This is a genomic window from Veillonella montpellierensis (genome assembly GCF_947090115.1).
Taxonomy (GTDB): Bacteria; Bacillota; Negativicutes; order Veillonellales; family Veillonellaceae; genus Veillonella; species Veillonella montpellierensis.
Window position 1 is genome coordinate 173,014 of sequence record NZ_CAMUMS010000001.1, and the last position, 57,671, is coordinate 230,684.

At 34.4% G+C, this 57,671-nt stretch carries 51 protein-coding genes, 1 tRNA gene, 1 pseudogene and 1 riboswitch (2 of these 54 only partly in view); of the genes and pseudogenes, 52 read left to right on the top strand and 1 reads right to left on the bottom strand.

Annotated elements, in window-relative coordinates:
• The 41 genes and pseudogenes from P6940_RS00820 to P6940_RS01025 all read left to right on the top strand — a co-directional run.
• Nucleotides 1-1,453, top strand: the 3' portion of a protein-coding gene (locus P6940_RS00820) for a DUF4127 family protein (RefSeq protein WP_277292903.1). Its footprint begins 242 nt before the window's first position; the window shows 1,453 of its 1,695 coding nt (coding positions 243-1,695); the start codon falls outside the window, past its left edge; it ends in the stop codon at nucleotides 1,451-1,453.
• A 33-nt stretch (nucleotides 1,454-1,486) separates the two neighbouring features.
• On the top strand, nucleotides 1,487-2,593 hold the full coding sequence (locus tag P6940_RS00825) for an acyltransferase (RefSeq protein ID WP_277292904.1): 1,107 nt from the start codon (nucleotides 1,487-1,489) through the stop codon (nucleotides 2,591-2,593).
• 85 nt (nucleotides 2,594-2,678) lie between these two features.
• Complete coding sequence (gene dat, locus P6940_RS00830) at nucleotides 2,679-3,536, top strand: D-amino-acid transaminase (protein WP_038151443.1); 858 nt, start codon at nucleotides 2,679-2,681, stop codon at nucleotides 3,534-3,536.
• A gap of 4 nt (nucleotides 3,537-3,540) precedes the next feature.
• Nucleotides 3,541-4,041, top strand: coding sequence for a hypothetical protein (locus tag P6940_RS00835; protein ID WP_277292905.1), 501 nt, complete (start codon nucleotides 3,541-3,543; stop codon nucleotides 4,039-4,041).
• Between the two features lie 256 nt (nucleotides 4,042-4,297).
• Nucleotides 4,298-4,396, top strand: a riboswitch (SAM riboswitch).
• Between the two features lie 52 nt (nucleotides 4,397-4,448).
• A complete protein-coding gene (locus P6940_RS00840) occupies nucleotides 4,449-5,495 on the top strand; it encodes a methionine ABC transporter ATP-binding protein (protein WP_277292906.1) in 1,047 nt (348 codons plus the stop codon).
• Nucleotides 5,476-6,129, top strand: coding sequence for a methionine ABC transporter permease (locus tag P6940_RS00845; protein ID WP_028257205.1), 654 nt, complete (start codon nucleotides 5,476-5,478; stop codon nucleotides 6,127-6,129). Before P6940_RS00840 ends, P6940_RS00845 begins: the two co-directional genes overlap by 20 nt.
• Nucleotides 6,130-6,303: 174 nt before the next feature.
• On the top strand, nucleotides 6,304-7,122 hold the full coding sequence (locus P6940_RS00850) for a MetQ/NlpA family ABC transporter substrate-binding protein (protein ID WP_277292907.1): 819 nt from the start codon (nucleotides 6,304-6,306) through the stop codon (nucleotides 7,120-7,122).
• A 293-nt stretch (nucleotides 7,123-7,415) separates the two neighbouring features.
• Complete coding sequence (locus P6940_RS00855) at nucleotides 7,416-7,721, top strand: YerC/YecD family TrpR-related protein (RefSeq protein ID WP_277292908.1); 306 nt, start codon at nucleotides 7,416-7,418, stop codon at nucleotides 7,719-7,721.
• A gap of 135 nt (nucleotides 7,722-7,856) precedes the next feature.
• A complete protein-coding gene (locus tag P6940_RS00860; protein ID WP_277292909.1) occupies nucleotides 7,857-8,642 on the top strand; it encodes a TSUP family transporter in 786 nt (261 codons plus the stop codon).
• Between the two features lie 175 nt (nucleotides 8,643-8,817).
• Nucleotides 8,818-9,585: an SDR family NAD(P)-dependent oxidoreductase gene (locus P6940_RS00865; RefSeq protein ID WP_277288365.1), complete on the top strand. Its 768-nt coding sequence runs from the start codon at nucleotides 8,818-8,820 to the stop codon at nucleotides 9,583-9,585.
• A gap of 217 nt (nucleotides 9,586-9,802) precedes the next feature.
• Nucleotides 9,803-10,648 carry a hypothetical protein gene (locus tag P6940_RS00870; protein WP_277292910.1) on the top strand — a complete coding sequence of 282 codons (846 nt, stop codon included), beginning with the start codon at nucleotides 9,803-9,805 and terminating at the stop codon, nucleotides 10,646-10,648.
• A 134-nt stretch (nucleotides 10,649-10,782) separates the two neighbouring features.
• On the top strand, nucleotides 10,783-11,130 hold the full coding sequence (locus tag P6940_RS00875) for a YkvA family protein (protein WP_028257200.1): 348 nt from the start codon (nucleotides 10,783-10,785) through the stop codon (nucleotides 11,128-11,130).
• A 323-nt stretch (nucleotides 11,131-11,453) separates the two neighbouring features.
• A complete protein-coding gene (locus P6940_RS00880; protein WP_277292911.1) occupies nucleotides 11,454-11,873 on the top strand; it encodes an acyl-CoA thioesterase in 420 nt (139 codons plus the stop codon).
• A 2-nt stretch (nucleotides 11,874-11,875) separates the two neighbouring features.
• Nucleotides 11,876-12,685: a glutamate racemase gene (gene murI / locus P6940_RS00885; RefSeq protein ID WP_277292912.1), complete on the top strand. Its 810-nt coding sequence runs from the start codon at nucleotides 11,876-11,878 to the stop codon at nucleotides 12,683-12,685.
• A 14-nt stretch (nucleotides 12,686-12,699) separates the two neighbouring features.
• Nucleotides 12,700-13,239, top strand: coding sequence for a hypothetical protein (locus P6940_RS00890; RefSeq protein WP_028257197.1), 540 nt, complete (start codon nucleotides 12,700-12,702; stop codon nucleotides 13,237-13,239).
• Nucleotides 13,240-13,254: 15 nt separating this feature from the next.
• Nucleotides 13,255-13,911, top strand: a complete 657-nt coding sequence (locus P6940_RS00895) for a coenzyme F420-0:L-glutamate ligase (protein ID WP_028257196.1) — start codon at nucleotides 13,255-13,257, stop codon at nucleotides 13,909-13,911.
• A gap of 193 nt (nucleotides 13,912-14,104) precedes the next feature.
• Nucleotides 14,105-15,733 (top strand): hydantoinase/oxoprolinase family protein, encoded by a 1,629-nt coding sequence (locus P6940_RS00900; RefSeq protein ID WP_277292913.1) that lies wholly within the window; start codon nucleotides 14,105-14,107, stop codon nucleotides 15,731-15,733.
• A pseudogene (locus P6940_RS00910) lies at nucleotides 15,726-17,048 on the top strand (histone deacetylase family protein). Before P6940_RS00900 ends, P6940_RS00910 begins: the two are co-directional and overlap by 8 nt.
• Nucleotides 17,049-17,285: 237 nt before the next feature.
• Entirely contained in the window at nucleotides 17,286-18,041 is a 756-nt protein-coding gene (gene rph, locus P6940_RS00915) for a ribonuclease PH (protein ID WP_338116620.1), read from the top strand.
• Nucleotides 18,019-18,609 carry an XTP/dITP diphosphatase gene (locus P6940_RS00920; RefSeq protein ID WP_277292917.1) on the top strand — a complete coding sequence of 197 codons (591 nt, stop codon included), beginning with the start codon at nucleotides 18,019-18,021 and terminating at the stop codon, nucleotides 18,607-18,609. Before rph ends, P6940_RS00920 begins: the two co-directional genes overlap by 23 nt.
• Before the next feature lies 1 nt (nucleotide 18,610).
• A complete protein-coding gene (locus P6940_RS00925; protein WP_277292918.1) occupies nucleotides 18,611-19,105 on the top strand; it encodes a metallophosphoesterase family protein in 495 nt (164 codons plus the stop codon).
• 106 nt (nucleotides 19,106-19,211) lie between these two features.
• Entirely contained in the window at nucleotides 19,212-19,988 is a 777-nt protein-coding gene (speD, locus tag P6940_RS00930; RefSeq protein ID WP_028257190.1) for an adenosylmethionine decarboxylase, read from the top strand.
• 195 nt (nucleotides 19,989-20,183) lie between these two features.
• A complete protein-coding gene (locus P6940_RS00935; RefSeq protein WP_038151413.1) occupies nucleotides 20,184-21,359 on the top strand; it encodes an NAD(P)-dependent malic enzyme in 1,176 nt (391 codons plus the stop codon).
• A gap of 183 nt (nucleotides 21,360-21,542) precedes the next feature.
• A complete protein-coding gene (thiT, locus tag P6940_RS00940; RefSeq protein WP_051211977.1) occupies nucleotides 21,543-22,094 on the top strand; it encodes an energy-coupled thiamine transporter ThiT in 552 nt (183 codons plus the stop codon).
• A 48-nt stretch (nucleotides 22,095-22,142) separates the two neighbouring features.
• Nucleotides 22,143-23,492 carry a molybdopterin-guanine dinucleotide biosynthesis protein MobB gene (locus tag P6940_RS00945; RefSeq protein WP_197049763.1) on the top strand — a complete coding sequence of 450 codons (1,350 nt, stop codon included), beginning with the start codon at nucleotides 22,143-22,145 and terminating at the stop codon, nucleotides 23,490-23,492.
• A 31-nt stretch (nucleotides 23,493-23,523) separates the two neighbouring features.
• On the top strand, nucleotides 23,524-24,765 hold the full coding sequence (locus P6940_RS00950) for a molybdopterin molybdotransferase MoeA (RefSeq protein ID WP_028257187.1): 1,242 nt from the start codon (nucleotides 23,524-23,526) through the stop codon (nucleotides 24,763-24,765).
• 135 nt (nucleotides 24,766-24,900) lie between these two features.
• Nucleotides 24,901-26,175, top strand: a complete 1,275-nt coding sequence (locus P6940_RS00955) for a dicarboxylate/amino acid:cation symporter (RefSeq protein WP_038151412.1) — start codon at nucleotides 24,901-24,903, stop codon at nucleotides 26,173-26,175.
• 277 nt (nucleotides 26,176-26,452) lie between these two features.
• Complete coding sequence (locus tag P6940_RS00960; RefSeq protein ID WP_038151410.1) at nucleotides 26,453-27,478, top strand: AraC family transcriptional regulator; 1,026 nt, start codon at nucleotides 26,453-26,455, stop codon at nucleotides 27,476-27,478.
• Between the two features lie 420 nt (nucleotides 27,479-27,898).
• Complete coding sequence (gene ttdA / locus P6940_RS00965; RefSeq protein WP_038151408.1) at nucleotides 27,899-28,798, top strand: L(+)-tartrate dehydratase subunit alpha; 900 nt, start codon at nucleotides 27,899-27,901, stop codon at nucleotides 28,796-28,798.
• Nucleotides 28,798-29,409 carry a L(+)-tartrate dehydratase subunit beta gene (gene ttdB / locus P6940_RS00970; RefSeq protein ID WP_028257183.1) on the top strand — a complete coding sequence of 204 codons (612 nt, stop codon included), beginning with the start codon at nucleotides 28,798-28,800 and terminating at the stop codon, nucleotides 29,407-29,409. Before ttdA ends, ttdB begins: the two co-directional genes overlap by 1 nt.
• Before the next feature lie 248 nt (nucleotides 29,410-29,657).
• On the top strand, nucleotides 29,658-30,929 hold the full coding sequence (locus P6940_RS00975) for an SLC13 family permease (RefSeq protein WP_028257182.1): 1,272 nt from the start codon (nucleotides 29,658-29,660) through the stop codon (nucleotides 30,927-30,929).
• A gap of 472 nt (nucleotides 30,930-31,401) precedes the next feature.
• A complete protein-coding gene (locus P6940_RS00980) occupies nucleotides 31,402-33,072 on the top strand; it encodes a formate--tetrahydrofolate ligase (protein ID WP_277292919.1) in 1,671 nt (556 codons plus the stop codon).
• A gap of 16 nt (nucleotides 33,073-33,088) precedes the next feature.
• On the top strand, nucleotides 33,089-33,709 hold the full coding sequence (locus P6940_RS00985; protein WP_028257180.1) for a cyclodeaminase/cyclohydrolase family protein: 621 nt from the start codon (nucleotides 33,089-33,091) through the stop codon (nucleotides 33,707-33,709).
• A 91-nt stretch (nucleotides 33,710-33,800) separates the two neighbouring features.
• Complete coding sequence (locus tag P6940_RS00990) at nucleotides 33,801-35,408, top strand: AfsR/SARP family transcriptional regulator (protein ID WP_028257179.1); 1,608 nt, start codon at nucleotides 33,801-33,803, stop codon at nucleotides 35,406-35,408.
• Between the two features lie 596 nt (nucleotides 35,409-36,004).
• Nucleotides 36,005-37,321: a nucleobase:cation symporter-2 family protein gene (locus tag P6940_RS00995; RefSeq protein WP_028257178.1), complete on the top strand. Its 1,317-nt coding sequence runs from the start codon at nucleotides 36,005-36,007 to the stop codon at nucleotides 37,319-37,321.
• Nucleotides 37,322-38,007: 686 nt separating this feature from the next.
• Nucleotides 38,008-38,451: an MOSC domain-containing protein gene (locus tag P6940_RS01000; protein WP_038151398.1), complete on the top strand. Its 444-nt coding sequence runs from the start codon at nucleotides 38,008-38,010 to the stop codon at nucleotides 38,449-38,451.
• 14 nt (nucleotides 38,452-38,465) lie between these two features.
• Nucleotides 38,466-39,434 (top strand): GTP 3',8-cyclase MoaA, encoded by a 969-nt coding sequence (gene moaA / locus P6940_RS01005; protein ID WP_277292920.1) that lies wholly within the window; start codon nucleotides 38,466-38,468, stop codon nucleotides 39,432-39,434.
• A gap of 49 nt (nucleotides 39,435-39,483) precedes the next feature.
• On the top strand, nucleotides 39,484-40,059 hold the full coding sequence (locus P6940_RS01010) for an SHOCT domain-containing protein (RefSeq protein ID WP_277288626.1): 576 nt from the start codon (nucleotides 39,484-39,486) through the stop codon (nucleotides 40,057-40,059).
• 138 nt (nucleotides 40,060-40,197) lie between these two features.
• Nucleotides 40,198-40,273 (top strand) — tRNA-Lys (locus tag P6940_RS01015).
• Between the two features lie 438 nt (nucleotides 40,274-40,711).
• Entirely contained in the window at nucleotides 40,712-41,902 is a 1,191-nt protein-coding gene (locus P6940_RS01020; protein ID WP_277292921.1) for a hypothetical protein, read from the top strand.
• Entirely contained in the window at nucleotides 41,809-42,498 is a 690-nt protein-coding gene (locus P6940_RS01025; RefSeq protein WP_277292922.1) for a hypothetical protein, read from the top strand. Before P6940_RS01020 ends, P6940_RS01025 begins: the two co-directional genes overlap by 94 nt.
• Here the strand turns inward: P6940_RS01025 and P6940_RS01030 are convergent.
• On the bottom strand, nucleotides 42,475-43,593 hold the full coding sequence (locus P6940_RS01030; RefSeq protein ID WP_277292923.1) for an IS1249 family transposase: 1,119 nt from the start codon (nucleotides 43,591-43,593) through the stop codon (nucleotides 42,475-42,477). The genes P6940_RS01025 and P6940_RS01030 overlap by 24 nt on opposite strands.
• A 356-nt stretch (nucleotides 43,594-43,949) precedes the next feature.
• Between P6940_RS01030 and P6940_RS01035 the strand changes: the two genes are divergently transcribed.
• The 11 genes from P6940_RS01035 to P6940_RS01085 form a co-directional block, all read left to right on the top strand.
• Nucleotides 43,950-46,388 carry a hypothetical protein gene (locus P6940_RS01035; protein ID WP_277292924.1) on the top strand — a complete coding sequence of 813 codons (2,439 nt, stop codon included), beginning with the start codon at nucleotides 43,950-43,952 and terminating at the stop codon, nucleotides 46,386-46,388.
• Between the two features lie 197 nt (nucleotides 46,389-46,585).
• Nucleotides 46,586-48,085 carry a threonine synthase gene (gene thrC / locus P6940_RS01040; RefSeq protein WP_277292925.1) on the top strand — a complete coding sequence of 500 codons (1,500 nt, stop codon included), beginning with the start codon at nucleotides 46,586-46,588 and terminating at the stop codon, nucleotides 48,083-48,085.
• Between the two features lie 141 nt (nucleotides 48,086-48,226).
• Nucleotides 48,227-49,138 carry a DMT family transporter gene (locus P6940_RS01045; protein ID WP_028257173.1) on the top strand — a complete coding sequence of 304 codons (912 nt, stop codon included), beginning with the start codon at nucleotides 48,227-48,229 and terminating at the stop codon, nucleotides 49,136-49,138.
• Between the two features lie 73 nt (nucleotides 49,139-49,211).
• The gene (gene mscL, locus P6940_RS01050) at nucleotides 49,212-49,670 is read left to right on the top strand and encodes a large conductance mechanosensitive channel protein MscL (RefSeq protein ID WP_038153355.1); all 459 of its coding nucleotides are present in this window, start codon (nucleotides 49,212-49,214) and stop codon (nucleotides 49,668-49,670) included.
• 32 nt (nucleotides 49,671-49,702) lie between these two features.
• Nucleotides 49,703-50,782 (top strand): hypothetical protein, encoded by a 1,080-nt coding sequence (locus tag P6940_RS01055; protein ID WP_277292926.1) that lies wholly within the window; start codon nucleotides 49,703-49,705, stop codon nucleotides 50,780-50,782.
• Between the two features lie 698 nt (nucleotides 50,783-51,480).
• Nucleotides 51,481-52,413, top strand: a complete 933-nt coding sequence (locus P6940_RS01060; RefSeq protein ID WP_052076851.1) for an NAD(P)-dependent oxidoreductase — start codon at nucleotides 51,481-51,483, stop codon at nucleotides 52,411-52,413.
• Nucleotides 52,414-52,751: 338 nt separating this feature from the next.
• Nucleotides 52,752-54,449: a glutamine--tRNA ligase/YqeY domain fusion protein gene (locus P6940_RS01065; RefSeq protein ID WP_277292927.1), complete on the top strand. Its 1,698-nt coding sequence runs from the start codon at nucleotides 52,752-52,754 to the stop codon at nucleotides 54,447-54,449.
• A 9-nt stretch (nucleotides 54,450-54,458) separates the two neighbouring features.
• Nucleotides 54,459-55,076, top strand: a complete 618-nt coding sequence (locus P6940_RS01070; RefSeq protein ID WP_277292928.1) for a hypothetical protein — start codon at nucleotides 54,459-54,461, stop codon at nucleotides 55,074-55,076.
• Nucleotides 55,077-55,448: 372 nt separating this feature from the next.
• Entirely contained in the window at nucleotides 55,449-56,012 is a 564-nt protein-coding gene (locus P6940_RS01075; RefSeq protein ID WP_081936421.1) for a DUF3793 family protein, read from the top strand.
• 10 nt (nucleotides 56,013-56,022) lie between these two features.
• Nucleotides 56,023-56,442 (top strand): flavodoxin, encoded by a 420-nt coding sequence (locus tag P6940_RS01080; RefSeq protein WP_028257167.1) that lies wholly within the window; start codon nucleotides 56,023-56,025, stop codon nucleotides 56,440-56,442.
• 544 nt (nucleotides 56,443-56,986) lie between these two features.
• Nucleotides 56,987-57,671, top strand: partial view of a RuBisCO large subunit C-terminal-like domain-containing protein gene (locus P6940_RS01085; protein WP_277292931.1) — the 5' portion only. Its footprint extends 452 nt past the window's final position; 685 of the gene's 1,137 nt are visible here — the first part of the coding sequence; its start codon is at nucleotides 56,987-56,989; its stop codon lies off the right edge, out of view.

The window sequence follows — 57,671 nt, forward strand, 5'->3', positions numbered from 1 at the left end:
GAATGCTCATCGTGCAGATGTTATGGTATTGAGTACGGACACGTTGATTTATGGAGGATTAGTAGATTCACGGAAGCATAACTTACCTTTATTTACATTAACAAACCGAGTTAATAGAATTGAATCTTTAAAAAAGGAATATCCGAAAATACCTTTTTATGGTTTTGGAACGGTAATGCGATCGCCACGAGCTAGTGGAGGTGGAGTTGAACCAGCTTATTATGGTGATTATGGACCTGCAATTTTTAGGATTGCTGCACTACAAGATAAAATGGATGATAGCCGATTAAGTGATGATGAAATGGCAGAACTTATGAATTTGCAAACCTATGTGCCTATAGAGTATTTGCAGGATTGGTTTAATCGTCGTGCAGAGAATATGAAAGTCAATAAATTACTTATTGATTTAACGCGCAACCATACATTTACCTATTTTGCACTAGGTCATGATGATACAAGTTCATTATCACAATCAGCATTAGAAGGTAGATATTTAGCGGCATACAGTAAGAATATTTCAAGTAGTGAATATGGTAGCTTTCCAGGAGCAGATCAACTTGGATTATTACTCATAGCAAGGGCCAGAGTTGATAAACTACAATTACATCCAACATTTGAAGTTACCTATCCATTGGGTGGCGCTGGAGATACAATACCACACTACGAAGATCAGAGTGTAGCTAAAACTATTGCAGAACACATAACTGCTGTTGGTGGTACGATGATTACTACTGGTAAACCAGATGTATTATTAGCAGTTAATACGCCACTAACTAAAAGTACTGGTGAGTCAGAGGCATTTGAAAATTTCCCTATGATCTCTAAAAGCACGAATTCCTTTTTAGATCACATCGAAACAGCTATTCATAATGGAGTTCAGACGAATGTTATTGATATTGCATATTCTAATGGTTCTGATAATACGCTAGTGTTTGGGTTGTATCAGCGAGATTTATTATATCGAGTAGGATCTTATAATGGATGGAATACGGCTAGTAATTCGATAGGATATGCTGTTGCTCAAAGTATTTTGGCAACAGCTATGCCCGTTCACAATCATAATAAAATGTTGACACAACAGTATTTAGATAATTGGGCATATCAAGCTAATATCCGTAAGGATGTGTATCGTATGCAAGATACAATTCGTTTGGATAATGTGCGATATACAGGTGAGTTGAATAGTAAATTAGAAGATTATATGAATGAACGGATTCAAGATTTTGCTGAAAAATATTTATCCCTCGATCCACGTACAGTATCTGCTAGATTCCCGTGGGGACGATTGTTTGAAACAGAAATTTCTGTATATGATGAACCAATAGCACCTTTACAAAGAGATATACGAAAGCAATCTGAAGCCGCAGTGGCTACTAATGGTGCATCAAGCGTTGATGAAAATGGATTAGGACATGTTACATCCACAATAGAAACAGAAGCAAGCACTAACTAATACTATTTTATACATTGGTAGGAGGTGGGTATATTGCGTAAACCGTTTTTACCAGAGATTACCTATATGAGAGGCTTGTGTATGTTAGGCGTTATCGCTATCCATGTAGGTTCTATGGCATTAACAAATCCTCTAGCAAATGTACAATTGATTGGTTTGTTAGAAATTTTATCGCGCTTTTCTGTACCAGCATTCTTCTTTTTGTCTGCCTTTGGGCTATTTTATCATACATCAATTTATGATTCATTTTCGTATAAAGAATTTTTAAAGCGTAGAATACAAGTCGTCTTATGGCCCTATATAATTTGGTCCTTATTATATATGATTCATACAGCAATTACGTTACAGGACTTTTCAATCTTTCATCCTATTGTATTGATAAAATCACTAATTTTTGGCACCGGGTATTATCATTTATATTTTATGGTTATTTTATTATGGTTTTATCTTTTAATGCCTCTTTGGCGGTGGCTTGTACGATTGATCGAGCCACATCCAGTACTATGGCTTACTGTATTGTTACTTATCCAAATTGGTATTGATTATTGGTCATCTTATGTAGCAGGCAGAGTATTATCTTTTGCCAATCCATATATTCAATATGCATTTGATATGCGGTTAAATTATTGTGTAATTTTTTATGTATGGATATTCTTATTAGGTGCTATGATGGCAGAACGATATGAACAAATTATGGAGATTCTTTGGCGATATCGAATACTCCTAGCCATAGGATTTATTGTATCAGTCACATGTATGCTGGGAGCCTATTATTATGTGATGTACGTATGGAAGTACACACTTTTAGAAAGCGTATATACGGTTCATCAATTAAGCCCTATGGGGGTAGTATATACTGGCGTAGGGACAATCTTCTTTTTATTTTTATTTTATGCATCTCCTATGAACGATGGGTCGCGAATATTTTGGGAGCAAATTGGTAAATGCTCTTATGGTATTTACTTAGTTCACCCATTTATGTTATTGATACTGTCCAATATGATGGTATACCTACAATTACAATACACTGTAATACATGTTTTAGCCATTTATATGTGTGCTGTTAGTATGTCATATATCACAACATTAGCATTACAAGTGCTACCAAACCCTGTGAGAAAATATGTATTAGGAAATTAATGTCAACATATGCTGTTATACACCATAGTTTTGAATTATGTTGTGGTATAATGAAAGTATAAAATTTCATGAAAGAGGTGTAGTAATGAAAGAGTTAACTTATTTTAATGGCGAATTTATTGAGCCAGGTGCGAAAGTTGTTAGTGTAGATGATAGAGGATATTGCTTTGGCGATGGTGTTTATGAAGTTTGTCGTGTTGTAAATGGTAGATGTTTTGCTCTATCATACCATCAAGACCGGTTATATCGTTCTATGAGAGAAATGGATATTCCCGTTAGAATGACACCTGATGATTTAACAGAATTACATGAAATAATGATTGAACAAAGCGATATTACGGAAGGATATATTTATCTGCAAATTACTCGTGGTGTTGCACCTCGTCATCATGCCTATGACAGATCCAAGCTAGAACCACAGATGTTGATGTATATTCGACCACTCGATTTAGATACTATTGCCGCATATGGCAAAGGCGTGAAAGCAATTACATTGCCAGATGAACGATGGCTACATTGTTCAATTAAGTCCTTGAATTTAGTGCCTAATATTTTAGCACAAACGAAGGCAGAAAAAAAATCGGCCTATTCGGCTATTCTGTTCCGTGATAATATTTGTACAGAAGGTGCTTGTTCTAATGTATTCGCTGTAAAAGATGGTATTTTATACACATATCCAGCGAATGATCTTATTTTAAAAGGAATTACGCGACAAATGATTGCCACACGTGTTGCACCTAGTTGTGGGGTGACTCTAATCGAGAAAGAATGCGATCGTGAATTTATAGAACAAGCTGATGAACTATTCTTTACGGATACAATTGGTGGCGTTATTCCTATTGTCAAGCTTGATCGTATGCAAGTAGGGGATGGAAAACCAGGTCCTGTTACTATGCGTTTACGTGAAAGTTTAGAAAAAGTTATGTTGGAAGGATTGCCATAAGACTATGAAAATTCGTGATTTAACAGGAACGTCATTACTACTGGCAATAACTCTTTTAAGTCAAAGCTTACGATTGTGGGTGCCGTTACCAATGATGACGAGTATGTTTATTATTGGTTCATTAGTGGGGACGTGTATGATACTTGCTACATGGAAGTATGGCTTGTGGGCAGGCATTGCGATTGCTGTAGTAGCACCTGTAGTAGCATTTTTACAAGGTATGCTAAAGTTAATCCCTTTACTACCTGTAGTAGCCCTGGGTAGCGTATTATTTTGTGTGACTGTTTACTATATGAGATATATGCCAGTCTTAGTTACTGCTATCGTAGCAGCATTAGTAAAGATGATTGTTTTGTATTTAGGCACATGCTTAATACTTTCTTTATTTCACATTCCTGATGCGATGCGGCCACTTATCTTATTCCCTATGAGTTGGCCTCAGATGGTGACAGGTATGATTGCAGTTGTATTAGCCACATGTATAGAGCGGCGTCTTCATATATAAATATAGATATGTATAATGCCATAGCTATATAACTCTTCCTATTATAGGCTTGGAGTAGTATATGACTATGGCATTTAATTATGTATAAGCTCGCTACTGGTCTCCCTATATCAATTCCTAGATATGAGAGATAGATAACGATATAGGTATAGACTATATCTAACCATACAAACTAACAATGGCATGAATGCTGAATTAAATTGACATGTCGCTTATAAGAATGCTATTATTTACACATTGATAGAATTATATAAAGATATCATCAAGAGCTGACAGAGGGACTGGCCCTATGAAGTCGCGGCAACCATCTAGCATAGAACGGTGCCAATTCCACGGAATATCCGAGAGATGAAGATTAATTACTCTTCATTTGAAGAGTTTTTTTAGTTATGAAGGAGGGTGTAGATATGATTGAATTGCAACATATTAGTAAAATCTATGATGGTGCAGTTAGAGTAGAAGCACTTAAAGATATTAACCTTTCTGTTAAAGAAGGTGAAATTTATGGCGTTATTGGACAATCAGGTGCAGGAAAATCTACATTGATTCGCTGCATCAATATGTTGGAAACACCAACATCAGGATCAGTTATTGTTGATGGCGTAGATTTAACAAAATTAAGTGAAAAGGATCTACGTGAACAGCGGAAACATATTGGGATGATTTTTCAACATTTTAACTTATTATCGTCGTGTACAGTGTATGATAATGTAGCGTTCCCTTTAGAATTACAAGGGCTTAGTAAAAGTGAAATCCGTGAAAGAATTCTTCCGATTCTTGATATTGTTAAATTGAGTGATCGGTTGGATAATTATCCATCCCAATTGTCTGGCGGACAAAAACAACGTGTAGGTATTGCAAGAGCATTGGCTAGTGGACCTAAAGTGTTACTGTGTGACGAAGCAACATCTGCGCTTGATCCGCAAACAACACAATCAATTTTGAAATTATTAAAAGATATTAATGAGAAATTAAAACTTACTATTGTATTAATTACGCATGAAATGCAAGTAATTCGTGAAATATGTGATAGAGTAGCAGTCATTGAAGGGGGCACCATTTTAGAAGAAGGTTCTAGTATTGATGTATTCACTAATCCTCAAGAGCGCACTACACAAGAATTTATTGGTTCTGCGGTAAATGATAATTTACCACCAGAAGCATTAGCTCATTTAGATCTACACGATACATGGCAGGATGGGACAGCACCATTAGTAAAATTAAAGTTTACAGGAGATCAAGTGGATGAACCGTTAGTGGCATCATTGGTGAGAAAATTTGACTTGGATGTAAGTATTTTATTTGGTGGCGTTGATTATATTCAAGATAAAAGTTTTGGACGCTTGATTTTAATCCTAAATGGAGATCCTAATGATGCTAAACGTGCATTAGCATATATTGATGAGTTACCAATAGGAAGCGAGGTGTTGGGATATGTCAGAGCAAATAATTAAGTTGATGATACAAGGCTTAGGAGAAACCTTGCAGATGACTATTATCTCTACTGTTATTGCCATGTTAATAGGCATACCTTTGGGTGTTATACTAGTCATTACTTCAAAAAATCATATTTGTGAAAATATAGGTATTAATAAAATATTGGGCATTATCATTAATGCAACTCGTTCCATTCCATTTATTATTTTAATGGTAGCTATTATTCCTTTTACACGTTTAGTGGCCGGTACATCAATTGGGACAACTGCAGCTTGTGTTCCATTAACATTAGCAGCAATTCCTTTTTTAGCTAGATTAGTTGAAACATCTATTAAAGATATTCAGTTCGGCGTCATTGAAGCGGCGCAATCTATGGGAGCATCTCCACTTCAAATTGTATGGAAAGTGTTATTGCCAGAAGCATTGCCGACTATTATTGATAATATTACTGTATTAATTGTTAATTTAATCAGTTATTCTGCTATGGCTGGTGCTATTGGCGGCGGTGGATTAGGTGATATTGCTATACGATATGGATATCAACGTTTCCAAGGGGATGTTATGCTAGCAACCATTATCATTTTAGTTATCTTAGTTCAAGTTATTCAAATGATTGGCGATGGTCTTTCGAAAAAAATGAATAAAAAATAAATAGAATTCAGCTGAATGGGGACGGCTTACTATTATGAGTGATATTACTTATGATACTAATAGATAGCAAGATATATGTACGTTTTATCGTTGTCGTATGAAGTATCAATGAATGAAGAAAGTTATATCATAATTTATATATAATTGAGAATATATAGAAAGAGAGTATGAGATATGAGAAAATTAACAGTTATTTTTATGATAATTCTAGCATTTGCAGTTGTGCTAGGTGGTTGTAGTAGTGATCGTACTAGCACTTCATCTACAGAAGTTAAAAAAGAAATTACTGTAGGTGTTACTGCTGGACCACATGCACAAATTATGGATTTTGTCGCTAAAGAAGCGGAGAAACAGGGCTTAAAAGTAAGTGTTGTTGAATTCAATGATTACATTCAACCTAATTTGGCCTTAGAAAACAAGGAAATCGATATTAACTCCTATCAACATGAACCATTTTTAAATAATATGGTAAATGATAAAGGGTTACATTTAGTTAATGTAGGAAAAACAATTTTATTACCAATGGGATTATATTCTCATACATATAAAAATTTATCAGACCTTAGATCTGGTGCTACAGTAGCTATTCCGAATGATCCTACTAATGGTGGTCGGGCTTTATTATTATTGCAACAAGCTGGTTTAATTGCCCTAAAAGATGGTGGTTCTCCAACTTCATCAGTAGTGGATATTGTAGAAAATCCTAAAAATTTAAAAATTCAAGAATTAGAAGCAGCACAAATTCCTCGTTCTTTAGATGATGTAGATGTGGCAGCAGTTAATACTAACTATGCATTAAATGCAGGATTAAATCCATTAAAAGATGCAGTGTTGGTAGAAAGTAAAGATTCACCATATACTAACATATTTGCTGTTCGTGAAGAAAATAAAGATGATGCAACAGTAAAAAAATTAATTTCTATTTATCAGTCAGAACTAGTTAAACAATTTGTAGCAGAAACATTTAAAGGGTCGATTATTACTGGCTTTTAATAGAAGAAGATAGTATTAAATCAAAGATATTACTGGTTAACTTTTTTTAGACGAATTGATAGTACTATATAGCAACTATTACTAGACATAGGTTTAGTAATAGTTGTTTTTTATTAAAAGAAACGATAATTTGATTTTCGCATATATTAATCATATACTATGTTAATGATAGTCGTGTAGTGAAACTAGAAAATTAATGATAAGATGAAGTTATTATAATAGTGTATGAGAAAGTATTTATTATTTTCTAGACCTGTACTATAATGAATTTAGTTTGGTAAAGGAGAATCGTCATGAGTATAAATGAAAAATTAAAAAATTCTATGAATGACCAATTATTTAAAGCAATCCTGAGTCTTACTACGTTAGAAGAATGCTATGCTTTTTTTGAAGATATTTGTACTGTGAATGAATTAAAATCTTTGTCACAACGGTTGCATGTGGCGCATATGCTACAAGCTGGTGAAAGTTATGATGAAATTGTAGAACAGACAGGTGCTAGTACTGCTACAATTAGTCGTGTAAAAAGATCTTTACTATATGGGGCAGATGGATATCAATTGGTATTAGATAGAATAGAGGAGAAAAGCATACGTTGAAATTGCCAACTATGTGACAAGTAGAAGCGACTCAATCGAATCAATGAAAATATAATATTAGCCCTCTTTCTAGTGTAAGATATGTAATTGAGTTAGTAGTTGATAAAGTAAAAATTAAGTATGAAGGAATGATTGATGGAATTATTAGGAATGATAGATATACCATATATGACAGTCTTACTGTTATTTGGAGTGGGCATTTTTGCAGGCTTTGTAGACTCCATAGTTGGCGGAGGTGGACTGATTTCTGTGCCAGCTATGTTATTGACCGGAGTTTCTCCCAGTGTCGCTTTAGGTAGTAATAAATTAGGTAGTATTTTTGGAGCTGCTTCAGCCTCTATAGCATTTTTAAGGAATAAGATGGTAGACTATCATTTAATTAAACGATTATTACCATTTACTTTTATAGGCTCTATGATAGGCACACTATTAGTGATCTCCATTCCTCCATTATATGTAAAGCCTATTCTTATTATTTTATTGGTAGCAGTTATGATGTTTGTCATAACTAATAAGCACTGGGGTACTACTAGTACGTATCACGAGGCAAACGGTTTAATTCTATATCTTTGTATGGCAATTGCTTTTCTAATAGGTATGTATGATGGATTTATAGGCCCCGGTACAGGTACATTCTTAATTATGGGATTCATTTGTATAGGATTTGATTTTTTACATGCAGCAGGTAATGCTAAAGTATTAAATTTTTTTAGTAATTTAGCATCATTGGTAGTTTTTATTTCCTTAGGATATGTAAATTTCTTATTCGGATTATCTGTCGCACTAGGTCAAATCATTGGTGCTACATTAGGAGCACGATTGGCCATTGCAAAAGGCTCTTCATTGGTGAGAGCCGTATTTATTTTAACAACTACTTGTATGTTAGTTAAATTAATATATGATTATTTTGTTAATTTATAGTCCTAAGAATATATAGTATAGTAGTTTTTATCGATCAGTACGACGATAGAACAATGAGATATATGATTGCTGCTTTCAGTATAGTGATTTATTCATTATATTGTAGATTTTAATAGTTTTGTAAAAATAAGTAATAGACTAGACTATAGAGTAGCGAATATAAAGAGGTGAATCTATGGCTCAAACAAGTGATAATCAAGTTGTATTGATTAGTGGAGGTACCCAAGGAATTGGTTTTGCGACAGCAGAACTGTTATTAAAAGCTGGTTGGTGCGTTGTTATTAACGGACGTAATGAAAAAGAAGGACAAAAATCATTAGTTAAATTACGACGATATTCTTCGAAGGTAAAGTTTGTGCAAGGCGATGTAAGCAATATAGCGGATTGCCAGAAAATTGTACAAGAGACTGTAGATTATTTCGGTGGTATTGGTGCATTAGTGACAGCAGCAGGCGTTTATGATGAAATGTTGTTGGATGATGTAACAGAAAGTTCATTTGATAGTATGTTCGGTACGAATGTAAAAGGAACCATATTCTTATGTCAAGCCGTATTACCATATATTCGTAGTGCCAAGGGGAGTATTGTTACCATCTCTAGTGATGCGGGTCTACAAGGCAATGTAGCCTGTTCTATTTATGGAGCTTCAAAAGGGGCCATTGTAAGCTTTACTAAATCCTTATCGTTAGAATTAGCACCACATGGAGTAAGAGTTAACTGTGTTTGCCCAGGTGATGTAGATACGCAATTAGTTGCTAAACAACTTGCTAATAGCAATCAGAATATTGATGTCGCAAGAGAAGAAATGGCTATGCATTATCCCTTGGGTAGAATTGGTAAACCCCATGAAATTGGGGAAGTTATTGCATTTTTATTAAGTGATAAGGCTTCTTTTGTGACTGGTGCAGCATGGACAATAGATGGCGGATTAACTAGTTGGTAATCGAGTTGTCTATTGAATATAAAACTTATAGAGTATATTCTTAAATTTTCATTATCACTTAGGAGTAATTGTGATAAAATAGAAATATAATAATTTGTATATAGACATTAATATGTAAGAGGAATTTAGAGGTATCATGTCGAATTATTAAAGAGGAGAAGTCTTCTGACAGCACAACATATGATTTTTTAAGTCAAAATTAAAGGAGAGCGTGTCGATGGAAGAAAATAAAAATGTAACACTCACAACATTTATGGAAAGTGGTAGTGAAGATAAAGAATATAGAGCAGAAAAAATTATATTTTGGGCAGCTGGTCGAGCAGGCATATTTGCCATGTCTCCAGCGTTTAGTGTGCCTGCATTAATAGGCAATAATACATATATGATTACATCATTGGCTAGAGTATATAATGTGAACTTAAAAAAAGGTGCTATCTCTGGATTAGTTGCTGGTTTAGGCGTGGCTTGTGCAGGTTCATTGGTGAGCCTAGCGTTGCCATTTAAAGTATGTCGTATGCCAGTAGCGGTTGGATTGACATATGCTTTAGGTAAAGTAGCTCATATTTGGATTAAGGATGGCATGCCTAATGATGTGGAACGATACATTCCTATGCTAAAGAATTGGATTAGCGAAGGTAAGGCTATGTGCTATGATATTGTAAATGATATAAAAGCTAGTATGTCACCAGAGACGATGGAAAAAGTAGTTTCTTTTGGCAGTCAAGCCGTATCAGCTGTAGCGGGAATAGCAACTACTGTTGATGAGTTAAATACACCAGAATTCCAAAAATCTCTGAAAGATACTGCTGAGTCAGTGCGATTTAAAACACATGATGCAGTAGCTCATACAATTAATGGACTAGCAACAGCAGTTAGTAAGGGGCCTAAAGCTGCATTAGAAGGGTCTGCTGTGAGCGAAACAGTATCAGCTGTAAAAAAACAAGTGATGAGTACTGATATTGGAAATACTCTTAATGAAGTGGCCGAATCAGCACGTTATAAGGTACATGATACAGCTGCTGATGTTGTGGAAAAAGTAACACGGCCTTTTAAAGATAAGTAGTATATACTATGTAAAGTAGATGAAGATAACGTATATTTTCTATAGTATGATGGAATAGGTTTAAGATAGATAGATTCTTTTCTTATTTAATAAGTATAGATATGTATGTTATATGAGAAAGTGAAGTATTGTTGATGAATCCAATAAAGATTATTAAATATGGCAAATATTTCTCTAATGCAAAATTTATTCATTTTGTATCAAATATGGGAAAAAATTTAGCTTTTATTAGGAAAGCATTGGTCTTGTATTATTGTATTCGAGATGAAGAGACACCTAAATATGTAAAAGCTGTATTGGCTGGTGCATTAGGATATTTGATTCTTCCTTCCGATATGATACCAGATGCACTTGTAGGTGTTGGTTGGCTTGATGACTTAGCGGTAATTTCATTAGCTTTTAAAGTGGCTGGTAAATATATAAAACCAGTTCATAGAGAAAAAGCTGAAAAACGAATACCTTTTGGGGAAAATGATGATTAATATGAGATCTAGTAATACAGCATACCCCGTTAACTGTTGTTGATATGATGAGTTATAATAATATAGTGATGCACATAAGGGGTGTATATATAGTATTTACTCGGTTTGTAGTGCTATTATATACGCCTATTATGTGCATTGTTTTATATGAAGTAATAGACTTTATATAGTGGAAATTGGCTATGGTACATACTACTCTTGTTGAATAGATTAGAAGCTAATGGATATGTATAGGCAGTACTTTATATTAGTAGTGTTATTTGACATTCTAGAAGTAATAGGTCTACAATAAGTCATACAGTATTAAATAAAGGACGATGCACATGTTAAATATACCAATTAGAGTTCAATTTTATGAAACGGATATGATGGAAATAGCCCATCATACAAATCATTTACGCTGGTTTGAAATGGCTCGCATAGAGTTTTTTCGCAATGCTGGAATCGAATTGTGGGATATGATGAATAAGGATATTGTATTTCCTATACTATCAATTAACTGTCATTATAAAGAGGCAGCTAAATTTGATGATCAATTGATAATAGAAACACGGTTAGTAAAGATGACAAAGGCACAAATGGTATTCACCTATCGAATTATTCGCAAGAAAGATGGCAGGGTATTAGCTGTAGGGGAAACTCAAAACGCGTTTTCATCAAAGTCTAGTGGTAAAATTATTCGATTACCAGATATATTTTATAAGCCATTAGTTAAATTAATTGAATGTGAGACAGGTATATAGATATGATGATAGATGACAGAACCAAGTGGCCTATTGGTGTATTTGACTCAGGGATAGGTGGTCTTTCTGTATTAAAAGTTTTGAAAGAGGCATTTCCTAATGAAAATTTTATATATATAGGTGATAACCTTAATAATCCTGTGGGGAATCGGCCTTATCAGGAAATAACAAGTTTAGCTTGTCATATTGGTTCATTTTTAGCAACCGTTCCCGTAAAGATGATGGTTGTAGCGTGTAATACATTTACAGTGGTTGCCTTAGATGATTTGCGAGCTAAATTTTCGTGCCCCATTGTTGGTGTGTGTCAAGGTGTGAAAACAGCCATACAAAAGACAAAGACAAATATTATAGGCATTATGGCGACTGCGGCTACAGTTCAAACACATATTCATAAACATGTAGCCTTAGAAATTGAACCTCAATTATCGGTTTGGGAGCAGCCATGCCCTGATTTAGCTCATATTATTGAAAAAGGGCATTTGTCAGATGCTGTTGTAGAAACGGTGGCTAAGAAATATATTGCTCCTATTATAGAAAAACAAATAGATGTAGTGGTATTGGGCTGTACACACTATCCATTTATTACAACTTTACTAGAAAAAATAACAGATGGACAAGTGCTTTTTATTGATCCTTCCTATGAAACGGCGGATTTAGTAGGACGGGTATTAAGTGATAATCAGTTGGTTAATAGGCAAGCAACAAAAGGGACTATTCATATTTACTTTACAAAAGATGTACAATTAGCATCTGAGTTAGCCAGTGAATTTATTGATCCTACAGAATTTTCAGTAGAAAAAATAACTTTATAAAGGAGTGGAACGTTATGTTATTATATACTATATTAAATATAGTAGTTGCTGTTATTTTAATTATAGCCATATTATATGTGGCATTTCGTTTTTATTGTGTGCAACAAGGAAATGAACGTATCACGATGTTGGTAAAACGGCGTTCTCCATTTGTTGTAGAAGATATTAGCTTTGATAAAGTTGTCTTAGTTTGTGATATTCCATTTGTTAATAAAGGAAAACAAAATGGTACTATAATGGATTTGTATCCGCGCCATTTATTACCACAAGAACAATTCGATAATGTACATATTGAATCTTGGACAACAGATGCAAATCATGAACGACATGATGGATATTGGGAAGCGACTATCATTGAACCAAGACAAGGTGGTATGGTTAGATTGCGATTAATAATTACCGGCATTCATGGAAATATAAAGAAGGATTTAATAGGATTTCCAGATATGAATATCGATATCGTATACCAAGTAGTTGGCCGTAGTGACTGGCATATTGCTAAAAATCGTTTAGTGTTAACATCTGAAGAACTACAGGACGCATTACACCAATAAAGGAGGAACGTAATAATGACAGAGTTGAAATTACTTCCAGTGCCTACGCGCATTCTTACTGAAAAAGATGATATTATAGAGGCGATTGTCCAGTTTGGAGGCGATCAAATTGGACCAGAAGATATTGTTTGTGTGGCTGAATCAGTGGTTGCCATTACACAAGGTCGTATGACACGACCAGAAGAACTAACACCTTCTTGGCAAGCTAGGTTATTATGTCGATTTATACCAGCAGATGGTTCTATGAGTTCTGTATATGGTATGCAGGCCGCTATGGAATTAGAAGGCAAATGGAAAACGATGTTTGCTTTTTTGGCAGGGGCAGTTGCTAAATTATTTAAAAAAAATGGCGTATTTTATCAATTGGCTCGTCAAGCTTCATTGACCGATGATGTGACAGGTACTATGCCTCCATTTGATAAGCACATTGTATATGGCCCTAAGAATCCGAATGCAGTTGCTGAAAAAATTGTACAACGTACAGGGTGCTATGGAGCAGTTGTGGCAGATGTAAATGATTTAAAACGTTCTGCTGTATTAGGTGCTAGCCGTGGCATGAATCCAAATAAAATAGCTAAAATTCTAATCGACAATCCATTTGGCAATGATAGTCAAATGACTCCAATTGTTATTATAAAAAATTATGCTTCTGTATCGCGAAGCAGTAGATGATAGAGTGATTTGTTACCATAATGCGTCTTGTGAAGCATCTTCATAAGGCGCATTATTTGTGCATAGATTTTGTGATTATTTGCATAGATACTATGTATCATATATACTTTTAGGTGTTTTATGATGCATCTATTGTAGTATATATGTCTTACATGATAGTTTTGAAATAGTTAGCTAAATGGGAGATGAATATATGTTATTAGGAATTGATATAGGCGGTACATTTACTGATGCTGTACTGATAGATTCAGGACATATTGCAGCTACATCAAAGTGTAGAACTACCCATGATAATATTATGCAGGGGTTGTTGTCTGCTTTGGATACTGTCTTAAAAGATATACGGGCTGTGGACATTGATAGAATTACATTGTCGACCACAGTGATTACCAATACAGTGATTCAGAAACAAGAAGAGCCTGTTGATTTGTATATTATAGCTGGACCTGGTATGAATGTATCCGACACATTACCTACGAAGCCTATTTTGGTGTCTGGATATACGAATCATCGAGGTATTGTAGTTGAACCACACGGATTAGTTGTTAGCGCCGCCTCACATAGGGTAGCCGCAGTATCTGGAAAGTTTTCTGTAAGGAATCCATCTGAAGAAAAAGCGTTAGCTAGTGAAATGATGCATAACTATCAATACATATCAGAAGGATCTAAGTTAAGTGGAACCTTAAACTTTCCTAGAAGGACAGTGAGTGCTTATTTTAATAGTGCTGTTTACGTTACATTTAAAAATTTTAAGGAAACTGTTATACAGGCTTTGAGAAAGCGAGGATTATTAGCGCCAGTATATATTTTGAAAGCCGATGGTGGGTCATTACCTATCGATACGATGATAGAACGCCCTGTAGAAACTGTATTTACAGGACCTGCTGCGAGTATTTTGGGATTAATGGCTCTCGATAATATGGGAACTAAGATGACAGTGGCCCTTGATATAGGTGGAACGACCACTGATATATCCTTATGGCGAGAAGGCAGACCACTCATGAGAAAACATGGTGTTACTATTCGAGAATACCCTAGTGCGGTACGCGGATTCTCTGTGCAATCTGTGGGGATTGGAGGAGAATCGGCTGTATCAATTCATGATGGAAAGGTACGTGTAGGACCTTTCCGCCAAGGACCTTCAGTGGCATTAGGAGGCACTATCCCCACATTGGGAGATGCGCTTATTGTATTAGGAAAAGCCAATTATGGTGATGAGAAAGCAGCTAGAGCGGCCATAGAAACATTGGGACATCAATTAGGCTTTGATGAGCAAACCATGGCAGAAAAAATTGTAACAAAAGCAGTGACAGTTATAGAAGATGCTATTCATTCTGTGGTAGAAGAAGAAAATAAGCGACCTATTTATGTTGTCAGTGATATTGTTAATCCAGATCGATTTATACCAGAACAACTCACAGTGGTAGGGGGAACGGCACAATCATTGGGTAGATTTATAAGTGAATCCATGAAATTGCCTTTACATATACCACCATCTGCTGCTGTTGCTAATGCAGTTGGCGCCGCTGTATCAAGAAGTTTTGTTGAATTAACAGTACACCTTGATACTAAAAAGAAAACATTAGTAGTGCCAGAATTAGGTATTGTTGAAAATAATGTAACGATGAATACCAATGATGAAGTGATAAAAAGAGTATTTTTTTATTTACAACAAGAGGCGGAACGATTACAGTTAGACGAAAACTCTCCCGGTGAAATTGTCAGCGTTGAGGATTTTCCTATCATAGATGATTGGCACTCAATGAACCGACTAATTACTGTAAAAGTTCAATTACAATCGGGGGTATGTATGCATGTATAAATCAGAATTAGGTCTTATATTTTTTCCAGCTTTTGATTGGAAAATATCGTCCACACATCCAGAACGACAAGAACGATTATTGTATACGCGTAATCAAATTGAAGAAGAAGGTTTACTAGATCACCCAGCCATTCGTGAATATAATCCTATTGTTGCTAGTTATGATAGCATTGAATAAGTTCATGTAGGTGTACCTAGTTTAGAAGATTGGGTAACACCAGCCCATCAAATATCTGCTGGTGGAGCCATAGTAGCCGCTGATAGTGTTCTTTCAAAAGACGTGCGTAGGGCATTTGCTTTGGTACGACCACCAGGACATCATGCGATGAGTATCGTTCATGGTATACGTGGGTTTTGTACTATTAATTCGGAAGCGATTATGGTCCAACATATTAGAAAGGTATATGGCATTCAAAAAATTGCTATTGTCGATACAGATGTACATCATGGAGATGGAACTCAGGACATTTTTTATCATGATCCTGATACACTATATATATCATTTCATCAAGATGGAAGAACGTTATATCCAGGTACAGGCTTTATGAATGAGTTCGGAGGACCTCAAGCAATTGGCGCTACTGTTAATATTCCATTGCCCCCAGGCACTGGCGATGAGGGACTAAAAAAAGTGATGACAGAGCTTGTGTTACCGATGATTCATGATTTTGGAGCGGAAATTATCATTAATTCTGCAGGGCAAGATAATCACTTTAGTGATCCTCTTGCTAATATGAATGTAATGGCTAAAGGTTATGCGGAGCTGGTTGATATACTAGATGCAGATATTGCAGTATTAGAAGGAGGCTACTCAGTACAGGATGCATTACCTTATATTAATACCGCTATTATATTATCTATGGCAGGACTTGATTATAGTAAAGTTATTGAACCAGCTTTTGATAAAGACCTATATGGGCAAAGTGCGGATGTTACTCGCTATATTGATATGTTGATAGATAAATGGAAATTACAATGGGATGATCGCCATAATTTACAAAAAAATGTTAGTGTCGATACAGGGGATTATTGGAAAAATACGAGAGAGATCTATTATGATGAATCTGGCATTAGGGAAACGAGGAGTGAAGTAGTTCGTATGTATCATAATAGCACGGGATGGCATAGTATTATGAGTACTGGCCGAGGAGGGCCATATGGACATCAATCAGTATATGCGATGTTTATTCCTTGGCAAGCGAATAAAAAATGTAGAGATGATGCGTATGATGTGATACTGAAAGAAAAACAATATGGTAATGCACAGCGATATGTGATTGTTGATCCCATGGGCGTAGGGCAAGAAGAAATTTAATTATAAGAAAAATTATGTTTGCTATATGATATCATCATGACTGATTTATAAAGTAATAGGTAACTTGTGCATTATATTAGAAGCATATAGTGTATATTTTGTATCTTAGTATGATACAATTGACTCGCTATAGAAGTAGGCCATGAGGTAGAATATATTTGCCTATGCTAGAATCATGTAGTAGAACGTGATAGAATAATTCTATACGATATGAGAAACATAAAGGAAGAAAAAAATATGAGAATTGATAATCGAGATAATGGACAGTTACGTTCTATTACTATTACAAGAAATTTTACTACCTATGCAGAAGGTTCCGTACTCATTGAATGTGGAAATACAAAAGTACTTTGCAACGCTAGTGTAGAAGAACGAGTACCTCGATTTTTAAAAGGATCCGGTCAAGGCTGGGTGACAGCAGAATACTCTTTATTACCTAGATCTACGATGACTCGTACTAGTCGTGAAGCTACTAAAGGAAGACAAACAGGACGTACTGTAGAAATTCAACGGTTAATTGGTCGTGCCTTACGAGCGGTTGTAGATTTAACAGCATTGGGAGAACGAACTATTACAATTGATTGCGATGTCATTCAGGCAGATGGAGGAACACGTACCATAGCTATTACAGGTGCATTTATTGCTTTGGTGGATGCGGTTGATACAATTTTTTCCGGAGATGGAATTTTTCCAGTTACAGAATTTTTAGCTGCTATCTCTGTGGGGATTGGACAGGATGGATTGATTACAGATTTATGCTATCATGAAGATAGTGAAGCTGTAGTTGATATGAATGTTGTTTCGACTGAATCAGGAAGATTAGTAGAGCTGCAAGGGACCGGGGAACATGGCACATTTTCTCGTAGTGAATTAAACTCTTTGCTAGATATGGCAGAAAAAGCGATTACAGAGTTGATTGGTTATCAGAAACAATCATTGGGTGCGTTAGCAGAAAAAGTAGGAGCTGTATATGAAATTAGTGCTGGCAACTAAGAATCAAGGTAAAATTCGAGAGTTTCAAGAAGCCTTTCATAGGTTAGGAATTGATTGTATAAGTATTCGTGACATTTCTAATGTGTCAGATCCAATAGAAAATGGCAATACATTTATAGAGAATGCAAAAATCAAGGCATTATATTATATGAATGCGTGTGGATTGCCTTGTTTAGCTGATGATTCAGGGCTTGATGTAGATATTCTTAATGGAGCACCCGGAATTTATTCGGCTCGTTATGCAGGAAAACATGGTGATGATGAGGCGAATAATCAAAAATTAATTTCTCAATTACAAGGCGTACCTATGTCAAAGCGAGGCGCACAATATGTATGTGCATTAGTATTAGTTTACCCTGATGGTCGAATGTATGAAGCGGAAGGAATTTGTAATGGAATTATTCAAGATGAACCAAAGGGAACAGAAGGCTTTGGTTATGATCCATATTTTTATGTTCCTAAATTCCGTAAAACTATGGCAGAATTGACAATAGAAGAAAAAGAATTGATTAGTCATAGAGGTCGTGCCTTACGCCAATTAATAGGGCAAATAGAAAAAATGGAGTAATATGAGACGTATAGGTGTTATTAGTGATACACATGGGTATCGAGAGGTAATTGATATAATTTTAGAAAAGACTAGAGATAAGCATATCGATATGTGGTTACATGCTGGTGATCTGGGTGACGATGCGCGTTATATGGCCACGAAAACGAATGTACCTGTTATTGCAGTACGGGGAAATAATGACAGACAGAGGCCGTTAGAACCAGAAGAACAACTCATTCCTTTCGAAGATACATATATTTATATGGTATATGGGCATAAAATTCCCTATTATAACCGTATTCAAGAGTTATTATATATAGGTGAAGCTATGGGAGCCACATTGGTAGTATCTGGACATACACATTATCATGCCTCTTATGAGGGACAAAATTGTTTGTATGTTAATCCAGGTAGTCCCATACTTCCACGAGATAAAAGTGGAGGTACATTTGCTATTGTTACCTATCAAGAAGAAAAATTTTCAGTTAAGTTTTATTATATGAATGACCTATAAAGTACAAACAATGATAATAGATTAATAGGTAAAAGTTATATAATGTTGTAGTAAAGGTGTATAGTAGACGTTAAGGTAAGTAATTGAGAAAGGTGTTAGGTGAAGCATGTCGGGTAAATCAAAAAATAAAATGAAGTTATATGGTTTTAATAATTTAACAAAAACGCTAAGCTTTAATATATATGATATTTGTTATACTCGCACAGAGGAAGAAAAAAAAGAGTATATTAAATATATTGATGAAGTGTATAATGCAGAACGGTTGACAGCTATATTGACAGAAGTATCTCATATTATTGGCGCGAATATTTTAAACATAGCTAGTCAAGATTATGATCCACAGGGAGCTAGTGTTACTATTTTGATTTCAGAAGAAGAACTTGAAAAAAAAGATGTAGTATGTCATTTAGACAAAAGTCACCTAACTGTTCATACCTATCCAGAAAGTCATCCTCATAAAGGAATTAGTACATTTAGAGCAGATATTGATGTATCTACTTGTGGAGAAATATCTCCATTAAATGCGTTGAATTATTTAATTGATAACTTTGACTCAGATATTATCAGTCTTGACTATCGGGTACGTGGCTTTACACGAGATATGTCAGGTAAGAAACTCTATATTGATCATCGCATTAATTCAATTCAAAACTATATTGCAGCCAAAACACGTAATCAATACAATATGATTGATGTTAATGTATATCAAGAAAATATTTTTCATACTAAGATGATGTTGAAAGAATATGACTTAGACAATTATTTATTTGGTATTACTAAAGAAGATTTAACACCTAAAGAACTTAAAGCAATTAATCAACAATTAAAGCAAGAGATGAGTGAAATTTTTTATGGGAGAAATTTACCATCTGTTAAAATGTAATAGTTGCTAGTGGCCGAATCTATCGATAAGAATAGCAGTTTACAATAAATTAAATCGAAAAAGATTGATTAAATCGAATTTGTTAGGTATAATAGAAACAGATACTAATAGATAAGAATACATGCATAGGTTGCAGATATAATTAGACTTTATGTAATATGGTATTATGATAATGTTATCCATAGGAGGGACAGTATGGATATTAAAGAAGAAGCAGTTGCAAAAAAAAGAGAATTACAGGGATTTTTGACAGTTACTAGTAAATATGAATTGAAAGATGCTCATGATTTATCAGTAGCTTATACACCAGGTGTGGCAGAACCCTGCTTATTAATCAAAGAAAATGAAGAAGAGTCTTTTGAATTAACTTGCCGCGGTAATATGGTAGCAGTTATTTCTGATGGTACTCGCGTATTAGGACTTGGTGATATTGGAGCGGCAGCGGCAATTCCAGTTATGGAAGGTAAGTCGTTATTATTCAAAAAATTTGGCGATGTGGACTGTGTTCCAGTTGTTATTGATACAAAAGATCCTGAGGTATTTATTAATACAGTTAAATTATTGCAAAAAAATTATGCAGGTATTAATTTGGAAGATATTTCATCCCCTAAGTGCTATGAAATTGAAAATCGTTTAAAAGCTGAATTAGATATTCCTGTCTTCCACGATGATCAACACGGTACCGCTATCGCTTGTCTAGCTGCTGTAAAAGGCGCTTTGCGCTTAGTAAAAAAAGAATTAGCTACAGCTAAAATCGTTGTGAATGGAGCTGGTGCGGCAGGTGCTAATATTGCTCGATTATTATACTTAGCAGGGGCTCGTAACATTACGGTGTTAGTGAGCTCGGGTGTGCTTCATAAAGATTATAAACGACTTGATTCGTTACAATCTGAACTTATCGATTTATTAGACTTAGAAAGTAAGCATGGTAATTTGGCAGAGAATGCTAAAGATGCTGATATTTTATTAGGCGTATCTGCAGCAGGAGCTTTTACAAAAGATATTTTAGAAAGTTTAGCTGATGATGCTATTGTGTTTGCCATGGCAAATCCTAATCCAGAAGCGACGTATGCAGATATGAAAGCAGCTGGTGTGCGTGTGGCTGGTACAGGTCGTTCTGATGCACCTAACCAAGTTAATAATGTAGCTGTATTCCCTGGTATTTTCAAGGGTGCTTTCAAAGTACGTGCCACACAAATTAATGATGAAATGAAATTGGCAGCAGCAGATGCATTATGTAATTTAGTATCTGACGCTGATTTGGCAGAAGATCATGTAGTAGCTTCTGTATTTGAACCAGGTGTAGCTGATGCAGTAGCTGATGCGGTAGCAAAAGTTGCGATTGAAACAGGGGTAGCTAAAAAACAATAATTGCTTATACATGTGATTTGAATATAGTTGTAAATTAGTTGTAGGCAGTTTTGGTAGAGATATAAAATAATATTGACGACCTTTAGTCAATGAAGTATATAATAAACGTGTCAAGTGGATTTTCATTTGACACGTTTATAGTTTTTTTGATAGTAATTATATTATATAAAGGGAGGTAGTTTTATGAATCATATACAAGAATCAGGAAAAACAATGAATACAAGAATGATAGTAGAAGCAGCGATGGCAATTGCTATTAGTTATATACTTCACTACATAGTGTTATTTCAGATGCCTCAAGGTGGTGCCATAAAGGCAGCAAACCTTGTGCCATTATTAATTTTTTCTTATCGATGGGGTGGAAAAGCTGGCATATTAGCATCGGTTACGTATGGACTTATTACATTTATTTTGGGATTTAAATTTTCTTTGCATATTATGAGCATTGTTCTTGATTATCTTGTAGCTTATGGCATAGTAGGTGTAGCAGGATTTTTTAAGGATAACACAAGAGGATTAGTAATGGGGAGTATTTTGGCTTGCTTCTTAAAATGGTGCGCTTCTGTGGTGAGTGGGGCTGTTATTTTTGCTTCCTATGCACCAGCAGGAGAAAATCCATGGATGTATTCCATGGTGTATAATGCATCATATATGCTACCAGATGCGTTGATTAATATAATAGTGTTGTTGATTGTTTATAATAGTATCAAAAAAGGCTTACGAAGAGTATCGTAATGAATAACTCTATATATCATTAGGATGTAAGAGGCGAAGATGGCATGTATGAAAATAGAGAATGGTAATACGATGAATAGAAACTCAATTATAGAAGAAACTATGTACTCTAGAATTTCTAATATGAGCTTAATTATTATGGCGGGAGGTATGAGTTCTCGCATGGGCTATTGTAAAGCCCTATTGCCTTGGGGCGACTCAGTGCTTATTGTAGAGCAGATTCGGAAAGGATTAGCAGCAGGATTTCAAGAGATTATTATTTCATTAGGTGTAGATTCAGAGCTAAATGAGCATATTATTTCTACGATTCGTAAATACATATCAGAGGATGATTGGAAACAAATTAGAGTTGTATACGATTCGATTCCTTCTTGTGGCCCCATACAAGGAATCATTAAGTCATTTCAATCTACTCTATGTGACTGGAACCTAGTGATAGCGGTAGATATGCCTTTTGTTGATTATCAATTGTTACTATCTTATACATGTGGCGATTATGAAAATGTCGAGTCGTATATACCTGTTCATGATGGCTATAGTGAACCTCTTGCAGGAGTCTATCATAGGTCATTATTAAAAAAATTTATTACTAGCTATCATGATGGATTCTATGCATTACAAACAGTAGTAGAGAAAGTAAAATCCAATCTTGTTGTAATGGATGCTTATCGCCATATGTTTATGAATATGAATACCTATGAAGAATATCAGTGGTGTAGGGCTCGCTTTGAAAGTGAAAACCGTGATGTACCTATTATTTCTGTGGTAGCGTCGCGTAGAAAAACGGGAAAAACCACATTTATTAAAAAACTCGTTAGTGAACTAACAAAAAGACATGTCGTAACAGGTGTCATTAAAAGTGATGCGCATCAATTTACAATGGATAAAGAGGGTAGTGATACGGATGAGGCCATTAAAGCAGGGGCAAAAGCTGTTATGATTGCGAGTCATAATGAATTAGCAATTCGAATTAAAGCAGATTATAAAAATCAGATGTATTATTTATCACAGATTCTTCCCGTCGAATTAGTTATTATGGAAACGAGAACACAAGGTGTATTTCCTACTATTGAAGTATTTCGAGAAAATTATACAGAAGAGCTTATGACCCCCTTCAATGAGTTGGTGGGACTAGTAGAAATCGACGAATCATCTAAGATAGGAACAATAGAGCATCATGATATACAAGATTTAATAGATACAAGTATTCGCGTGGGAGTGGCACAATTACATGACACAGGACAAGGTGAATTTTTTAAATCTATTATGAATCATAATATGGATATGATGAGAGAATCTTGTAATAAGGGTAAGCCGCCAATTCTTTTTTCCTATAAGGATGACACATCCTTTCAACTACTAGTTGATGCTATTTGTCGCTATATAGTTAGGAAATAATTTATTTCAGTTGCTTAGAAAGAGGTAGTGTATGGCAGGCATAAGAGTAGAAGAAGTACGAAAAAAATGGAAAATTGCCTTGAGCAAATATTCATTAGAATCTATTGTGGTACCTATCAATGAGGCATTAGGTTATATTTTAGCAGAACCGATTATTGCTAAGACTGATATACCGGCCTTTAGAAAATCTCCTTATGATGGATATGCACTTACTTATGAACCTAATTGTAAAGAATATAAGGTGATTGATGTAATTGGTGCTGGAGTAGATTATAAAAAGAATATTTCTAAGGGTGAATGTATTAAAATTATGACGGGGGCTCCAGTTCCAGATTCATGTGACACGATTATTATGCAAGAACAGTGTGTAGGAGATGGTAGAATTGGTACTACTATTTCTATACAAGGAAATCACGTTTCAGGGGAGAATATTATCCCTCAAGGGGAAGAATGTAAATGTGGACAGACTGTAGTGGAACCAGGACTTTGTATTGATGCTGGTATAATATCGATGGCGGTAGGATTAGGATATACAGAGATTAGTGTATATAAACCACTTACGGCAGCAGTCATTACATCAGGAAAAGAAATTATTGAACCAGGAAATCAGTTAGAGAAAGGTCAAATATTTAATTCGAATCGTTATTTACTCACTGGATTATTACGGGCAGCGGGGATTAATAATATATCCTATTGCCATATCAGCGATGATCCAACATTATTAGAAAAGGAAATTGAACGAGTTCGTACTAGTATTGATACGGTAGATATTGTCATTAGTACTGGTGGCGTTTCTGTAGGCGTATTTGATTATATGCCTAGCATTTTTGAACGATTAGGAGGCGATAGCCTATATCGACGTATTATGATGCGACCAGGAGCGGCGTCGTATGGGTGCATTAGAGAACGATATGTTGGACATACAAAAAAATTACAATGTATTTGGGGTCTATCGGGAAATCCAGCAGCAGCATATAATAGTTGGTATTTACTTGCATTACCTACTATTTATCAATTGCAAGGACGAAAGTGTACAGACCTGTCTGTCATGACTTGTAAGTTAGAAGTGGTTCTTACTAAAAAAAATCCTGTTGATCGATATGTACAAGGACAGATTATATTGATAGATGGCAAACCTATATTTAGACCTAATAAACTATTTTCGGGCAGTGCGTTACTCGGCCTACAAGCCGTTAATGGGTTGGCAAAACTACCTCAAGGAACTATGCATTATGAGGTGGGCGATGAGGTTTCTGTAATCATATTGCGATAGACTAGTTATTAATAAAAATGAATAGGCAACTACATAAAAATATGATATACTTTGTGGAAAGTATAGTCACAACAAAACACTCCTAAAGTTTCTTTGGGAGTATTTTGTTGTGTATGATGAATAATGAGGTGGAATATGGGGTCTTTAAAAAAGCTTAGTTTATCAACATGGATCTTAATTGGTTTAGTACTGGGAATTATTGTCGGTGCTATTTCTCCTGATTTAGGTAAGGCAATGAAGCCATTAGGCGATGTTTTTATACGAATGATTAAAATGATAGTAGTACCTCTCATATTTAGTTCTTTAATCATGGGCATTGCTGGTACAGGAGATTTTAAAAAATTAGGCCGATTAGGCGGAAAATCTATTGTTTGGTTTGAAGTAGCAACAACATTAGCATTAATTATAGGCTTATTATTAGTAAATTTAGTAGGGCCTGGCCATGGTGTCAATATTGCAGCACAAGCTAGTGAAGCAGTTCAAAAGGCCGCTCATGCTAAACCGTTAGATCATATACAAATGCTAGTCAATATTGTACCTACTAATATTATTGATGCAATGGCACGTGCTGATATGCTTGAAATTATATTTTTTAGCTGTATTTTTGCTATTGCTGCCGCCAAAGCTGGTGATGAAGGAAAAGCTATTATTAGCTTATCTAAAGATGTAACACATATTATGTTTAATGTAACACATTATGTTATGAAAGTATCGCCTATTGGTATTTTTGGCGCCATTGCTTATACAGTTGGACTATATGGTCTTGATGTGTTATTGCCATTAATTAAATTAATTGCTTGTTTATATGTGGCACTAATTATATTCTTAATATTAGTATTAGCCATAGCATCAGCATTTACTAAAGTTAGCATGTTTAAATTGATAGTGGCACTAAAAGAACCATTATTATTAGCGTTTACTACATCTGCTAGTGAAGCGGCACTACCTATTGCTATGGATAAGTTAGAACGGTTAGGCATACCGAAACATATAGTTAGTTTTGTACTTCCTTTAGGATATACATTTAACTTGGATGGATCTACTTTATATAGTTGCTTAGCAACCATGTTTCTAGCACAAATGTATGGTATTGAAATGTCTATTACGGCACAAATTGGTATGCTGCTTGTTCTTATGGTTTCTACTAAGGGAATTGCAGGTGTACCAGGATCAGCATTAATTGTTATTGCTAGTACCGTATCTGCTTTTGGTATTCCTGTTGAAGGGATTGCTATCATCTTAGGAATTGACCGTATTTTAGATATGGCTCGTACTTGTTGTAATGTAACCGGCAACTGTATTGCTGCTGTAGTAGTGGCTCGCTGGGAAAAAGAGGCGACTGCTGATGCGATTAACTATCGCATTGATCACCCATATACTGACTCTGAGTTGGAATCAATTAATAACTGATATATTAAATCTTATATATCTTAAAATATATTATTGGTCATTCGCATCTAGTATAGTAATACCTCCTTTAAAAGATGCTACATGGGTAGGATACGTATAGTAATAAAAGTGTTGCTGTACTCGATTATTTTAATAAAACATCCATTGATACATATAATAGAATTACAGAAAAAGTAGTCATATAGTTGCCATACTAGTTATATTCTAAGGCATTATGTAGGTGTTCTAGTAGTAGATATAGTTAGGTATATGTGAGATAAGTGCATCGGGAGGTTCTATGGAATATTTTAAGTATAAATATGATCATAATCATATTAGATTTAATAGTCATATTTATAAAGTGGGATCATACCATTATAATTGGCATCCAGAAACAGAAGTACTTGTGTTGTTAAAAGGAAAAGTTGAAGTGTGTCATGATAGTGAATGTACATATATGGAAGCAAATGACGTAATTATTTACTCACCACAGTGTGGACATGCCACATTAGCACTAGAAGAAAATAGTATTGCGATGGTATTGCATATTGATATTAATTTTTTTTCTAGTTTTAATAAAAACTTTAAGAAATATGTTTTTTGCATAGGTTCTAATGCCCATACGCGTGATAATATTTTTTACCGATACATTCGTGCACAAATGGCTGAATTATTATTACTACAAAAAAATAGTAACCTTATAGCTACAGATTATATGTTAATAGAATCGTTATTTATTAATATGTCAAGAGCCGTATATGAAAAAGTGAGTAAAATATGGCAAATTCCTAAAGGTGTAGGACCAGTAGATGAAATACAAGCTACATTTAGTAAGATGATTGAATATATTGATAGACATTATAGAGAGCGAATTACTCTTGCTGATATAGCTAAGATAGGAGGATATAATCTTAGCTATACTTCTCAATTTTTTAAAAGACAACTAGGTATCTCTTTTATAGAGTACATACTTAGAATGCGATTAAGAGATGCAGCTATATTGCTAGCTAATACTGATACACGGATTGCAATTATTGCCAATATGTGTGGATTTTCAGATATAAAAGCATTTAATACTGCTTTTAAAAAATATTTAAAAATGACTCCATCTGAGTATAGGAGATACTCAAAAGCTGATATAAAACAAACTTATTTAGACGATTGGAAAGAGTTTATTCATACTGGTGATGAGGAAATTATTGGTTTGCTGAAAGTGATGAAGAGTGAGAAAGATATAGAGAATAAGGATATTGAGAATTATAAAATTAATAGTGAAAAGTTTCATAAAATTCGAAGTGAGTTAGAAAAAATATTGAATATATAAAAAGAATACCAATAGGCGTTTTTTTATATAATGATTACATAAATAAGGCTATAGCATATCTATGTTATGGCATTATTTTTTTATAGAATAATGAATTTTTTATCACTATAAGTAAAGAGGATTAACTATATTCTTACTAGTGCTATATACATGTAATTGATTATGATTTTAATTATAAATATATAGAATATAGGGAAAATAATATATATAGTTCGAAAAACGAATAGTAAAAATTACTAATATGCATAAAATTTATTGATAATATCATCTTTTAATTTGGATAGAGCTTTTTATAAATTTAATTAGAATAAAAGTATAGAAGCTATGATTTATATATGAGTATAAGTATATAAAGATAGTAGTATATTTTAGTAAGTATTTACCGGTTTATTATGAGAACATAGGTATTGGAGGATTTCTATGAGCGATACAAACCAATTAGAAAAAATGACTCATGTTATTGCTGAATTTGTTGCATATATGGCACGAAAGTTGCCAGATGATGTGGAAAGCAAAATTAAAGAATTAGCAAGTGATGAAAAAAATCCATTAGCAAGAACTATTTATGAGACTATGAAAAAAAATATGGAGTTAGCTATGGCATTGAAAAGACCATCTTGCCAAGATACTGGAGTGCTTCAATATTGGGTAAAATGTGGGGCCCAGTATCCTTTTATAGGGGAATTGGAAAGTATATTAAGAAATGCAACCTATATAGCTACAAAGAATGCGCCACTTCGTCATAATTGTGTTGAAACATTTGATGAATACAATACAGGTAAAAATATAGGAACAAGTGCACCGTACATTATGTGGGATATTATACCTAATCGTGATGATGTAGAAATATTTCCTTATATGGCTGGCGGAGGCTGTTCTTTGCCAGGTAGTGGAAAAACTTTAATGCCAGGAGAAGGATATGAGGGGGTAGCGAAATTTGTCTTAGATCTAATGACAAGTTACGGTTTAAACGCATGTCCTCCATTACTGGTAGGTGTAGGAGTTGCTACTTCAATTGATACAGCAGCATTGTTCTCTAAGAAGGCATTGATGAGACCAGTATCTTCTAGAAATGAAAATGAAAAAGCAGCGTATATGGAAGATTTATTAACTGATGGTATTAATGCATTACATTTAGGACCACAAGGTATGGGGGGGAGTGCCTCTGTATTGGGCGTCAATATTGAAAGAGGTGCGCGCCATCCATCTGTTATTAGTGTAGCTGTAAATGTGGGATGTTGGAATCATCGAAGAGGGCACATAATATTCAATAAAGATGGATCATATAAAATTTTATCGCATAGTGGGGTGACATTTTAATGGAAAAGAAAATTTTAACAACGCCAATTTCTTTAGAAGACATAAAAAATATTCATGCAGGCGATATTGTATATCTAACAGGTCATATTACAACTTGTAGAGATGTAGCACATCGTCGATTAGTTGAGTATGGTAGGGAGTTGCCTGTAGATATTCGTAATGGAGCTATTTTGCATGCAGGACCAATTGTGCGTGAATTGGGAGACAATGAGTATGAAATGATTTCTGTAGGACCAACTACATCTATGCGAATGGAAAAATTTGAATATGAATTTGTTAAGAATACAGGCGTGAGGATCATTGTGGGCAAAGGTGGTATGGGACCTGAAACACAACGTGCATGTCAAGAATTTGGAGCATTGCATCTTGTATTTCCTGCAGGTAATGCCGTACTAGCCGCTACTGAAGTTGAAGAAATTGAACAAGCTAATTGGAAAGAATTAGGCATGCCTGAAACATTGTGGACTTGCCGTGTTAAAGAGTTTGGCCCACTTATTGTATCTATTGATACACATGGTCGTAATTATTTTGAAGAAAAAAAAGTAGAATATAACAAGAAAAAAGAAGAAGTACTAATGGATATTTATAAACATGTAAGTTTTATAAAATAATTACTACATATAGAATAAATAGATTTATAAAAAAGCTAATCATACCATTATTTCTGTAGTGATTAACGATTGGTAAATCATTACAATATATCTTTAGAAAATTGTACATTGAAATCTTTTTGTTGCGTTGTAATCTTGAGGTATTTGATTAAATTCGTCAATAAGAATGGATTCTAAATAGCTTTTCGTAGAAGACATAATGGAATGTGAGAGCGGCTGATGTTATTTGTTCTGAGAGGAGTGTAAAAATGGATGCTATTAGTATTACATTAGTATTTCTAGTATTTGCAGTAGTTATGTTTATTTGGGAAAAAATCCCATTATCGATTACAGCAATGGTTGTCGCCATCGGTTTAAATATTACTGGTATTTTAACACCTAAAGAAGTATTTAACGGTTTTGTTGATTCAAATGTTTTATTATTTATGGCAATGTTTATAGTAGGGGCTGCTTTTTTTGAAACAGGTGTAGCGGCATATGTAGGATCGTTAGTCACAAAATTTGCTAAAACAGAACGAATGTTACTGGTGGCAGTTATGGGAATTACAGGAATTTTATCTGGATTTTTGTCAAATACAGGAACAGCAGCGGTTTTAATTCCTGTTGTTATTGGAATTGCTAATAGTTCAGGTCTTAAAATTACAAAATTGTTAATGCCTTTATCTATGGCAGCCGCTATGGGAGGTAATTTAAGTCTAATTGGTGCACCTGGTAATATGATTGCTCAATCCAATTTAGAATCTATCTTACATATGAAATTTGGATTTTTTGATTATGGGATCATAGGACTACCTGTACTGATTATCGGAATTCTATTTTTTACGACTATAGGGTTTAAATTGTTGCCAAATCAATCATCAAGGACTCCAGATAGTACGTATGAACAGATTAATGATTATAGTGACGTTCCAATGTGGAAAAAGTGGATTGCTAGTATTGTATTAATCGCAACTATAATAGGGATGATATTTGAAGATTATATCGGTATTAAGCTATATATTACTGCTTGGATTGGCGCATTAGTACTAGTAGCAACAGGTGTTATTAACGAAACTCAAGCCGTTAAATCAATTGATATGAAAACGATTCTTTTATTTGTTGGGTCACTAGCATTGGCTTCTTCATTGGTAAAAACAGGGGCAGGTACATTAATAGCAACAACAATTATTAATACAATGGGTACGAATCCAGATCCTTTTATTATGATGACGGTATTATTTTTGATTACTGCTATATTAACAAATGTTATGTCTAATACAGCAGCTTGTGCGTTAATGGTTCCTATTGCAATTTCTTTGTCAGCGCAAATAGGAGCAGATCCTAAGGCTGTATTAGTAGCTATTGTGATTGGTAGTTCTTGTGCTTATGCAACACCAATAGGTATGCCCGCGAATACAATGGTTTATAATGTGGCGGGATATTCATTTATGGATTATATAAAAGCAGGAGGACCATTAGTAATTGTTTCTATTATCGTATCCTTAGTTTTATTACCCATTTTTTTCCCATTTTACCCATAAGAATAGTAGCTGTTTTGACAGATAGTATTATATAGAGAATAATAACTTTTAAGGATAATATGTTATTCGCAGAAAGTTAGTATAAAAAGACTGCATTAAAATTAGTAGCAATCTACATAATCTTGATGCAGTCTTTTTGAAGGAGAATGGATTGTTTATATCAGATATCTATATATGAGGATGAAATACGAGGTTTTATTGGAGGGCTCGCAAATTTATATAGACTGAATATATACTAAAGATATGTTGAGGAGTAAGGTATTTAGTATAGTATATAGTATCTAATATAAAATATATAGTTGGTAGAGCACCATCTACACATTAAGCATATACGTTAGCCGTCTAATAATAGTCAAAAACACTAAATAATACACAAAAAATATTTGTTAGACGAAATATGTATAGATACTGTATAATTGTGTTATTATAAAAAACAATTATACTTATGGAGTAGACAAATCGGGAGGCTTATATGTTAAGTGATATTGAAATAGCTCAAACAAATAAAATGGAAAAAATCGGATATATAGCTGAAAAATGTGGTTTAAAAGTAGATGAAATTGAGCAATATGGTCATTATAAAGCAAAAGTCTCTTTTGATGCTATTCATAGATTACAAGACAAGAAAGATGGTAAATTAGTACTAGTTACAGCCATTACACCTACGCCAGCAGGTGAAGGGAAATCTACCACTACCATTGGTTTGGTAGAAGCACTCAATAAAATTGGTAAAAGAGCGATTGCAACTTTGCGGGAACCATCATTGGGGCCAGTTTTTGGAATTAAAGGCGGTGCTGCAGGTGGTGGGTATGCTCAAGTAGTGCCTATGGACGATATTAATTTACATTTTACTGGTGATATGCATGCCATTACCGCCGCTAACAACTTATTGTCTGCTGTTATAGACAATCATATTCATCAAGGCAATGCATTACAAATTGATATACGACAAATCACCTGGAATCGTGTGTTGGATATGAATGATCGTGCTTTACGTCATGTAACTGTTGGTTTAGGGGGAAAAGTATGTGGATTCCCTCGTGAAGATGGATTTATGATTACCGTTGCTTCAGAAATCATGGCCATTTTATGTTTAGCGAAAGATTTAGATGATTTAAAAGAACGATTTGGCAATATTATTATAGGTTGTAATTTAAAAGGAGATCCTGTATATGTTCATCAATTGGGATGTCAAGGTGCGATGGCTCTTCTCATGAAGGAAGCTATTAAACCTAACTTAGTACAAACATTAGAACATAATCCTGCGATTGTTCATGGTGGTCCATTTGCTAATATTGCTCATGGATGTAATTCGATTATAGGAACCAAACTAGCTTTAAAAATAAGTGATATCGTAGTTACAGAGGCTGGATTCGGTGCTGATTTAGGAGCAGAAAAGTTTTTGGACATAAAATGTCCTTATGCAGGTATATATCCAGATGCAGTAGTTATTGTGGCTACCATTCGCGCATTAAAAATGCATGGCGGTGTACCTAAGAATGAATTGGATATAGAAAATATACAAGCCGTTAGTAAGGGGTTTACTAATTTAGCCAAACAAATAGAAAATATGCGTTACTTTGGTCTGCCAGTATTAGTGGCTATTAATAAATTTGCCAGTGATACATTAGATGAAGTAGATATGGTCCTTGAAAAATGTGCTAATTATGGCGTGGATGTTACTTTGAATGAATCTTGGAGTAAGGGAAGTACTGGTGCTATAGATATGGCTAAGCGCATTGCTGATATGGTAGAAGGCACTTCCATCGTACCTAAGACTGTGTATGATATACATGAAAGTATTCAAGAAAAAGTTCGAAAAATTGTTACAACTATTTACGGTGGAAAGGATGTTATCTTTACTAATAAAGCACTTAAGCAAATTAAGCAGTTAGAAGACTGGGATGTTTCATCGTTACCAGTATGTATGGCAAAAACACAATATTCTTTAAGTGATGATCCAACATTGCTAGGGGCACCTAAAGATTTTGTGGTAACCGTATCTGATGTGCGCGTGGCATCAGGAGCAGGGTTTATTATATGTCGGACTGGGGATGTAATGGTTATGCCAGGATTGCCTAAGCAACCTGCTGCGTTACATATGGATATTGAATCTGATGGCACAATTACAGGATTGTTTTAATAAATAAGGAATCGATATGGACTTAAAAATTACAACAGTAGAAAAATTTATTGACCATACTGCTTCTAAAGCGCCTACGCCAGGAGGTGGAGCAATAGCGGCTATAACGGGGGCAACAGCCATTGCATTAGCAGAAATGGTTGCTAATTTAACGATTGATAAATCTGGGTATGAAACTGTTACATCAGATATGAAAGAATTACAGAAAAAGGCTAGTACTATGAGAAGTCGTTTTCTTGCATTGGCAGAAGAAGATATGAAAGTATTTTCTAATTTTATGAGTGCCTTACAATTGCCGAAACATACTGATAAGGAAAAGATTGCTCGTACAGAAGCTATTCAGAATTGTTATAAGAATGCAGCACTAGTACCTTTAGAAATTGGAGTATTGGCAGCAGATATATTCCCTTTAGCACAACAAGCCATAGAAAAGGGAAATAAAAATACTGTAACTGATGCAGCTATTGCAGCTATTAATGCACGCGCTGCAGTTAAGTCGGCTTTTCTCAATGTGAAAATTAATTTAGCCAGTATCAAAGATACATTATTTGTAGAAGAGTTGAAGTCTACGATGAATGCTATTGAATCGCTGGTTGATGAACAAGAAGAGACTATCATAAGTGCCTGTCAGTTATAGTTTCAATTCTTGTTGAATGATACAGGGTGGTGTAAACTAAATTTATACAGTATACATAGGGAAGTTATCCAATATAAAGTGAGGGCATACTATGGCTGAAGTGTTAGAAGTTAACTTGTTAGGAACCCCAAGAATTATTAAAGATGGTAAAGAAATGTTCTTTTCCTATAATAAGGTGAATGCATTAGTATATTATATTATTATAAAGAAATCAGTGATGCGTGATGAATTGGGTGGACTTTTATGGCCAGATAAAACAGAAGTAATTGCGCGTAAAAATTTGAGAAATGCCTTATATGAAGCGAAAAAGTTGTTGGGAGAAAATGTTTTTATATCACCAGTAAAATCAGTAATACAATTAAATGAAGAAACCAATATTTTCATTGATGTTGATAGATTTCTTTTAGCACCAATAGATAATATTAAGTTATATAAAGGCGAATTCCTACAAGGTTTTTTTACTAAAGGATCCGTATCCTATGAAGAATGGTATTTGTCAGAACGAAGACGAATTAAGCAAATTTATTTAAAAGCGTTAGTAGAAAAAATTAATATCGCAAAAGAAACTGAGGATTTTATTGAATTAGAATCATATGCACGTATGGTATTATCAGAAGATCCGTATAATGAAGATTTGTACGCTATGTTAATTCGTACGTATATCGATTTAGGAAAACCAGCGCAAGCGATTGCGGTTTATGAATTATTGAAAGAAATATTTGAGAAAGATGATTTATGCGCCATTAGTGATGACATTGAAGATCTTGTTGCTCCCTTGCGCAAGGCACAGCAATCGACTGCACTACCTACAAAAGATGCTATTAATGAAGTAGCTGCTTTAGAAGCAGTTCAGCTTGAAAAGGAACTATCTTACACAGAAGATGATGAGCTTTTATATAGACAATTAATAGCTACATGGGAAAAAGCAGGAAATATTTGGCGATCTGCACGATATAAAATAAAGCTAATTAACTATGAGTTTGAACGACCTTATGCACCTTTTCCATTTGCACAAATCATTGATTTGTTATTATTTACTAATAAGAAGTATATTTTTTCTTCTGAAAGTCATACATTGTTACATCAATTAGATGCGTTATATGAAGCTCATCAATCAGAAGATATTGATGACTGGTCTTTGATAGAAGATAATACAGTGAGAGATTTTTTTTCATCATATTATATGACAAAAGCAAGATACTGTATTTTAGTCGGAGATGTTGCTGTAGCTAAACAGCTGCTTTTAAAGATTATTGCTATGCCTGAGGATATTCATAAATCAGATTATTTGCTAGCCGTATATAGACAACTCATTTTTCTAAAATTATTCACAGATACTTCTGTTGATATTGAAAATATTTTTGAAGCCGCTATGAATTTGGCTATGGAATCCAACTATCATAAGGAGCTTGGCATATTATTACGTTTGCAAGGTATATTGCATATGCAATGCAAGCAGTGGGATATAGCTGAACAATTTTTAAAAAATTCTATGGACTTTTTTAAGGTTACGCAAACTATGGCACGACGCTATGGATTACATATTGGTGCAGCTATGTATTACTTAGGATATATTGCACAAGAAAAGAATAACATAAAAGAGGCAGCTTTATATTATAAGACAGCTTTGGATGTATGCAAACATACACATATGAAAGAATTTAATGATATTTGCTATTCTCAGATTGATACTTTATAAGAGGTAATGTGAAATTAATCTACTTTCGATTGATATATAAGTTTATATGATGTGTAAGTATAGTATAGTGATTCTAATTTATAGTATACATTTTATTGGATGATAATAGATATTAGTGTGAAGAATGATATTATAATAGGTAATACTAGGGTGAAAATAATATTAATATATCTTTTATCAGTGCTAAAGTAGTAATCTAGTCTATAGACATATATTTATTTCATTAGCAAAAATAGATACAGATATTGATAGGTGTATAGAAAATATTAATAAAAATTTAATTCTCTTATTCATATAACCGGTGCATTTGGCATCGGTTATATTGCATTATAGATTATTAAAATTCCACATTCGTACAGTGCCATCTACTTAGAGTTTATAGCAGTAATATGACAAATTTATGGTTACCATTGAGATCCTACAAACGGATATAGTGATATAATGCGATTATTTACTTGACTGTATCTAAATTATCATTTATTAGTAAGAAATATAAATAATTCATTTGCATAAGTTGTAATTATAAGGTAAACTATATACGTTAGAAGTACATATTATTTTAATAGTTTAACGGGGGACTTATGAGCGACGAACAGATGATTAGAAATGAAAATACGGTTGATAGCATATTACCAGCTTCTAAAATGCTCACCTATGGATTGCAACACGTATTATCTATGTATGCAGGTGCTGTAGCAGTACCGATTATTTTAGCACAAGCATTACATTTGCCAGTTGATGCGTTAATACGTTTGATTAATGCAGACCTTTTGACTTGTGGGATTGCCACATTAATCCAGACAATTGGGTTTTGGAAAGTAGGAGCCAGAATACCGATGATTCAAGGTGTTACATTTGCGGCTGTATCACCTATGATTATGATCGGTATGGAACATGGAATTACAGCTATTTATGGTGCTATTATTATTGCTGGTATTTGTACATTTTTAGCGGCCCCATATTTTAGTCGATTAATTCGATTATTCCCACCAGTAGTAACAGGTACGATTATCACAATTATTGGTATATCACTTATGCCCGTTGCTATTAATTGGATGGGTGGCGGTGTTGGCGCTAAAGATTTTGGTAGTTTTACTAATTTAGGCTTGGCTTTTCTAACATTTATGATTGTTGTATTTGTATATCGTTATGGTAAAGGCTTTATTGGTAATATTGCTGTATTACTAGGACTTCTCTTTGGCACTATTATTGCTGGGTTTATGGGAGTTGTTAATTTTGAAGCAGTGGAAAGTGCTGAATGGATTTCTTTAGTGACACCATTTGCTTTTGGATATCCTACATTTGATTGGGCATCGATTGTCTCTATGTTGATTGTTATGTTAGTAGTTATGGTAGAAACAACTGGTGATACTATTGCTATTGGTGAAATTGTTAATAAAAAAATTGGAAAACGTGAGTTGGCAGCTTGTTTGCGGGCCGATGGATTATCTACTTTTTTAGGTGGTATTTTAAATAGTTTTCCTTATACCGCATTTGCTCAAAATGTTGGATTAATAGCTGTTACACGTGTCAAGAGTCGATTCGTAGTGGCTACATCAGGGGCCATCTTAATTGTACTGGGTCTTTTCCCTAAAATGGCAGCAGTAATTGCTTGTATTCCTAATGCAGTTTTAGGCGGTGCAGGATTAGCTATGTTTGGCATGATTATTGCCAGTGGTATTCGATCATTAGGTAAAGTGAATTTTGATGGAAACTATAATTTAATGTTAGTGGCTATTAGTATTGGCGTTGCTATGATTCCATTGGCTGCACCTGATTTTTATCAAAATTTTCCAGATTGGGCAAAAATTGTTATGAAAAGTGGGATTACATTTGGTAGCTTTATGGCAGTAGCATTAAATCTTTTATTTAATGGGGTAGGAGAAGAAGGCTCTGTTATACCAAAACGATAAAATTTACACATAATTCTTAGCATACCATTAATAGAAGATGTTGTGTCGTTTATTAGATTACTGCATTAAGTATATTTATAGTATGGTGAAAAAGTATCTGTAGATTATTTTCTACACCCACATACAAAAGAGGAAAGTTGATGAAATTGCATCAACTTTCCTCTTTTTCTTATGCTTTATGTATTAATTTCTTCTTGTGAATAGAATGGGTAAACCAATAATCACATAACTAACAGTACTATTGATTGATGGTTCGTGAAAGTTTAGGTGAGAAGAGGAGTCAAGTCATGTTACCAACCTTTAGATTACAGATATTGATAGTATTTTTATAAGGAATATCGTTTTTTAAAGACAATAGAAGAAGATAAACTATGAAAGTATATGAATTAACTATTATAGTTTTCAGTTCTAAAAAGTTATATTCTTATATAAATAACGGTCAGTGAACTAATATTAAAAATACCAAGGAAAAAATATCAATTAGATAGATATTATATTCCTCCATTAGCGTGAGATATTTTTCACAGAATAAGAGTGTGAATAGTTGTATACTGTATAGAATAGTATATGATTTTTTTAGTAATCTTATTAAGGATAGCATATGCTAGTATATTTATATTATTAAATATATTGTGATATAATATAACTCAGTATTGTTAATAGATAAAAAGTATTAGGTGATATATATGAAATCTATCATAGGTAAAGTAATTGCTATTTCTATGAGTGAGAAAAAAGGACAAAAAAAACATAATATAGAGAGGGCAGAATTGATTGCTAATTTTGGCATAAAGGGAGATGCTCATGGTGGTCCATGGCATCGGCAAATTAGTTTGCTCAGTATTGGTAGCATTAATTTAATGAGGCAGAAAGGTGCAGAAGTTAATCCAGGAGATTTTGCTGAAAATATTACGGTAGAAGGAATCACTTTATATGAATTACCAGTGGGAACTCATTTAAAAATAGGCGAAAGTGCTTTATTAGAAGTGACTCAGATTGGTAAAGAATGTCATTCTGGTTGTGAAATACAAAAACAAGTAGGATCATGTATTATGCCAACACAAGGAATATTTGCTAAAGTTATCATTGGCGGCATAATTAAAAATGGTGATATGATTCAAGTTATATAAATATAGGAGCTACTATGGTACAAGACGCATGGGGTAGACATATTGAGTATATACGTCTTTCATTAACGGAAGCCTGTAATTTTTGTTGCCCCTATTGTAGACCTACAGAAATTACAACGGATACACAGTTAGAATTACTATCAGTTTACGAATGGATGGTAATTATAGAAGCATTTTATTTATTGGGTGTACGAGCTATTCGCCTTACAGGTGGAGAACCTTTATTATATCCTTATGTGCATGAATTAGTTGAAAGAATATATAAAACTGGATGGTTTGAAGACATATCAATGACGACGAATGGAAGTCTACTTTCTCATGAAGCACATCGATTACGAAAATTGGGATTGAATCGCGTTAATATTAGTTTAGATTCTCTGGATGCGGACATATTTGCATCATGCGTTGGCAAGCAAAATCAATTGCCTAATGTATTATCTGGTATAGAAGCAGCACTTTCAGCCGAATTTGATGTTGTTAAAATAAATACTGTTTTGACACGACAGTGGACGGATGATGAGATTCTTGATGTACTCTCGTATGTAAAAAAATGGAAAATTGTGTGGCGAGCTATTGAATATATGCCATTTCAACATAAGAAATTTGATGGGCCTACTTTTATGCAATGGAAGTCTCAGATTGAACGACTGGTAGGAGCGCCATTAGTGGAAGTTGAAACTGTGAAAGGCTTTGGACCAGCTTCGTATTACCAACTACCAGATGACATTATTATTGGCTTTATTTTTGCTATGTCTCATAGATACTGTAAACATTGTAATCGTGTGCGACTTACATCCGATGGATATTTACGTTTATGCTTACTACATGATGATGAATCTAACCTGATTAATTTAGTTAGAAATGGTATGAAATCTAACGAGTTAGCAGATCATATAAAAAATGTGTTACAATTGAAAAAAGAGGAACATGATGGTAAAAGTATCGTGCAACCAGCACGACCTATGTGGAAAATAGGTGGGTAATAGGATATACGATCATGTACATTATAGAAAATCGTGATGAGGTATGCGAATGGGATTATTTAACTTTTGGACGAAAAAAGATAATAACAGAGAAGACTGTAAAGAATACTGGCCCGGTGGTCGCATGCTACAAGTCCATTTAACTTATGACGTAACAAATTTAGTGGTGAAATATTTTGGACGATATGGAGTTACAGCATCATTTTCGGCATTAGCGATACGAGAAATTAAATATAATAAAGTAAGCAATACACATGCCTCATTAAGTATCCTAGGTGATGACGAATGTTTGGCAGTTTTTGACATATTATCGAACTCCATTAATCATTCTATTATAAGGTGGCTTCACCATGAGTTTGCTAAGACCCATCAATTACGAGAACATACTATTATATTTCCCCATATAGTAGGAGCGGATAATATCCCAATTGATACAAGAATTGATACAAATCAGTGTGATATGATTACAAGGATGGAGCAATCTACGTCAGAGGGCATTCAAGTAATCGATTCAGCATTAGATTTCTCGGCCTTACTCCGTCAATTAAAACAATTACATGATGAGGGTGTTATTACTGATGAAGAATTTGAAAGTAAAAAACAAGATATTTTAAGGCGCCTATAATATACTAACATAGTCATTGTACTGACAGTAGACAATATATAGATAGCACATATGATTGGTCTTTTTGGCTATTTTTATCTTTCTAAAGATTTTACTTTACATTTGAATAATATGGGTCTATAATAGTTGTATCCTTATGGATCAATAGCTCAGCTGGCAGAGCACCTGACTCTTAATCAGGGTGTCCAGGGTTCGAACCCCTGTTGATCCACCACTATAAACCGCACTTTGGTGCGGTTTTTTTGTTTACCATCTTTTATTAGTGTAGCCTTTGACCTTATTTAGACATCATTCTGGAATATATTTGAAATCTTTTTTACCATAGTGGATTCCATAATTGGTGAAATATGAGCGAAGGTATCCATCTTTTATTAGCATGAATCATTTCTGACCTTCATTTGTACGACCTCAAAGTTTACACTTGCTTTTAATAATAAGGTGACGTGTGTATGATGAGTATCATGTGTCGTAAAATCATGTCTGCCGATTACAGTGGCGAACTTTTTACATTTTAGAAAACATAGTTGAATTATAAGGATTGCCACATTCACCAGGGAATACTAGATTGTTGTTTTTCTAATTAGGCGTTTTAAAGCTTCGCTTATCGATAAATACGGCATACCCAAACGATGTATTAGATGATCATGACCATGTGGCACAGACGTATCATACGATTCTGTTAGAAGCACAAGCGGAGTTCCGTGAGAAATACAATAGACAGTATCAAAATATTAAACAGGCCGAAAAAAATGGCGTTTCAGTTCCTTATGTAAGTATGGACGGGATTAATTCTAATGTAATTACACCTGAGGCAGAACGAATGCGTGTTATAGCGTACAATAGGCAGCTAGAAAAGGAAAGCGTACAAAATGACCCTGAGGCTACCCTAATGATTGACCAAACCTATGACGAGATGGAGCAAGCATCGAAATCGATTCGTGACATCGAAGGACTAGAGGGTGCAGTAGACAAAATCGCTAAGGGAGACGTGGCCATGCGTATGAACTTTAGTAAAGATGGGTATCAAGTATTTCAAGATGTGTACAATACGTTGCGACAATCTCCGAATCGAGAAGTTGCGAAACAAGCTAAAGAGGGGGCCTTGCTATTTGCGTCACACGCAGATGTGATGGCCAACATTATGCAAAAAGCTGGGAAGTGGGATTTTACGGCCAAGGACTACATGGATAGGTACATATCTATTCAAATGGGTGGAACGTATAATACCCGTTCGTTTAAACAAAGCACGACTTTAGAGGGGGATCAAAAATTAGATTTAGATGCGAAGCAGTGGGGAGAAAAATTATCTACTATTCATGAGTATAAAAGTACCAAGCCTATTCGAGTCATGTCAACTCCAATGGTACTTAGAAATATAGGGGCAGGAAACCATGATATAGTTATTAAACAAAGCAAAATTGCCACTATATTGAAAGAGCATAAAGATATCAAAAAAGATACATTAAAACAACTACCATACGCATTGGCAAATCCTATCGCGATTTTTCCTTCCAATACAGTGAGTGGTAGTATCGTTGTAATGGCTGAAATTAAGGCGGATAACGGGCTAAATATAATTATTCCGATGCAACTGAATAAAGTTAAGAGGAATGGTATGTATGTATACAATCTAATAAATAGTGTATATACAAAGGATACAGTAGGTAAAGATTGGTATCATGCTAGATTAACATCTGATAAATATGGAAAACCACTATATATAAACGAAAAAAAGCCACTAAATGGTACTTGGACGAGGGGTTCAGATTACCCCAAGCGAAGTATCAAATTAATGACTTCTTTACTGATAGAATACCAAATGAAGAAGATTTACGCAAGCTAAAAGAGGGAAATCCTTCCTATTATCAATCACAACCCTCAGGTGTTACAAAGCAACAAGTCGTAGAGGCTAAGGCAAAATTAAAAGCGGACACAGAAGCGTGGGGCATGCTGATTGATGCGTTCAAAGCTAATAAGGTTACAGGAAATAGACATCGGGTTATGAGTATGCCATTGGTGTATCAAATGATTGGTATGCAAAATAAGGATTTATTCATTGATAATAATATCCTTAATAAAGTTCTTAAACAAAAACATAGAGATAAATATAAGCATGATGTATTGAAACAACTGCCGATTGCATTAACAAGACCTGTAGCAGTGTTTAGAAATTATGATGTTGTTACCAATAAAGTTAAAAATAACTCTGTTATTTCTATAATAGAAATTAAAAGTAAAAACGGAAAATTAACAAATGTTCCTATATCATTTAGTAAGAGTAGTAATAAAAACTTCATTATTTCTATTTTCCCGCGGGAAAAAGTAGAGTGGTATAAACAACAATTGAAACGTGGACGTTTATTGTATATTGATCGGACAAAAAAAGAGGGTTATAGGACAAAAAGTGTTGCTATTTCAATCCCAAAGATTAGTAAATAGGCGATCATAATTATGCAAGTCACTCCAAACAATAGCATCACCCCAAGTCGGAATAGAATCTTCTAACCTAGATTGTTCATGTATGGTATGATATATATCAGAAATACTCTTGTTGGTCGGCATAACCTTAAGTATTTCTGCATTAGAAAGCGGGTTCGGTGAGTGCATATAGCACCACCAGAATACCGCTTTTATTCGTCTTTCAATAGACATTCCTCTATGATTACGTAACATAGTGCGTAACTGAGCATTTACACCACCTTCTATACGATTATTAGTAGCTGAGCAAGTACATGTTAACGATGCATCTAAGTAAGTAAACAAACATCTTTTATTAATTAATTTAACTAAGGAATTTTCTGCTTTTATAAGTCGTTCATGTTTAGGTCGTATCGTACCATTTTCATCAACTGTCATTTCTGATAGGAATACTCTATGTCGTACTTTCCACAACATAACGTTTTGTATCCACTTCACAGCATGATCTTGCGTATGTATCGTTAATAAATCCCTTGCAATCCCATATAATTCACACCCAGCAATCGTTTTAGGACGTATTGTGGTATAGCGTTTTACTTGTTGAAATGCATGAAATAAGCATCTTTGTAGTTTGGCTTTTGGCCAAACTTTTTTTAATGCTTTTTGAAAGCCGGTACCACCATCGGATATGACTACTGTAGGTGATGAAATACGTCGTAATAAAGCCTCCCAAGCCTTAGAATGCTCATATCTACAAACATACCAGCCTGAGATATGAGTCTCATTACAACAGATTAAAATACAAGCATTTCTAGCTAAATAAATACCATCAACAAATACCACGCTACTTGATGATTTAACTTTTGGTAGTAATGGCCAAAGTTCCCAAAACTGTGATGTTTTTCTACGAAATGAACGACCATCGCCAGACATATCTAACTGTGTGCATTTACCAAATAACCAATCCAAAAACATCTGTAAATTATTGTTAGTTTTATTCACTTTATTTGTGAATGAGCAAGAACATTGATTGCAATACCAACGTTGAGAACCCGCATTTGTTTTACCATTTCTCTTACAAACGAAACCACAATTAGGACATCTGACTAGTTTCATAATTATACTCCTTCTAAAAAATATATCTCTCTAGAAAGATAAAACCTTATTTAAGCCAGTAAAATCAAAGGGATCCAGACTTTTTAGCAACACTTTTTGTCCTATAACCCAAAAAAGAAGCTATTTCTGCAATCGGGCAATCTTCACCCAGTGTTGCAGAAATAACTTCTTTTATTGATGATAGTATACCAAACGAAGAAGATTTACGCAAGTTAAAAGAGGAAAATATTTCCTATTATCAATCACAACCCGCAGTTGTTACCAAGCAACAAGTCGTAGAGGCTAAGGCAAAACTAAAAGCTGATACAGCAAACTGGAGTAAGATTATCGACAATTTAGATTCTTATGATGCAGGTATGCAAGTTAGAGTAATGACTACACCGCTTGCGTTACAATTGGCAGGGGCAAAACCATATGAAGTTGTTATGGGTGTCGGTAAAATTCGTAAAATCATGAAAGAACATCCTGAAATTACAAAGGCGGGGCTTAAAAATCTAATTCAACAATTGTCTGACCCTATCGCCGTGTTTGAATCTAAAACACAAAAAGGTAGTATTATTGCCATGGTTCAATTAAAGTATCCAGTTAATAATGCTAATGTTATTATTCCGATTAAGCTAGATGCTGATAGTAGTCGCGGTACATATAAGGTTAATGTTATAACTAGTACATATGCAAAATATAATATGAAGTCTTTATCTCCTTCTATAAGTTGGTATAAAAATAAATTAGAAGGAAAAGAAGAAAAAGCGTTGTATTTGAATGCAAAAAAAATCACCGATTGGTATTCGGTCAACCGGCTCCAATTGCCATCGACGGAATACCACATCAGTGATTTCTTTACGTACACTATACCAAATGAAGAAGATTTACGCAAGTTAAAAGAGGAAAATCCTTCCTATTATCAATTACAACCCTCAGGTGTTACAAAGCAACAAGTCGTAGAGGCTAAGGAAAAATTAAAAGCGGATACAGAAGCGTGGGGCACGCTGATTGATGCGTTTAAAGCTAATAAGGTTACAGAATATCGTCATCGTGTGATGAGTATGCCGTTAGTATATCAAATGATTGGCATGCAAAATAAGGAGTTGTTTATTGAAAACAATATTCTTAGTAAAGTGCTGAATAAAAAACATGCTAATAAATATGATCTTGATGTGTTAAAACAACTTCCTACAGCATTGGCCGATCCTATTGCAGTATTTGAAAATTATGATGTTACTACGGGAACAGTTAAAGCAGATACATTTATATCTGTAATTGGAATTAAAAGCAAAACTGGAAAACTTACAAGTGTTCCAATTTCCTTTAACTTAAAGACAGATGGGTATTTTATTGTATCTATTTTTCCACGAGAAAAAGACTTATGGTATAGAGAACAGATAAACAATAACCATTTATTATATGTAAATTGTACAAAAAAAGATGCCATAACTGTGAGCGGAAAATCAATATCCAATATCACAGAAATGACATCTATTGATGACAGTATACCAAATGAAGAAGATTTACGCAAGTTAAAAGAGGAAAATACTTCCTATTATCAATCACAACCCGCAGGTGTTACAAAGCAACAAATCGTAGAGGCTAAGGCAAAACTAAAAACTGATACAGCAAACTGGAGTAAGATTATAGACAATTTGGATTCTTATGACGCAGGTATGCACGTTAGAGTAATGACTACACCGCTTGCGTTACAACTGGCAGGGGCAAAACCATATGAAGTTGTTATGGGTGTCGGTAAAATTCGTAAAATCATGAAAGAACATCCTGAAATTACAAAGGCGGGGCTTAAAAATCTAATTCAACAATTGTCTGACCCTATCGCCGTGTTTGAATCTAAAACACAAAAAGGTAGTATTATTGCCATGGTTCAATTAAAGTATCCAGTTAATAATGCTAATGTTATTATTCCGATTAAGCTAGATGCTGATAGTAGTCGCGGTACATATAAGGTTAATGTTATAACTAGTACATATGCAAAATATAATATGAAGTCTTTATCTCCTTCTATAAGTTGGTATAAAAATAAATTAGAAGGAAAAGAAGAAAAAGCGTTGTATTTGAATGCAAAAAAAATCACCGATTGGTATTCGGTCAACCGGCTCCAATTGCCATCGACGGAATACCACATCAGTGATTTCTTTACGTACACTATACCAAATGAAGAAGATTTACGCAAGTTAAAAGAGGAAAATTCTTCTTATTATCAATCCGTACGGGGCGTAACATCTATGTACGATGATGGAAGAAAGTTAGTAGAACTCTTTGATAGTGCTAATTTCTCTACGTTTGTACATGAATCAGGCCATGTGTTTTTAGAAGATTTACGCATGTTGGCCAACATGGAAGGTGCACCTAGAGAGGTGGTAAGTGATTGGGAAGCCATCAAGACATGGACGGGGTACCAGGAAGGGGCGGATGCCGATACAAACCGTACCGCACATGAAAGATTTGCCCAAGGATTTGAAGCTTATGTCCGTGATGGTTCGGCACCGACGAAATCATTGCAACGAGCCTTTAGACAGTTTGCTAAATGGCTTACTAAATTGTATCAAAAGGTATCCATGCTAGGTGGTTTGCCACCGAAAGAAATTCGCGAAGTGATGGATCGTATGTTGGCCACGGAACAAGATATTGAATCGTGGGCGAACGAACGAGAGGTAGAGCGTTTAGAAGCGAATGGCCATATGCAGAACTTGTCAGAACAAGAGCAGGCACGCATTGAAAAGGGATTAGTTGAACGGCATCCAATCTACCGAGAGCGAGCTAGGTACGAAGCATTCGGCATTTAGCTCTTGATGAATGGAGTAAGAAAGAAAATTGCTACAAATAGTTGACTATTACAGACTCTGTAGTGCACTCCTTGTGCTTCATATATGGATAAAATTTAGAATATCATGTATAATAAGACAATATAAATAATTATAATATAAGATGATATGATTCTATACTATTTCTATAAATTGCGAGAGATAATGAGGTTTTTAAAATGAAATATACAAGTACACGTGGTGATGTGATGGTGGATGAAACCTATGCTTTGTTACATGGCTTAGCAGAAGATGGAGGACTGTATGTACCTAGTACATTCCCGAGCAACTCCTTGACCTATGAAATGATAGCAAATAAAAGTTATCAAGAAATTGCGGTAATTGTATTAGAAAAATTATTTACTTCCTTTTCTCAGAAAGCGTTGCGAGAAATGGTTCAATCGGCCTATAGCGAGATAAATTTCGACACCTCTGATATTGCACCACTACACTCCTTATCAGAACATGTATCAATTTTAGAATTATTTCATGGCCGTACACAAGCATTTAAGGATATGGCCTTGTCCTTATTTCCATACTTATTAGTAGCGGCTAAGAAAATAGAAAAAGAAAGTAAGAATATATTAATTTTAACAGCTACATCAGGGGATACGGGTAAGGCTGCATTAGAAGGATTTAAAGATGTTGAAGAGACGCATATTCAAATCTTTTATCCTACTGATGGCGTTAGTCCAATGCAAAAAGAACAAATGCAAAAGCAAGAAGGTAGTAATGTCAATGTGACAGCGATTAATGGTAATTTTGATGATGCACAACAATTTTTGAAGCGTCTTTTTGTCGATGAAACTATGGCAGATACAGTAGCCCAAAAAGATGTTATGTTCTCAAGTGCTAATTCTATTAATATTGGTCGTCTAGCGCCACAAATTATATACTATGTATTTACTTATGCAGAGTTAGTCTCAACTGGAGCAATTCATACTGATGAGACGTTCAATGTAGTAGTGCCTACGGGAAATTTTGGAAATATATTAGCTGCCTATTATGCTAAAAAAATGGGTATTCCTATTGGTAAATTAATTTGTGCCTCTAACCAAAATAATGTATTGACTGACTTTTTTAATACTGGCACCTACGATATGAATCGACCATTTTATACAACCATATCTCCATCAATGGATATTCTTGAAAGTTCCAATTTTGAACGCTTCTTATATTATATTAGTGGAGAAGATAGTGAACGTACTTCATTTTGGATGGAAACACTTAAAAAAACGGGATCCGTATCAGTTAATGAAGACGAGTTGAAACGGATTCAACATGATTTTTCAGGGGCCTATATCGATGATGAAGAAACAAAATCCATTATTGATGAGGTATATAATTCTTATGGCTATCTATTAGATCCACATACGGCAGTTGCGATGGGAGCCTATATGAAAGAATTACAGCTACATCCAGAGCTTGAACAGCAACATACGGTAATTGCTGCTACGGCACATCCATTTAAATTTCCAGCCCCTATTTGTGAGGCCTTACATATACAACAGGGGCATAATGCTTATGAAAGTTTAGAGGCTATTTCAGCAGTTACAGGTGTAGCTTTTCCTAAGCAATTATTGGAGTTGCGAAATAAAAAATTGCGATTTACTAAAACAATTGACAAAGAAGCTATGAAAGAGGAAATTTTGTTATTTGTTGACTCCTTTGTTAAATAAGATGACTATGATATCATAGCCGTTATCTAACTGTACTATCATAGATGTTGCAGTTATATAGTTGTCATCTTGATACACCATATAACCGCCTTTCATGATATGAAGGGCGGTTTCTTAGTAGTAGTAGGAGGAATTTATCCCATGAAAAAAGGTTTTTGTTTTGCTGTAGCATCAGCTTTTTTATTAAGTTTAATGAATCTTTTCGTTAAAGTATTAGGTAATTATCATATGGCGCCACCATTGCCATCTAGTGAAATTGCTTTTTTTAGAGGATTGATTGGCTCAATTGCCGTATTAGCCTATATGAGATGTAAAGGAATTCAGTTCTCGAAGCAAGATAGAGGACTTCTCGTGATGCGTGGCCTATATGGTGGCGTTGCCATGTTATTTAATTTTATAGCACTTATTTATATGAAAATGTCTGATGCTTCTATATTATTCCAATTATCTGGCATATTTGTCTTTATTTTTAGTGCTTTATTTTTAAAAGAACGTATTCCAAAGGGGTCTGCTATATGGTTGATATTGATTTTTGTAGCAGTTATGGTCATGGTAAACCCATTTGGTTATTCTGCAGCTTTTGGTTGGCCTGCATTGATTGCTATATTAGGAGCTGCTCTTTCAGCGGCGGCCTATGCAACTATTCGTAGTATTAGTAAACATGGGCGTCATAGTTCTTTTGAAATTATGGCCTATTTTATGATTGCCGGTATGGTTGCAGGTATAGTAGGTATGTGCACGTTCCAAACTTTCATCATGCCCGATATGATACAATGGGGCTATATTATCGGTATTGGTGCCATTTCTATTGTAGCTCAATTTTTCCTAACCGGTGCATTCATTACTACCAACGCAGTGGTAGCACAATTTTTACAATATATAGGTGTATTTTTTAGCTCCTTCTTCGGATTTGTTGTCTTTGATGAAAGATTAGCTATTTCTACCGTGATAGCTGGTGTTGTTATGTTTATTGCTTCTGTTATGCTGGCTCGATTAAAAGAAGGGAGCAAGGTAGTGGAAGGAAAAGTTATTGAGGATAGAAAAGCAAAATAATAATCTATCGTATGTAGTGAGATGATACATAGGTGATGTTAGTATTCTATATGTGATATAAGTGAGGTACCTTATGAAAGCGTTATTAAAAGAATTTAAAAGATTTGCATTTAAAGGGAACATGATTGATCTTGCAGTAGGCATGATTATTGGGGCCGCTTTTACAGGATTGGTGAATTCAATTGTCAATAATTTGATTATGCCTATTATTAGTCTTCTTACTGCAGGTATTGATTTCAACAATATGTATTTGCCTTTAAATAGTGCGGCGCTAGTAGCACAAGAAAATGGAGCAGATCTTGTAACGGCTAAAAAAGCAGGTGCCGTATTTGCATATGGATCATTTATTACTGATTTAGTACAATTCATTATATTAGCTTTCGTTGTATTTATGTTAATTCGATTGGTAACAACAATTATGAGTCGAGATGAACAAGAAAAGAAGATAACGACTAAAACTTGTCCATTCTGTAAATCGGAAATTCCTTTGGAAGCAACAAAATGTGCTCATTGTACATCAGATATAGACTAATTTATAAATTACTACAAGACATAGTATGTAACGTGTTAGAAAGTAAAGATAAAAGTAAGCGTAACACATTAGATGGTTTATATCATACAGTTGTAACATTAGCAAAGGAGAGTGCGTATAATGGCGAATATCAAGGGCAGTACGGTGGACGATTTATCCCCAATGGAAACAGTAAGGGAAGTATTAAGTCTAACGAACCTAGCACAGGATTGGGGCGTACCAAGGGACAAAGTGTTGAAAGTAGTTCCAATTATGAGGAAATGCTTAGATATAATGGGAATACCAAAACGAGACCGCTTTATCGAAGTGCAACAAGAAACGGCTTTAATGATGGCAGTAGCAGAGTACATTCTAAACGAGCAGGGTTACAAAATGAAAAACTGGAACGCAATACTTTGGCACAAAGCCTACAACATGAGTTTGGGGGACGAACCAGAGGACCGTTGGGAGGAAGAGAAACTCATGTGGCTAGGGTCGGAACGTTTTCCAGAAATACAGAACAATTTAGAGCGTGGGCGGATTCAGCCAATGTAATCGACACTCTCACAAAATCTGGCTTCCAAATTCAAGAGGGACAAGAACATAGTAATGCTTATAAAGAATTTAATAAGAAAATAAAAGACGCTCTTCGTGCTGACGATATTACCATGTCAGAAAAGATGGAAATTCTTGGTACTTGGTTTAATGCATTAGAGCAATTAGAGAAAAAATATAAACCAAATTCTCTTTCACATGGAGAAAATGTATATCAATCATTAATGGGAGATAGCCGTATTTACCATGAAGTGATTGCTTACGGGGTTCATACAGTGTTACCAAATAGCAAGGTGGCTAAGTTATTCACTATAGGTAGAACAGCCATGAAAGTTGCTCCACGCAAAGAAATGGCAACAAAAGAAACTAATAAAATGATTATTACTCACCACCTAGGTTCTGGTGGGATTAGACACTTTATTAATCAAATGGAACATGGAAAAGGTCTTGATAATCTTAGTACCGCTGTTACAACAGTTGATGACGCATTTTCACCAGCTCTTAATAAAGTGGTACGATCGATTGTATTTGATTTGTTCCATAGTGTTGAATTAAATATAGATGTAAAGGGATTGTAATAAAGATGTAAAATGTATATTTAGTTGCATTCCTTTTATTGTATATAAATGAGTAACTACGTAAAATGTATTCTACTGTTACAATTATGATGAAATAGTCTTATAATGCTATACAAAGTACTTTGAGAACCACTGGTTCCAGCAAACTATCAATTGTATAGTAGTAGAGAATAAGGAAAATAAACTTTGAAATATAGAAACAATAACTAGAAGATATGTTAATAGTATACATACAGGCTTAGAACTGTAGACATTGATTGGCTAGAAAATCATTAAACTATATAGTCTATGCTTTTACATAATACATACTCATATAGTAATCAAGTAGAAAATGATAATATGTACTGTCTGACATCGTAAATTATTATTCTTTCTAGATGTACAAGTTGTTTATACACTAGTTATAAATCATATAAAAGTAGGTACATGCTGTTATATATGGGCGTATATATAAGTATTTTTTACTAGGGGATAGATTAAGTATAAAGGTAGTAGCATATATATTATTTTATCAGTTCTACAGTATATAATAGAAAATTAAAAAATACTTACTCTATAAGGGATCAAACCATTATGAAGATTCGTATAGAATTAGTTCTTAGATAGTATATACGGTATTACGTATATACTATGTAGTAAGTGAATATTGAATAGATACATAAGTCTATTACAGTATGTAAAATAGGAAAGGGTGCTTTATGAAATCAAAGATTGTAGTGAATGGATACATGAGTGATGAGGTGTTAGCTCCATTAAAAGAAGTGTTTGACGTTAAGCTTTGGACAGATGCAGAGAATATGCCAACTCATGTAGTAGAAGAGTGGTTCTATGAGGCAGTGGTATTATGTAATTTTAATCCATGGCTAACAATTACTAATGACCTACTTAAAAGGACACCAAATTTAAAGGTACTTATACAATCATTTCCTACTTACCATAATGTGAGGACTAGAGAATTGTCACCTTTACATATTCGTTTTGTACCTATGTCTACACCAGCAAGTAATGAAAGTATAGCAGAATTTATTACTATTTTAATGGGCATAGTAAGTCGCCGCATTATGGAAAATAGGATTGTTCAATTAACAGATATAAAAACTTCATCTTCTATTATGAGTAAAGGAAAAGATTTAAGTCGATCTACATTAGGTATTATAGGAATGGACGATATAGGTATTTCTATTTCTCGTAGAGCACGTGCTTTTGGAATGACAGTAGTTTATCATAATGAGTCACCAAGAAATGATGATAAATTATTCATGACCACGTATAGTGAATTGGACGACCTACTTGCTCATAGTGATGTGGTAATTGTTATAAATAGCGATAGAAACTCTAAAAACGTTATGTGTAATACGTCATTTTTTAATGCTATGAAAGACGATGCTATATTTATTTCTGCTACTACAACGGACCAAATTAATCTAGAGGCATTAAGAAAAGCTTTATATGAAGGAAAACTTAATTATGCAGCACTAGCTGTAGAAAATGGATTTGTTTCTAAGGAATTACTAGAAACGGATAAATGCTTATTAGTACCTATGTCAGCGGCTTTCACAGAGAGATGCATAAAAGAAATAGATAGTGTAACGGTTACGCGTATGATTAAGGAACTTCAGAATAGTTTGTAAGAGTATATAGTCGTCATATAGAATGTATGATATGAGAAAATTTGCTATAAATGATTCATTATAAGACGTATATTAGATTTTATATGTGAAGATGATAGTATACTAGTTAGATACATAGAATTTTTATATAGTATAAAAAGGATCACTTTAAGAACTGCCATGAATAGGTACTCATCATAGGGTGAGTGAGAAGAACATGGATATCATTGCATAACACTATAAATATCCTTTAAGGCGTTATATACATTATTAAGTCTTATTAGTAAATATAGTAGGCGATTACCTGTTATATATGGTAAAATAATGAAATAGTATAGACTACATGGAGGTTGAGTTTATTGGAAACGAATAATAATGTAAATCATGCAGAAGCAGAAGTAGTAGAAACAGTTAATTTTATTGAAGCTGCTATTAATAAAGATAATGAAGAAGGAACCTATGGAAACCGTGTACATACTCGATTTCCACCAGAACCTAATGGCTATTTACATATTGGGCATGCCAAATCAATTTGCTTAAATTTTGGATTAGGACTTGCTTATGGTGGCCTTACTAATTTACGATTTGATGATACTAATCCGACGAAAGAAGATGTGGAGTATGTTAAATCCATCGAAGAAGATGTAAAATGGTTAGGGTTTTCATGGGGAGACCGTAAATTTTTTGCCTCTGACTATTTTGATACTATGTACGAGTACGCTAAAAAGTTAATTACTCTAGGTAAAGCGTATGTGGATGATCAAACAGCTGATGAAATTCATCGACATAGAGGAGATTTTTCTACACCAGGTATAGATAGTCCGTATCGCAATCGCTCTGTAGAGGAAAATTTAGCATTGTTTGCGGCTATGAAAGAAGGAAAGTTTGGGGATGGAGAAAAAGTACTTCGTGCAAAAATTAATATGGCCGATCCTAATATTGTGATGCGCGATCCAGTATTATATCGTATCGTTCACGCTGAACATCATCGGACAGGTACACAGTGGTGTATTTATCCAATGTATGATTTTGCACATCCTATTGAAGATGCGATTGAACGAATTACTCATTCTATATGCACATTGGAATTTGAAGTACATCGTCCTTTATATGATTGGATACTAGAAGACTGGGAAGATACAGAAAAACCACGACAAATAGAATTTGCACGTTTGAACATGACTAATACGGTTATGAGTAAACGTAAATTACGTGCTTTAGTTGAAAATGGATTAGTAAGTGGTTGGGACGATCCTCGTATGCCTACTATTTCTGGATTGCGTCGTCGTGGGTATACACCTGAATCTATACGTGATTTTTGTCAACGAATTGGTGTAGCTAAGTCAGGTAGTATTGTTGACTCTGCATTACTTGAGTTTTGTATTCGTGAAGATTTAAAATTGAAGGCACCAAGACCGATGGTTGTTATTGATCCTGTTAAAGTGATTATCGACAATTATCCAGTAGGTCAAAGTGAAGTGTTAACGCTAGAGAATAACCCTGAAAATGAAACAATGGGTACTAGAGAGGTAACATTTAGTCGTGAGTTATATATTGAAAGAAATGACTTTATGGAAGTACCTATAAAAAAATTCTTTCGATTGGCACCAGATAAAGAGGTTCGTTTAAAAGGGGCTTATATTATTAAATGTGAAAGCATTGTTAAAGATGAAGCGGGACATATTATTGAAATTCATTGCTCCTATGATCCAGAAAGTAAAAGCGGAACTGGCTGCACTAAAAAGGTGAAAGGAATTTTGCATTGGGTAGATGCAAACAATGCGGTAGACATAGAAGCACGTTTATATGAACATTTATTAAAAGAAGATGTTCAAGAAAATGTAGATTTCTTAAACCAAATTAATCAAGACTCATTAACAATTCATCAAGCGAAAGGAGAAGCATTCCTAGCATCTACAGTACCAGGTGATCATTATCAGTTTATGAGACAAGGGTACTATGTAACGGATATAGATAGTACATCCAATCATATTATCGTCAATCGTATTGTAGGATTACGTGATAGTTGGGCGAAAAAACAAAAAAATAATAAGTAGGAGCCATATATGAAATATAAAAATATTATAAGTCTTACATTGATGTGTATTATGCTTATGATCTGTATGAATGTTGGTGCTACTAGTTTAGGACAGATGACTTTGTCGCAAGCAAAATTGCCAACAGGGACTACTCTCTATAAAGGGAATCCTCGTGCATTATTAACACAAAATTTTAGCCAAACAGATGTAAAACAATGGTTATTGGATTTCGGTTTGTTACATGCTGATACATATATGTTGACATATCAAGAGGCGAATGCTATGAAGTATGGAATCGTAGCAGACGTTTTTTTGGGAACACGTGGATTAGTTAATCTGGGTCTTGTATCAAATGCAAGTGAATATGATAATATACAGGTCTTGGCGGAAGCTATTAATAATAATAGCTATAATCGAGTCGTACCATATACACTATTAGCGCCTATGGTAAAACAACATGGCGTCTATACAGGTACGCTTCAAATTACATCCTTTAGGGATAGTATTGCGTATCAAGAAATCATTCATGTTATATTATATGAAGATAAATATGCTGGATTAGTAGCGCGATTCATTGTGTTTGATGCTACTAATGATAACGAATTATGGCAGAAATTTGGGCCTATTTTCCGAATAGAAAAATAATTGAATAGTTATTCACTATGCGTCTTATTGTTGCTGGTATTGATAGTAGCAACTAATGAGGCGCATTTTTAATTATACTTATGTGAAGAATGATAGATGTAGAATACTTATAAATAAAGATGTATTGTTAATAAATTGAAAAATAATGGTATTAAAAAGGTAGTATATAACTATAAAAATTGTAATAGAGTTGAATAGAAAATATAAATTTGAAAGTAAATATCAATATTATTGACAATAAATATCATTTGTTATATGATGGTCATATCAGATAAATAAGATCACATTATAGTATGATGTGGTTGAAATTGATAGTATGACAATAGAAAGTAAGTGCTTTCATCTCAGAATATAGTAAGGCAGGTAATGATAATGGATTCCATAGAGCAAATTATTGGATATCATTGTGCACCCACTATTCGTGGAATTAAAATTGCTAATCTTGTATCGATTCCACAAGAAATGTCAGCACAGTTATGTAAAATTATAAATGACTATAATTTTCAATTTAACGAAAAGGGACTCTATTTTTTCCAGTTGTGTGCATGTAAAGAACGTCGATTATTATTGGTGTTTCGTAAAAAACAATTAGAGGAGTATGTGCGACAGCACCAACATATCGGATTTCTTAGTATGTATGGCTACCAGGAAGATGACCCTTTGGAAGCTTTGTTGCTTCATTTGCGTCATCGTATGGAAACAGAAATTAGTTTTCCTCATGAAATTGGACTATTTCTTGGATATCCTTTAAATGATGTCATTCATTTCATTGCTAGTAAAGGACAAAATTATCAGTTATGTGGTGAATGGAAAGTATATCATCATGCTATATCGGCACAACATTCGTTTCACTGCTTTAAAATTTGTAGAGAATATTGTCATCAACAATTAGTTAATGGTAAAAGTTTTAGTTCCTTAGTAGCTAAAACAGCATAGGAGGTTTACAATGATTGGTGTAATTTATTGGTCTGGTACAGGTAATACAGCAGCTATGGCAGAAGCAGTAGCGGAAGGAATCAAGTCTGCTGGTCAGGAAGTGGAAGTAAAATCAGTATCCGAAATATCTGTTGATGAAGCAGCTGCCTATGATAAACTAGCATTAGGTTGTGCTGATATGGGCGCAGAACAATTAGAGGAAACCGAATTTGAACCTTTTTACACAGAACTAGAAGGTAAATTATCTGGTAAAAAAATTGTTATCTTTGGTTCTTATGGTTGGGGCGGTACCTGGCTAGAAGAATGGGGCAATCGCATTACTGAGGCTGGTGCCACATTGGTAGAACCTGGATATGCTGTATTAGGCGAACCAGATGATAGCGCAAAAGAAGAGTGCGCTAATTTAGGAAAAACATTAGCGAACGCATAATAATAAGATTGGAATAATAGCTACGCATTCATTAAACGATGCGTAGCTATTATTTTTATGCCTTACATAGACATAATTAACACTCGTGTAGCTGTGATTGTAAAAATTTTAAACTAAGAAAAATTCTGTACAGATATGTGAAGTTGTGGATAACGATAACATGTCATAGAGGTTAATGGCGTGAATAATATAAAACTTATCACATAGTATGAGAAATATACTATCATATTGTTGGTATCTATAGAAAATAAATTATATAGGGACAAACAGAAGCTGATGAAGCATAATTTTAAGATATATATAAGAAGAAAGGTGTAGATATATTGGCGTCAAAATATATTACACATCTTACTGATAGGCGGCATGCCTCTCATGAGTTAGATATATAGTTTACGGGATATTTTACAATTGAAAGTACTTATATGATAGTAGTTGCCCATTTGTTTCTAACAATGGTATGATTAATTATCGATAATATCTATTTTATATAACAGTAGATGTTATATCATGTGGTTATGTGTTATATATAAATTATAAAGAAGGTATTGTTATGGAACAGTTTATTGTGTCCTATCAGATAGAAGCAGATTCCTATGAAACAGCCAAAATGATTGCTTGGTCTGTGCAAGTGGAACAAACAATAGAATTTCCCTATGAATTAGTTACAGATCCAATATTACAAAATGAGGTAGTTGGACAACTCGTAGAATTAAGTCCTGTAGATAATGGGCTTTACTTGGCTAAAATTGCATATAATGTTGAATTGACGGCATTTGAGGTTACTCAATTTTTGAATGTGGTGTTTGGAAACTCCTCTCTACAACCACATATATGGGTAGTTGAATTATCATTACCTAAGAGTTTGTTGATGCACTTTGGAGGCCCACGATTTGGTTTATCTGGATTGCGTACGTTGTTACATGTGCCTAAACGACCTATGATACAAGCAGTTATAAAACCTTTAGGCTCAAATACGAATACCTTGGCTAAAATGTGTTATTCTTATACGCTGGGCGGAGTTGACGTAATTAAAGATGATCATGGCATTACTAATCAATGTTTTAGCCGATTTGTAGAGCGTGTTAAACGTTGTGCAGATAGCGTACACGAAGGTAATGAAAAAATAGGAGGACATACTTTGTATGCGGCTAATATATCTAGTGATGGAGGAGATGTATTAGAAAGAGCTTATAAAGCTAAAGAACTAGGTGCTACTGCCTTGATGATTA

Excerpts from the sequence above, each read along its gene's own strand:
- dat (WP_038151443.1), top strand. The coding sequence starts at position 2,679 with ATGAAAGAGTTAACTTATTTTAATGGCGAATTTATTGAGCCAGGTGCG.
- P6940_RS00835 (WP_277292905.1), top strand. The coding sequence starts at position 3,541 with ATGAAAATTCGTGATTTAACAGGAACGTCATTACTACTGGCAATAACT.
- P6940_RS00840 (WP_277292906.1), top strand. The coding sequence starts at position 4,449 with ATGATTGAATTGCAACATATTAGTAAAATCTATGATGGTGCAGTTAGA.
- P6940_RS00845 (WP_028257205.1), top strand. The coding sequence starts at position 5,476 with ATGTCAGAGCAAATAATTAAGTTGATGATACAAGGCTTAGGAGAAACC.
- P6940_RS00850 (WP_277292907.1), top strand. The coding sequence starts at position 6,304 with ATGAGAAAATTAACAGTTATTTTTATGATAATTCTAGCATTTGCAGTT.
- P6940_RS00855 (WP_277292908.1), top strand. The coding sequence starts at position 7,416 with ATGAGTATAAATGAAAAATTAAAAAATTCTATGAATGACCAATTATTT.
- P6940_RS00860 (WP_277292909.1), top strand. The coding sequence starts at position 7,857 with ATGGAATTATTAGGAATGATAGATATACCATATATGACAGTCTTACTG.
- P6940_RS00865 (WP_277288365.1), top strand. The coding sequence starts at position 8,818 with ATGGCTCAAACAAGTGATAATCAAGTTGTATTGATTAGTGGAGGTACC.
- P6940_RS00870 (WP_277292910.1), top strand. The coding sequence starts at position 9,803 with ATGGAAGAAAATAAAAATGTAACACTCACAACATTTATGGAAAGTGGT.
- P6940_RS00875 (WP_028257200.1), top strand. The coding sequence starts at position 10,783 with ATGAATCCAATAAAGATTATTAAATATGGCAAATATTTCTCTAATGCA.
- P6940_RS00880 (WP_277292911.1), top strand. The coding sequence starts at position 11,454 with ATGTTAAATATACCAATTAGAGTTCAATTTTATGAAACGGATATGATG.
- murI (WP_277292912.1), top strand. The coding sequence starts at position 11,876 with ATGATGATAGATGACAGAACCAAGTGGCCTATTGGTGTATTTGACTCA.
- P6940_RS00890 (WP_028257197.1), top strand. The coding sequence starts at position 12,700 with ATGTTATTATATACTATATTAAATATAGTAGTTGCTGTTATTTTAATT.
- P6940_RS00895 (WP_028257196.1), top strand. The coding sequence starts at position 13,255 with ATGACAGAGTTGAAATTACTTCCAGTGCCTACGCGCATTCTTACTGAA.
- P6940_RS00900 (WP_277292913.1), top strand. The coding sequence starts at position 14,105 with ATGTTATTAGGAATTGATATAGGCGGTACATTTACTGATGCTGTACTG.
- rph (WP_338116620.1), top strand. The coding sequence starts at position 17,286 with ATGAGAATTGATAATCGAGATAATGGACAGTTACGTTCTATTACTATT.
- P6940_RS00920 (WP_277292917.1), top strand. The coding sequence starts at position 18,019 with ATGAAATTAGTGCTGGCAACTAAGAATCAAGGTAAAATTCGAGAGTTT.
- P6940_RS00925 (WP_277292918.1), top strand. The coding sequence starts at position 18,611 with ATGAGACGTATAGGTGTTATTAGTGATACACATGGGTATCGAGAGGTA.
- speD (WP_028257190.1), top strand. The coding sequence starts at position 19,212 with ATGTCGGGTAAATCAAAAAATAAAATGAAGTTATATGGTTTTAATAAT.
- P6940_RS00935 (WP_038151413.1), top strand. The coding sequence starts at position 20,184 with ATGGATATTAAAGAAGAAGCAGTTGCAAAAAAAAGAGAATTACAGGGA.
- thiT (WP_051211977.1), top strand. The coding sequence starts at position 21,543 with ATGAATCATATACAAGAATCAGGAAAAACAATGAATACAAGAATGATA.
- P6940_RS00945 (WP_197049763.1), top strand. The coding sequence starts at position 22,143 with ATGAAAATAGAGAATGGTAATACGATGAATAGAAACTCAATTATAGAA.
- P6940_RS00950 (WP_028257187.1), top strand. The coding sequence starts at position 23,524 with ATGGCAGGCATAAGAGTAGAAGAAGTACGAAAAAAATGGAAAATTGCC.
- P6940_RS00955 (WP_038151412.1), top strand. The coding sequence starts at position 24,901 with ATGGGGTCTTTAAAAAAGCTTAGTTTATCAACATGGATCTTAATTGGT.
- P6940_RS00960 (WP_038151410.1), top strand. The coding sequence starts at position 26,453 with ATGGAATATTTTAAGTATAAATATGATCATAATCATATTAGATTTAAT.
- ttdA (WP_038151408.1), top strand. The coding sequence starts at position 27,899 with ATGAGCGATACAAACCAATTAGAAAAAATGACTCATGTTATTGCTGAA.
- ttdB (WP_028257183.1), top strand. The coding sequence starts at position 28,798 with ATGGAAAAGAAAATTTTAACAACGCCAATTTCTTTAGAAGACATAAAA.
- P6940_RS00975 (WP_028257182.1), top strand. The coding sequence starts at position 29,658 with ATGGATGCTATTAGTATTACATTAGTATTTCTAGTATTTGCAGTAGTT.
- P6940_RS00980 (WP_277292919.1), top strand. The coding sequence starts at position 31,402 with ATGTTAAGTGATATTGAAATAGCTCAAACAAATAAAATGGAAAAAATC.
- P6940_RS00985 (WP_028257180.1), top strand. The coding sequence starts at position 33,089 with ATGGACTTAAAAATTACAACAGTAGAAAAATTTATTGACCATACTGCT.
- P6940_RS00990 (WP_028257179.1), top strand. The coding sequence starts at position 33,801 with ATGGCTGAAGTGTTAGAAGTTAACTTGTTAGGAACCCCAAGAATTATT.
- P6940_RS00995 (WP_028257178.1), top strand. The coding sequence starts at position 36,005 with ATGATTAGAAATGAAAATACGGTTGATAGCATATTACCAGCTTCTAAA.
- P6940_RS01000 (WP_038151398.1), top strand. The coding sequence starts at position 38,008 with ATGAAATCTATCATAGGTAAAGTAATTGCTATTTCTATGAGTGAGAAA.
- moaA (WP_277292920.1), top strand. The coding sequence starts at position 38,466 with ATGGTACAAGACGCATGGGGTAGACATATTGAGTATATACGTCTTTCA.
- P6940_RS01010 (WP_277288626.1), top strand. The coding sequence starts at position 39,484 with ATGGGATTATTTAACTTTTGGACGAAAAAAGATAATAACAGAGAAGAC.
- P6940_RS01030 (WP_277292923.1), bottom strand. The coding sequence starts at position 43,593 with ATGAAACTAGTCAGATGTCCTAATTGTGGTTTCGTTTGTAAGAGAAAT.
- P6940_RS01035 (WP_277292924.1), top strand. The coding sequence starts at position 43,950 with ATGCAAGTTAGAGTAATGACTACACCGCTTGCGTTACAATTGGCAGGG.
- thrC (WP_277292925.1), top strand. The coding sequence starts at position 46,586 with ATGAAATATACAAGTACACGTGGTGATGTGATGGTGGATGAAACCTAT.
- P6940_RS01045 (WP_028257173.1), top strand. The coding sequence starts at position 48,227 with ATGAAAAAAGGTTTTTGTTTTGCTGTAGCATCAGCTTTTTTATTAAGT.
- mscL (WP_038153355.1), top strand. The coding sequence starts at position 49,212 with ATGAAAGCGTTATTAAAAGAATTTAAAAGATTTGCATTTAAAGGGAAC.
- P6940_RS01060 (WP_052076851.1), top strand. The coding sequence starts at position 51,481 with ATGAAATCAAAGATTGTAGTGAATGGATACATGAGTGATGAGGTGTTA.
- P6940_RS01070 (WP_277292928.1), top strand. The coding sequence starts at position 54,459 with ATGAAATATAAAAATATTATAAGTCTTACATTGATGTGTATTATGCTT.
- P6940_RS01075 (WP_081936421.1), top strand. The coding sequence starts at position 55,449 with ATGGATTCCATAGAGCAAATTATTGGATATCATTGTGCACCCACTATT.
- P6940_RS01080 (WP_028257167.1), top strand. The coding sequence starts at position 56,023 with ATGATTGGTGTAATTTATTGGTCTGGTACAGGTAATACAGCAGCTATG.